The following is a 54495-nucleotide window of genomic DNA, read 5'->3' on the forward strand; positions in this document are numbered from 1 at the left end:
CCCGTTCCCATGCCGAACACGGAAGTTAAGCACTTGAACGCCGAAAGTAGTTGGGGGCTTCCCCCTGTGAGGATAGGACGTTGCCAGGCCAGTAAGAGACCGATCTGCATTTTGCAGGTCGGTCTTTTTGTGTACCCTAAAAAGCTAAATGTTTGCATTTCACTTTTAAGATGATTACTATTAAATCAAACAATAGTCAAAGATGGTCAGAGAGGTGGTGCCCATGCAAAACATCACAGATATCATCGAAGCCTATTTAAAGCAGATTTTACATGATGAGAAAAAAATCGAAATCAAACGCCAGGAAATTGCAGAACGATTTGATTGTGTACCCTCACAAATCAATTATGTCATCAACACGCGTTTCACGATTGAAAAAGGGTACTTTGTCGAGAGTAAACGTGGTGGCGGTGGGTATATCCGCATTCAAAAGATTGTCATTTTAGATAGTCATGATCTGTTAGACGAAATTAGTCGGTGGGTTGGAAACGATTTGACCGAACAAGCGGCAGAAGACTATCTAGTTCGTTTAATCAATGAGCAACTTTTGACACGACGGGAAGCGATTTTGATTCAATCGTTGCTACAGAAGGAAAGTCTACCAATGGCACTTGAAGATCAACGTCGGATGCGGGCTCATTTGATGCAAACCGTCTTGCAAACCATTAAACGACTGTGACACGGGAGGAATGTGTATGCGTTGTCAGCGGTGTGGTGAACGGGAAGCTGTCGTCCGTGTCAAACTTCCACAAGATCAAGAAGGAACCGAACAAATCCTTTGTTCGGTTTGTGTAAAAGAATTGGCAAAAGCCTATCAAGAAACCGCTTGTCCTTCATGTGGGATGACACGTCAACAACTTTTACATTTACGAAAAGTTGGTTGTGCAACATGCTATTCGTTTTTTAAAGAAGAAGTCGACGGGATGATTCGTCAGTTTCAACACGGTCATACGAAACATTACGGTTCACGTCCTGAAGAAGAGTCGGTCGAAAAACGTTTGGTCCAGCAGTTGAGTCGACTCAGGGAACAGTTGAATCGGAAAATCTTATCGGAAGACTATGAAGAAGCAGAAATCATCAAACAACAAATTGTAAATGTGGAGGAGGATTTGCGCCATGTTTGAAGAACTCTTGACGCAACCTCTCAGTCAAAAAATGGATCAGCAGGCACCTTACGATGATATTGTCGTTTCAACCAGAATTCGGTTAGCACGTAATGTAGCCCACTATCCATTTTCGACAAGAATGACAGAAGATCAGGCAAATGCGTTAATCAATGAAACTGAGCGTCAACTATCGGGGTTGAAAGGTTTTCAATTTGGACGGGTTGACCAAGTCGATGCTTTAACCCGGACTGCTTTAGTAGAAAAGCATTTAATTAGTCCGGCGCTGGCGACACATCCACGGACTGGACTTTTTATAAGTGAAGATGAACAGATCAGTGTCATGGTCAATGAAGAGGATCATTTCCGCATTCAAACGCTTTTACCGGGTTTACAGCTGGAAGAAGCATTTCGGGTTGCGAAGCAGGTCGATCGTTTAATCAGTGAACGCTTTAAGATTGCTTTTGATGATACGCTTGGTTATTTGACGACCTGTCCGAGCAACGTCGGAACAGGTCTGCGGGCTTCAGTCATGTTGCATTTACCGGGACTTGTCCTGACGAATCAAATCCAAGGGTACATTAAACACTTGCGGCAGCTCGGTTTTGCGATTCGTGGGCGTTACGGTGAAGGAAGCGATGCTTCCGGCCGGATGTTCCAATTGTCGAACCAACGGACGCTTGGTGCCAGTGAAGACATGTTGATTACGGATTATCAATTTGCCGTTGAAGCATTAATTGAAGCAGAACAAGCAGCAAGAAAAGGATTATTGGAGACGTATCAAGAAGAACTAGAAGACCGGCTTTACCGGTCATCCGGAATTTTACGATCGGCCCGACTGATTACGGCCCGTGAAGCAACGGAACGTTTATCCGATGTCCGGTTAGCGGACAGTCTCGGTTTGGAGGTCGAACTTCCGCCGAACTTGTTCCATCATTTGCTTGTATCGCTACAAACAGGTTTTCTACAAAAGCATTTCGGGAAACAATTAACATCAAGAGAACGGGACATCGAGCGAGCGACCATCATTCGTCAGATGTTAACCGAACAGACAAACAGGGATCACACACAAGGAGGTTTTGCGTAATGATGTTTGGACGATTCACAGAACGTGCTCAACGCGTACTCGCACTTGCTCAAGAAGAAGCGGTACGTCTTGGTCACCATAATATCGGAACAGAACACATTTTACTCGGACTTGTACGTGAAGGAGACGGGATTGCGGCGAAAGCCTTAACAGCACTCGGACTCAGTTCAGATAAGATTCAAATGGAAGTTGAAGCTTTAATCGGTCGCGGTCAAGACGGTGCGACAACGATTCACTATACACCACGTGCCAAAAAAGTCATCGAGCTTTCGATGGATGAGGCCCGTAAACTCGGTCATTCGTATGTCGGAACAGAACACCTTCTACTTGGTTTGATCCGTGAAGGAGAAGGCGTGGCAGCACGTGTATTAAACAACCTTGGCATCAGCCTCTCGAAAGCACGTCAGCAAGTACTTCAATTGCTTGGCAACAGCGAAACGACAGCGAATGCGTCACAAGCAGGATCTGGCGTCGCAACACCGACACTTGATGGTCTGGCACGCGACTTAACGCAACAAGCACGGGAAACACGTCTTGATCCGGTCATCGGTCGTTCAAAAGAAATTCAACGTGTCATTGAAGTCTTAAGCCGCCGGACGAAAAACAACCCGGTCTTGATCGGAGAACCCGGTGTCGGTAAAACAGCCGTCGTTGAAGGTCTTGCCCAACAAATCATCAATAATGAAGTGCCGGAGACATTACGGAATAAACGTGTCATGGTTCTCGATATGGGGACACTCGTCGCTGGAACAAAATACCGTGGTGAGTTCGAAGACCGTTTGAAAAAAGTCATGGATGAGATTCGTCAGGCTGGAAACATCATTCTCTTCATCGATGAATTGCACACATTGATTGGTGCCGGTGGAGCAGAAGGTGCAATCGATGCTTCGAATATCTTGAAGCCGTCACTTGCCCGCGGAGAACTCCAGTGTATCGGAGCGACAACACTCGATGAGTACCGGAAATACATCGAAAAAGATGCGGCACTCGAACGTCGTTTCCAACCGATTCAAGTAGCTGAACCGACAACGGATGAAGCGACACAAATCTTGTTCGGTCTGCGTGACCGTTATGAAGCGCACCACCGTGTGACAATCACGGATGAAGCGATCCAAGAAGCCGTTACACTCTCGGACCGTTACATTTCAGATCGTTTCCTACCGGATAAAGCAATCGACTTGATTGACGAAGCGGCTTCAAAAGTCCGTTTACGTTCTTATACAGCACCACCGAACTTAAAAGAAGTCGAAGCGAAGCTTGAAGGTATTCGCAAAGATAAAGATGAAGCCGTTCAAAGCCAGGAATTCGAAAAAGCAGCCAGTCTCCGTGATACAGAACAAAAATTACGAGATGAATTGGAACGCTTAAAAGAAGAATGGCAGAACAAGCAAGGCAACGAGAAACTGGAAGTGACAAAAGACGATATCGCCCAAGTCGTCGCCAACTGGACAGGTGTTCCGGTCACGAAGATCGCGGAAGAAGAGACAGATCGTCTGCTTCGCCTCGAAGAAATTCTTCATGGACGTGTCATCGGTCAAAACGAAGCCGTTAAATCGATTTCAAAAGCCATCCGTCGTGCACGTGCTGGTTTAAAAGATCCAAAACGTCCAATTGGTTCATTCATCTTCCTTGGACCAACCGGTGTCGGTAAAACGGAACTTGCCCGGGCTGTCGCAGAAGCGATGTTCGGTGACGAAGATGCGATCATCCGGATCGATATGTCCGAGTACATGGAGAAACATGCGACAAGTCGCCTTGTCGGTTCTCCTCCGGGATACGTCGGATATGAAGAAGGCGGTCAGTTAACTGAGAAAGTACGCCGGAAACCATATTCCGTCATCCTGCTTGATGAAATCGAGAAAGCACACCCTGAAGTCTTCAACATCTTACTTCAAGTGCTTGACGACGGTCGCTTAACGGATTCAAAAGGTCGGACTGTCGACTTCCGTAATACAATCATCGTCATGACGTCAAACGTCGGAGCAAGTGCTCTTAAACGCAATAAATATGTTGGTTTTGCGGTCTCCGATGATACGGATCGTGAGTACAAAGACATGAAGGGTAAAGTTATGGAAGAGTTGAAACGCGCCTTCCGTCCTGAATTCTTGAACCGGATTGACGAAACAATCGTCTTCCACTCACTTGAGAAGAAACACATCGAAGAAATCGTAAAACTCATGGCGAAAACGCTTGAGAAACGCCTTGCAGAACAACAGGTTCATTTCGAGTTGACGCCGGCTGCGCTCTCGAAAATCGCGGATATCGGATATGATCCGGAATACGGAGCCCGTCCAATCCGTCGGGCCCTTCAACGGGAAGCAGAAGACCGCTTGTCAGAAGCATTGCTCGCAGGCGATATTCAAAAAGGTGAGCGGGTGGCACTTGATGTCGAAGATGGTGAATTCATCGTCCGCCGTCATCAAGCTGAACCAGCAACGACCGAATAATTGATCAACAGGGTCCAGCTTTCGCAAGTATGAGGCGAAAGCTGGATTTTTTTCTTGATAAAAAGAAAGGATGAATCGCTTGGCTAAAATAAAGACGAAATTTGTCTGCCAGAGTTGTGGAACGGAATCTCCGAAATGGATGGGCCGTTGCTCCGGCTGTGGCGAATGGAACACGATGGTTGAAGAAGTCGTTGAAGAGAAAAAAGCACGGCGGGGTTCCGCTTTTGTGCATACGACGACTAAACAATTAAAACCGGAACGTTTATCGAATATCCTGTCCCAGGAGGAAAGTCGTGTCTTCACCGGCAGCGGTGAATTTGACCGGGTCCTCGGTGGTGGAATCGTCCCCGGTTCAATGGTCCTTGTCGGAGGAGACCCGGGAATCGGGAAGTCGACGATTTTACTTCAGACGAGCGCACGTCTCGCCGCACGCGGGGAGAAGGTTCTGTATATATCGGGTGAGGAATCGCTTAAGCAAACGAAATTACGGGCGGAACGACTCGGGTTACCGACGCAGGATCTGTTTGTCTTAAGTGAGACGGATATGAATATGATTGAGCGTGTCGTCGATGAAGAAAACCCGGCCTTTTTGATCATCGATTCGATTCAAACCGTCTATATTGATGAAATCCAATCAGCTCCGGGTAGTGTGACGCAAGTCCGGGAATGTACGGCGATGCTGATGAAAATCGCCAAAAGTCGTGGAATCGCCATCTTCATCGTCGGTCACGTGACGAAACAAGGATCGATTGCCGGACCTCGTCTGCTTGAGCATATGGTGGATGCCGTTTTGTACTTCGAAGGAGAGCGCCATCACACGTTCCGGATTTTGCGGGCTGTTAAAAACCGATTCGGTTCGACGAATGAAATCGGGATTTTTGAAATGCGCGAATCGGGTCTTGAAGAAGTCTTGAATCCGTCGGAGATTTTCCTCGAAGAACGGACGTCCGGTGTATCCGGTTCAACAATTGTCGCTTCGATGGAAGGGACGCGGACGGTATTGGTGGAACTGCAAGCCTTGATTTCGCCGACCTCGTTCGGGAACCCGCGTCGCATGGCAACGGGGATCGATCAAAATAAAGTCGCGTTACTGATGGCTGTTTTGGAAAAACGATCGGGCTTGTTGCTGCAGACACAAGATGCCTATCTCAAGGCAGCGGGTGGCGTCAAACTCGATGAACCAGCAATCGATTTAGCGATTTGTGTAGCGGTCGCTTCGAGTTTCCGCGATAAGCCGACACGACCGACGGATGTTGTTATCGGTGAAGTCGGATTGACCGGTGAAGTCCGACGCGTCTCACGGATTGAACAGCGTGTCGCGGAAGCGGCGAAGCTTGGCTTCACACGTGCGATCATTCCGAAGAACAACCTCGGTGGATGGACGTATCCGCCCGGCATCACGGTCATCGGCGTCGAAAGTGTCGATGAAGCATTGCGGGAAACAATTCCATTTTAAGCGGTTTCAACTACGGCAAAAGATGGGGAAGATGTAACAGACATGTAAACAGTTTCCCCATCCTAAGGCGTAGGTGATTCAAATAAATACATGTTACAATGAACTTAAAATAATAAAAGGAGGTGGGAAGATTGAAAATCGTCATCAGGATCTTTTTTGCGTTATTAGGTCTTGCGCTTGGTATCTTGTTGCTTCCTCAATTATTTCAACTGATTGAAGCAGCGACGAAGATGGCTTTCCCGGAATGGTTGATGACCACATACGTAACAGGAACGATTGGTGCACTCATATTTTTATTAATTGGATTATTCATTACGGATTCTGTGATTCGACTTCTCCGGTTTTTAGAAGAAAAGTTAGTGAAAGCACCGGTCGCCGATTTATTTTTCGGCACATTCGGCTTATTGGTTGGCCTTGTCATGGCTTTTCTTGTCAGTATGCTGATTGAACTGGTCGGTATTCCATTACTCAGTAATGTGTTGACTGTGATTGTCGCAGTTTTGTTCGGATACCTCGGATTTACGGTCGGGTACCGGAAACGTCACGAACTGACGAAAGTCTTCTTGCGTAACAGTAACAATCAGTCGGAGAAAAAAGCGGCTGAGCCCGTCGTTGTCGCAAAGTCGAACAGTAAAGTCCTGGATACGAGTGTCATCATCGATGGCCGGATTACCGATATCGCGAAAACCGGATTCGTCGAAGGCAAACTGATTGTCCCGCAATTCGTAATCGGCGAGTTGCAGTATATTGCGGATTCATCGGATACGTTGAAGCGAAACCGTGGTCGCCGCGGGCTTGATGTTCTTAAAGAACTCCAATCGATTCCCGGCATGGAAGTCGAGATTTATGACGGAGACTTTGAGGATGTTCCGGAAGTCGACATCAAGTTGATTAAACTGGCTGAGCTGATGAAAGGCATCGTCGTCACGAACGACTACAACTTAAATAAAGTCTGCGAAGTGCGGAACGTACCGGTCTTGAACATCAATGATTTGGCGAACGCCGTCAAACAGGTCGTCATTCCCGGTGAAGAGATGACAGTCCTTGTGATTAAAGAAGGAAAAGAACAAAAACAAGGAATTGCGTATCTGGAGGATGGCACGATGGTCGTCGTCGAAGAAGGAAAACACTTGATTTCAAAAACGGTTGGTGTTGTCGTGACCAGTGTGTTACAGACGTCTGCCGGACGAATGATTTTTGCGAAACCACAAGAAAAATAACCAGCGGACTGCCAAATCTATTTTGGCAGTCTTTACTTATGAGAAAAGAGGGAACTACATGAAAGAGTACACATACCGGATCGTCATTCCGGCTGCCGGCGCAGGGAAACGGATGGGGGCCGATCGGAACAAGTTGATGCTGACGTTACGAAATCGTTCCATCATCGAGTGGACACTTGACGTTTTTGAGCAGGATCCGGCTTGTCTTGAAATCATTCTCGCGATCAATCCAGCCGAGCAGTCCTGGTTCGAAGGCATTACAGCACCCTATAAGACACCAATCCGTCTTGTCCCGGGCGGACGTGAACGCCAGGAAAGCGTCCAGCGTGGTCTGGAAGCGTTGACGGAGCCCGGAATCGTGTTGATTCATGACGGGGCACGACCATTCGTGACGATTGCATCGATTCAGCAGGTCGTCGAAGCAGCGGAACGGACCGGCGCTGCAATTTTAGGTGTACCGATTAAGGATACCGTCAAACGGATTGACGGCGACACGATTGTCGAGACGGTTCCTCGGGAGCAATTAATGGCTGCTCAAACACCGCAAGCCTTTAAGCTAGAGACGATCCGAAGCATCCATGCCAAAGCGGCAACGGAATTTTTAGGTACGGATGACGCAAGTTTGATAGAATGGGACGGAGGAACGGTGACTTGGGTTACCGGACAATACGAGAACATTAAAGTGACGACACCGGACGATTTATTGTTTGGAGAAGCTATTTTAACGAAACGGGGGAAATGATGATGATTCGAATTGGACAAGGATTTGATGTACATGCCTTTGCAGAGGATCGCAAACTGATTTTAGGTGGAATCGAGATTCCGCATACGAAGGGATTACTCGGGCACTCAGATGCCGACGTCTTGTTACATACGATTGCGGACGCGGCACTCGGTGCCATCGCAGCCGGGGATATCGGGAAACACTTCCCCGATACGGATCCGGAATTTAAAGATGCTGATTCGGCAAAGTTGTTGCAACACGTCTATGCTTTAGTCAAAGCACAAGGCTATGAGCTGGGGAATTTAGATGCGACCGTCATTGCACAAGCACCGAAGTTACGTCCTTACATCGATACGATGCGGGCACGGATCGCGGAGCTGCTGGAAGCGGATATCGAACAGATCAACGTCAAGGCTACGACGACGGAATGGCTCGGCTTTACGGGACGTGAAGAAGGAATCGCATGTCAGGCTGTGATTTTGCTGAAACGAATCGAAGAATAAGGTATACTAGGTAAGCGAATTTTAGACTAAAGGAGTGAATCGGTAATGGCAGAAGTACGTGTACGTTATGCACCAAGTCCAACGGGACACCTTCATATTGGGAATGCACGAACAGCATTATTTAACTACCTGTTTGCACGACATGCAGGCGGCAAGATGATTTTACGGATTGAGGATACGGATCAGAAACGAAACATCGACGGTGGTGTGGAAAGTCAGATGAAGTACCTCGAATGGCTCGGCATCGACTGGGATGAAGGTCCAGGTCGCGGCGGCGAGTACGGTCCTTATTTCCAAATGGAGCGACTCGATCTATACAAAAAGTATACCGACGAGTTACTTGAAAAAGGATTGGCTTACCGGTGCTACATGACATCGGAAGAGCTTGAAGCAGAACGGGAAGCACAAATTGCCCGCGGCGAAGCACCACGTTACTCAGGTGCTCACCGGAACTTGACGCAGGAACAGGAAGAAGCGTTCGTGGCTGAAGGTCGGACACCGTCGATTCGAATCCGTGTACCGGAAAGCGTCACCTACACATGGAACGATATCGTCAAAGAAGATGTTTCGTTCGAATCCAAAGACTTCGGCGACTGGGTCATCGTCAAAAAAGACGGCATCCCGACGTATAACTTTGCGGTTGTCGTGGATGACCACTTGATGGCGATCAGCCACGTCCTTCGCGGAGACGACCATATCTCGAACACACCGAAGCAGATGATGATTTACGATGCGTTCGGCTGGGAGTATCCAACGTTCGGTCACATGACGCTCATCGTCAACGAAGAACACAAAAAGCTGTCGAAACGTGATCAGTCGATCATTCAATACATCGAGCAGTATAAAGATCTCGGTTACTTGCCGGAAGCGTTACTCAACTTCGTGACGTTGCTTGGCTGGTCACCGGTCGGCGAACAGGAAATTTTCACGAAAGAAGAGTTCATCGAGATTTTCGATGCATCCCGTCTTTCGAAAAGTCCGGCTGTCTTTGATCAACAAAAACTGGCCTGGATCAATGGTCAATACATGAAACACCAATCGTTCGAAGAAGTATTCGAAGCAAGTCTGCCGTTCCTGCAGGACGCGGGACGCGTTTCAAGCGAACCGACGGAAGAAGAGCTTGTCTGGGCACAAAACCTGGTCGGATTATACCGGGAACAGATGACGCACGGTGCGGAAATCGTCGAGCTTTCAGAGATGTTCTTTGAGGATGAACTGGTGTATGATGAAGAAGCAAACACTGTCTTGGCAGGAGAAACTGTTCCTGCTGTCTTAAGTGAATTCGCAAGCCAATTGCGGACACTTGAAGAATGGACACCGGAAGCGATCAAAGGGGCGATCAAAGCCACTCAAAAAGCAACCGGACAAAAAGGAAAAAATCTGTTCATGCCAATCCGTGTCGCAACGACCGGACAAACACACGGACCAGAGCTTCCGAACACGATTCAATTATTAGGAAAAGATCGCGTACTTGCGCGTCTGGACGCATAAAATAAAGCGTAGATGAGGAAAGTAGGAACGATGTCCGTTGTACAGAGACGAGCTTGAGTGGTGAGAAAGCTTGAACGGACGCGCTCTCGAAATGCCCCTCTGAGTGCTACCCGAAATCAGTGAGAGTAGGCGTAGACGTATCTCCGGCGTTAACGGACCGGAGAGGGATGATTCGTTCATCCAAACAGAGTGGGACCGCGCTGATTGGCGTCTCTGTGCAGCGATGCACGGAGGCGCTTTTTCTTATGGAGAGGAGAACAAACATGACACGGATGCGTGAAGATATCCGCAATGTATTTAAACAGGATCCGGCAGCCCGGAGTACGATAGAAGTCGTCTTGACTTATCCGGGGTTACACGCTGTCTGGATGCACCGGTTAGCCCACCGTATGTGGAAAATGAATCTGCATCTCGCCGCCCGAATGCTATCGCAATTCAGTCGGTTCCTGACAGGAATCGAAATTCATCCCGGTGCGACGATCGGACGTCGTTTCTTCATTGATCACGGTATGGGCGTCGTCATCGGCGAAACAGCGATTATCGGCGACGATGTCACGTTGTTCCAAGGTGTGACACTCGGGGGAACAGGGAAAGAAACGGGCAAACGGCATCCGACACTCGGAAATGGTGTCCTCGTATCCGCCGGAGCACGCGTACTCGGTGATATCACGATTGGTGATTCGTCGAAGATTGGTGCAAGCTCCGTCGTTTTAAAAGACGTACCGTCCAATGCGACCGTTGTCGGTATTCCCGGACGTGTCGTGATACAGGACGGTATCAAGGTCGATGCACCGCTTGATCATCAATTACCCGATCCGGTTCGTGAATGCCAGGAACGGGTTGAACTGGAACTTGAACAATTAAAATATGAGATTGAACGAATAAAAGGAGGACACCGCCATGATACAACTTTACAACAGCATGACCGGAAAAAAGGAACCGTTTAAACCGCTTGAAGAAGGAAAGGTCAAGATGTACGTCTGTGGACCGACTGTCTATAACTACATCCATATCGGAAATGCCCGTCCGGCCATCGTCTTCGATACAGTCCGCCGCTACTTTACGTACCGGGGCTACGACGTCAAGTATGTCTCGAACTTCACGGATGTTGACGATAAAATCATCCGGACAGCAAATGAGCTCGGAGAAGATTACCACGCACTGACAAAACGATTCATCGAAGCCTATCACGCGGATACAGGGGCGTTAAATGTCCAAAAAGCGGATATTCATCCGCTCGTCACGGAAACGATGGACGATATCATCGCCTTCATCGAAGTACTCGTCAAAAAAGGAAATGCTTACGCGTCAAGCGGAGATGTGTACTTCCGGACACGCAGCTTTAAAGATTACGGTCAATTGAGCCAACAGTCGATTGACGAACTCCGTTCAGGGGCCCGGATCGAGGTCGGTGAGAAAAAAGAAGATCCGCTTGATTTCGTCTTATGGAAAGCGGCAAAACCGGGTGAACCGGCATGGACGAGTCCATGGGGAGAAGGACGTCCCGGTTGGCACATCGAGTGCTCGGCGATGGCGAAAAAATATCTCGGAGATACGATTGATATTCATGCCGGCGGACAGGATCTTAAATTCCCGCACCATGAAAACGAGATTGCCCAATCGGAAGCCTGCAATTCCCAAAAGTTTGCGAACTACTGGATGCATAACGGATTCCTTAACATCGAAAATGAAAAGATGTCCAAATCACTCGGTAACTTCCTGACGGTCCACGAAGCGATTCAAGCGGTCGATCCGATGGTCTTGCGTTTCTTCATGCTGTCGGTCCAGTACCGTCATCCAATCAACTACAGCCGTGACCTGATTGATCAGGCGGCAAACGGGTTGGCACGAATCCGCGAATCGGTCGCAAACGTTGAACATCGTCTGACGATGACAGCTGACCTCGGAACGGCAACAGAAAAATGGTTGAACCGGATTGAAGAAATCAAACAGCATTTCGTCACATCGATGGATGATGATTTCAATACGGCAAATGCCGTGACTGATCTGTTTGACCTGTCGAAGGAAGCGAACCTCTATCTTGGGGAAGATCAAGTTGCAAAAGAAGTCCTGGAACGTTTCTTGGCAGTCTTCCAAGAATTGTCGACGGTTCTCGGTGTGACCCTGACGATTGAAAAAGGGTTGCTCGACGAAGAAGTGGAACAGCTGATCCGTGATCGTGACACAGCACGAAAAGAACGCGACTTCGCCCGGGCGGATGCAATCCGTGATCAATTGCGCGACCAAGGCATCTTGCTTGAGGATACAGCACAAGGGATGCGGTGGAAGCGCGGATGAAGAACTACAAACAATTAAATGCACTGGCACTCGCTTACATGGGCGATGTCGTCTACGAAATGCATGTCCGGGAACGGTTGCTTGAAAAGGGGTTCGTCAAACCGGGTGAGCTGCATCAGGCAGCCATCCGGTATGTCCGTGCCCAGGCCCAAGCGTTCGTCGTGACCCACTGGTTAAATGAAAATACGTTAACAGAAGAAGAGCAAGCCGTCGTCCGGCGCGGGAAGAACGCCAAATCCGGTTCTGTCCCGAAAAGTACGGACGTTCATACGTACCGTTATGCTACGGCGTTTGAGGCATTGCTTGGATATATCTATCTTGCAGAAGGAGGGGATCGTCTTGAAGAACTCATCGGACAAGCGTTCGAATTACTCGAAGCCGAAGCAACGGACGGAAAATAAATCGTTCCAGCCGGCACGAAAACAAAAAGATAAGCCGCATAGCGAAAAGCCGAAACAGAAGAAGGTTGAAACCAAACAGGAAGAGGTCGTGATTGAACCGCTCGCGGAAGGACAAGACTTCCTGTACGGACGGAACCCTGTTCTCGAAGCATTGCGGTCAGGTCGGGAGATGAACAAGCTCTTCATTCAGGAAGGACAGCAGAAAGGACCACTTGCCGTCATCCATGCGATGGCGAAAGAGGCAGGAGTCCAGACACAGATCGTTCCACGTTCCAAATTACATGGTCTGACGGGAAGTGACAACCACCAGGGTGTCGTCGCGGCCGTCGCGGCTTACGAGTATGCAGAACTCGATGATATTTTTGCTCTTGCAGAAAAGAAAGACGAGACGCCGTTGATGATTTTACTCGATGAACTCGAAGACCCGCATAATCTCGGATCGATTCTCCGGACGGCAGATGCTGTCGGGGCCCACGGAATCATCATTCCGAAACGCCGGTCTGTCGGATTGACGCAAGTCGTCGCGAAAGCTTCGACAGGGGCCATCGAGCACATCCCGGTCGTGCGTGTCACGAACCTGACACGGACGATGGAAGATTTAAAGAAAAAAGGAATCTGGTTCGTCGGAACGGATGCCCGCGAGAGTGATGACTACCGGACGCTCGACGGAACGATGCCGCTTGGAATCGTCATCGGTAGCGAAGGAAAAGGCATGAGTCGGCTTGTCCGCGAAAAATGCGATTTCCTCGTCCATCTCCCGATGGCAGGACACGTCACGTCACTCAACGCATCCGTTGCCGCCTCATTGTTGTTATATGAGGTCTACCGGACAAGAAAGCCGTATTCGCGATGAAATACGACCGTCTGATCGTTGATGGCTACAATATCATTGGCGCATGGCCGGAGTTCCGGACATTGCGGGAGCAGGATTTTGAATTAGCACGGGAACGATTGGTCGATGCGATGGCCGAGTACCAAGCTGTGACGGGAATCAGTGTGACGATCGTCTTTGATGCCTATCTGCAACCGGGACGGGAATCCCGAATTAAGAAAAGCGGTATCGAAGTCATTTACACACGGGAAAACGAAACGGCGGATGAATGGATTGAAAAAACAGCAGCGGAATGGTTACAGGATATCCGGGTTAAACTGACGGTCGCAACAAACGATTTCACCGAACAATGGGTCATCTTCACACTCGGTGCCTTACGGGTTTCAGCACAGGAACTGCGCCGGGACTGGAAGGCGGCGGTCGCCGTGATCCGCGGACAGACCATTACGTCAAAAACGAGTCAAAAACCACGTTCGACAATCGATATGCCGGCTGATGTCATTGAACGGCTCGAAGAAATCCGGCGGCGCAAAAATTCAGATTCATGATGAAAACGGAAAAGCGGATTCACGATGCAGTCGTGGAATCCGCTTTTTTTTGATCCGGGTGCGTGAGGTGTTCCGGTCATTCCGGGAACAAAAAAGAGGTCATGCCAATTTTCATTGTCGCAGGGCAGGAAATTATTGTATAATTAGAAACAATCGATTAGTTTGTTAGAGAAGCTTGGAGGGATGACGGATGAGTTTGGTTTCGTTCGACCAGTTTGAGTGCATGACCGATGAGGCGCTTGTGGAACAGGCGAAGGTATTTGACAACAGTGATGCGCTCGAATTTCTGATCGAGCGGTATCGGAACTTTGTGCGTGCAAAAGCACGGTCTTACTTTTTGATCGGAGCGGACCGCGAAGATATCATCCAAGAAGGCATGATTGGTCTGTATAAGGCAGTCCGGGATTATCGGACGGATAAGCTGGCTTCCTTTAAAGGGTTTGCTGAACTGTGTATTACCCGGCAGATGATTACGGCGATTAAAACCGCAACACGTCAAAAACATATCCCGCTTAATTCATACATTTCGCTTGATAAACCGATTTACGATGATGAGTCGGAACGGACGTTGCTCGATATCATTACATCGACCGCCCCGTCGGATCCGCAAGTGTTGATCGTCAACCGGGAAGAGTATGCGGATATCGAAAGCAAGATGGATGAGATTCTCAGTGATCTGGAACGCAAGGTGCTTGCGCTTTATCTCGACGGAAGAACCTATCAAGAAATTTCCGACGATCTCGATCGTCATGTCAAGTCCATCGATAATGCCCTTCAACGCGTAAAGAAAAAGCTGGAACGGTATCTCGAAGCGCGAAAACTGACGGTCTGATCGAGAGGTGGATTGACCCCGTTATCCGGGTGTGCTACTGTATAAATAGCGCCTTACTAGCGAGACGCCGCTCATAGGCGTTTTTTTTTACGCTCTTTTTTGGAGAGAGGGTTCTCTTCTTGAAGAGAAGGAGTGGCAAAGAAGGAGGTCGTTTGAGATGGCGAAGAAAGTAGGCCTTGCTTGTGATATTTGCGGTGCCCGCGACTACACGACGATGAAAAAAGAGGATGTCAGCATCCGCTTGGAACTGAAGAAGTTCTGTCGCCGCTGTAACGCGCATACGATTCATAAAGAAGCGAAATAAGGCTTCATCTGTCCCTATTTAATACATCCTGGAGGGAAAGTACGATGAAATTTTTGCGTGACGTATGGAATGAACTGAAAAAGACGAGCTGGCCAAAACGAAAAGAACTGACGAAGTATACACTGACCGTAATCGGTATGGTCATTTTTATGGGTGTCTTCATCTTCGGTGTCGATTCAGGGCTCAGCGCATTCATGAGTTGGTTGATTAAGTAAAAAGAAGAGGTGACGTACCATGGATAAGCAATGGTTTGTTGTCCAGACGTACTCTGGATTCGAAAATAACGTCAAGGCAAATCTTGAACGTCGGATTGAATCTATGAACATGGACGAGAAAATCTTCCGTGTACTCGTTCCAATCGAAACGGTACAGGAAGAAGTAACAAACAAAAAAGGTGAAACGAAAATCAAGGAACGTGAAATCAAGATCTTCCCGGGGTATGTCCTCGTCGAGATGGTCATGACGGATGATTCTTGGTATGTCGTCCGTAACACACCGAACGTCACGGGATTCCTCGGTTCGGTCGGCGGCGGTTCGAAACCGACACCACTTCTTCCTGAAGAAGCAGAAAACATTCTCGGATCAATGGGACTTGTCGACATGAAGAGTCGTTATGACTTTACAATGGGACAAATCGTACGGATCAAAGAAGGCGTCTTTGCGAACCTGGAAGGTACGATCGAAGAGCTTGAAACAGAAGCTGAAAAAATGAAAGTTTCTGTCGATATGTTCGGTCGTGAAACGAAAGTAGAGCTCGATTTCTCACAAGTTGAGAAGATTGACTAAGTTTCCTATTGCGAAACTTTTATTTTAATGGTACAATTTTTCCTGTTTGATGTTGTGCTTATTTCGGTAAATTACTCGTCGAATAGAATGAGTGGGAGGACGCGCAACGTCCAATTAAACCACATTAAAGAATTAAGGAGGTGTGTCTCGTGGCGAAGAAGGTTATGAAACTAGTTAAACTTCAAATTCCTGCGGGCAAAGCAAACCCAGCTCCACCAGTTGGACCGGCACTCGGTCAAGCAGGTGTGAACATCATGGGCTTCTGTAAAGAGTTCAACGCTCGTACACAAGACCAAGCCGGCTTGATTATTCCTGTAGTCATCACGGTTTTTGAAGATCGTTCATTTACGTTTATTACTAAAACTCCACCAGCAGCAGTTCTCTTGAAGAAAGCAGCTGGAATCGAGAGCGGTTCAGGCGAGCCTAACCGTAAGAAAGTAGCGACTGTCAAACGTGACAAAGTTCGCGAAATCGCTGAAACGAAAATGCCAGACCTCAACGCAGCATCTGTTGAAACAGCGATGTTGATGGTTGAAGGTACTGCACGTTCTATGGGTATCGTAATCGAAGACTGAGTCTTTTGATTGCAATGAACAACGATGAGGGTCGCAGGCGGATAGTTACTTGAAGCCTTGCTACCCTTTCATTATGTGGGAGGATTTTCCGCACAACCACAAAGGAGGAACCTAAAATGGGTAAGAAGTATAAAGAAGCTGCTAAACTTATCGATCGTACGGTTTCATACGAACTCGCTGAAGCTGTAGATTTGACTAAAAAGTCTGCAACTGCGAAATTCGATGAAACAATCGAACTTGCTGTTCGTCTCGGAGTCGATCCGAAGAAAGCAGATCAACAAATCCGTGGAGCAGTCGTATTGCCACACGGTACTGGTAAAACACAAAAAGTTCTCGTCTTTGCTAAAGGTGAGAAATTAAAAGAAGCGGAAGCTGCTGGAGCAGATTTCGCTGGTGATTCTGAGTACATCACTAAAATCCAACAAGGATGGTTCGACTTCGATGTTATCGTTGCGACACCTGACATGATGGGTGAAGTTGGTAAACTCGGCCGTGTTCTCGGACCTAAAGGCCTCATGCCTAACCCGAAAACAGGAACAGTTACATTTGACGTCACTAAAGCAATCAACGATATCAAAGCTGGTAAAGTTGAGTACCGTGTCGACAAATCTGGTAACATCCACGTTCCAGTCGGTAAAAAATCATTTGATGACGCTAAATTGGTTGAGAACATCAACACAGTCATCGAAACTCTCGTTAAAGTTAAACCAGCTACTGCTAAAGGTGTTTACCTTAAGAACATCGCGATCGCTTCTACAATGGGTCCTGGTGTAAAAGTATCTGCAGTTGACTTCGCGAAATAATTTCGTCTAAACCGAACTTGACAACGTTCTAAGAACGCTGTTACAGTATAAAACGTTGATATATTCGACATACCGTAGACAGAAGGTGCTCATCGATTGAGCATAAACCCTTCCGAGGTGTTCTTGCTCAGAGAGCCTGTTTGTTCAGGTATCCTTTTTGACGATTACGCCTCCTCTGCCTGGCAGACGGAGGCTTTTTATTTGAAATCGAGCAGCCCCTCGCGCCGGTACATTCCATTTACCAGGAGGTGCAACAGAAATGGCAAACGAAAAAGTTATCGCTGTCAAAGCGGATCTCGTATCTGAGATCGCTGAGAAAATGCAAGCGAGCGCTGGAACAATCGTCGTCGACTACCGTGGTCTCACAGTAGACGAAGTAACAGAACTTCGTAAACAACTCCGCGAAGCGGGTGTTGAATTCAAAGTTTACAAAAACGGTCTCCTCCGCCGTGCTGCAGTTCAAAGCAATCTTGAAGGTCTTGACGAAGTATTTACAGGTCCTACTGCGATCGCCTTCAGCAATGAAGACGTTATCGCTCCAGCTAAGATCTTAAACAACTTCTCGAAAGACCACAAAGCTCTTGAGCTTAAAGGTGGTATCATCGAAGGCAAAGTCACTTCAGTAGAAGATGTCAAAGCCCTTGCGGAACTTCCATCACGCGAAGGTCTCCTTTCGATGCTTCTCAGCGTGCTTCAAGCGCCAATCCGTGGTCTTGCGGTGGCAACGAACGCAATTGCAGAGCAAAAAGAAGAACAATCTGCTTAATGTCCGCTTAGCGGGATAGGCAAACACACAATTTTTCACACCCCAACGTGGGTTAAATCAAAGGAGGAAAACCATAATGGCTTTCAACAAAGAGCAATTTATCGAAGACCTCAAGGGCATGACTGTTCTTGAACTTAACGAACTCGTAAAAACAATCGAAGAAGAATTCGGCGTATCAGCAGCAGCTCCAGTAGCAGCAGCAGGTGCAGGCGCAGCAGCAGCTGAAGAGCAAACTGAATTCGACGTAATCCTTACTAGCGCAGGTTCTGGTAAAATCAACGTCATCAAAGCAGTTCGCGAATTGACAGGCCTCGGTCTTAAAGAAGCGAAAGCACTCGTTGACGGAACTCCAGCTCCAGTTAAAGAAGGCGTTTCGAAAGAAGACGCTGACGCAATCAAAGCTAAGCTTGAAGAAGCTGGCGCAAGCGTAGAAGTTAAGTAATTTTCTTCTTCACGTAAAACAAAAGAAGCTCGCTTTGCGGGCTTCTTTTGTTTTCAACTTTAATATAGAGAGGGGAAGGAAACATGGCAGATCATTATTACACAAATGATCCCTCCTCGAAACGGGATCCAAAGTCGTGGGAATTCGTTTTACGTGGTGAAACGTTCCGCTTCACTTCGGATCATGGAGTGTTTTCAAAAGGCGGCGTTGATTTCGGTTCACGTCTACTGATTGAAGCCTTCACAGAGGCGGATGTATCGGGTGCTATCCTGGATGTCGGATGCGGATACGGTCCGATGGGGATTTCGCTTGCGAAAACGACCGGACGGGAAGCTGTTTTAGTAGATGTAAATGAGCGGGCCCTTGAGCTTGCGGCTGACAATGCACGTGCGAATGGTGTTTCCGTGACGACCGGTGTAAGTGACGGATATGCTGGCGTGGTTGGACAGACGTTTGCAGCGATCGTGACGAATCCACCGATTCGGGCGGGGAAGACGGTTGTTCACCGGATTTTACGGGAAGCGTATGATCATCTTGAAGTGGGCGGCGCTTTATGGGTCGTCATTCAAAAGAAACAAGGCGGACCATCCGCGAAGAAGTTGATGGAAGAAGTATTCGGTTCATGTGAGACGGTTACCCGCGATAAAGGGTATTCAATATTTAAATCAATTCGGTCTTGACAAATCGAGTGATTTGTCGTTGACCTTGTCTAATGTCTATGATAGTATTATAAAATGCCATTGGAGTGATTTTTGGATAAGCAGTTTGAAGCAGCTGGCGTTCTCGACTACAGATGATTGAGTAGACAAGACGTCGCTTTTTTGCGCTTATCGGTCAAAAAATGGCTTCAATGTTCGATATTACACCCGTCCTTCTCAAGAAGAAGAACTGGGTCTGAGAGGTGAATCAGTTGACTGGTCAACTTGTTCAGTACGGTCGTCACCGTCAGAGAAGAAGCTATGCACGTATCAGCGAAGTTCTAGAACTTCCAAACCTTATTGAGATTCAAACGAATTCATACGAATGGTTCCTGCGGGAAGGTCTTCGTGAGATGTTTCATGATATCTCGCCGATTTCTGACTTTACGGGAAATCTCGTATTAGAATTCATCGACTACTCGCTCGGAGAGCCGAAGTATTCGATTGATGAATCAAAAGAGCGCGATGTGACCTATTCGGCACCACTACGCGTAAAAGTCCGTCTTCAAAACAAAGAGACGGGTGAATTGAAGGAACAAGAAGTATTTATGGGTGACTTCCCGCTTATGACGGAGTCGGGAACATTCATTATTAATGGTGCGGAACGAGTTATCGTTTCCCAGCTTGTTCGTTCGCCAAGTGTGTATTACAACAATAAGTTAGATAAAAACGGTAAACGTGGATTTTCGGCAACGGTCATCCCGAACCGTGGAGCATGGCTCGAACTTGAGACAGATGCGAAAGATATCGTATACGTCCGAATCGACCGCACGCGTAAGATTCCAGTAACGGTTCTTTTACGTGCTCTTGGTTTCGGTACGGATCAGGAAATCATCGATCTCCTTGGAGATGATGAGTACCTCCGTAACTCCCTTGAAAAAGATAATACAGAAACAACGGAAAAAGCCCTCATCGAGATTTATGAGCGTCTGCGTCCGGGAGAGCCACCGACTGTCGAAAATGCGAAAGCACTTCTCGTGTCACGGTTCTTTGACCCGAAACGTTATGATTTGGCAAACGTTGGTCGTTATAAAATCAATAAGAAGCTTCATCTGAAGAATCGTCTGTTCGGGCAAAAACTGGCGGAAACGCTTGTCGATCCGGAAACAGGCGAAGTAATCGCAGAAGAAGGAACAGTTCTTGACCGTCGTATGCTCGACAAAGTCTTGCCATTCCTTGAAGGATCTGTCGGTTACATCGAAGCGACGCCAACTGGCGGAGTAACGCAAGGCGAAGCCTTCAACTTACAATCGATCAAGGTGTTCGCACCGGACGATGCTGAAGGTGAACGCATCATCAATATCATCGGTAACGGTAACATCGATCGTGACATCAAGCACATCACGCCTGCTGACATGATTGCTGCGATCAACTATTTCTTCAACTTGTTGCATGAAGTAGGAACGACAGACGATATCGACCACCTCGGTAACCGTCGTCTCCGTTCAGTCGGTGAATTGCTCCAAAACCAGTTCCGGATCGGGCTTTCCCGTATGGAGCGTGTCGTTAAGGAGCGAATGTCGATTCAAGACCAGAATGCGATCACGCCGCAGGCATTGATCAACATTCGTCCTGTTATCGCATCGATTAAAGAGTTCTTCGGTAGCTCGCAGTTATCACAGTTCATGGACCAAACGAACCCGCTTGCTGAGTTGACGCACAAACGTCGTCTATCTGCACTCGGACCCGGTGGTCTTACACGTGAGCGCGCTGGCTTTGAAGTTCGAGATGTTCACTACTCGCACTATTCCCGTATGTGTCCAATCGAAACGCCGGAGGGTCCGAACATCGGGCTGATCAACTCACTGTCTTCGTTCGCGAAAGTCAATGAGTATGGTTTCATCGAAGCGCCATACCGTCGTGTCGATCCGGAAACGGGTGTCGTCACGAATGAAATTCACTACATGACGGCCGACGAAGAGGATCTCTACGTCGTCGCACAGGCAAACATGTTGTTGACGGAAGAGAAGACGTTCCAAGATACACACGTCTTGTCACGTTTCCGCGGACAAAACTTGTCTGTCGAACCAGCTCGTGTCGATTACATGGACGTTTCACCGAAACAGGTTGTTTCGGCAGCGACGGCATGTATCCCGTTCTTAGAGAACGATGACTCGAACCGTGCCCTCATGGGAGCGAACATGCAACGTCAGGCCGTACCTCTTCTTGATCCGGAATCACCAATCGTTGGTACCGGTATGGAGTACGTGTCTGCAAAAGACTCAGGGGCTGCCGTTGTTGCAAAACATTCAGGTATCGCTGAGCGTGTAACGGCACGTGAAATCCTTGTCCGTCGTACGACGGAAGTCGATGGCAACATCGTTCAAGGTGAGCTTGACCGCTACAAGATCCAAAAATTCATCCGTTCTAACCAAGGAACGTGCTATAACCAAAAACCAATCATCAAAGTAGGAGATCCTGTCGATAAAGGCGAGATCCTTGCAGATGGTCCATCGATGGACGGTGGGGAACTTGCGCTTGGTCGTAACGTACTCGTCGGTTTCATGACATGGGATGGTTACAACTACGAGGATGCTGTCATCATGAGCGAACGTCTCGTGAAAGACGACGTCTACACGTCGATCCACATTGAAGAGTATGAGTGTGAATCACGTGATACAAAACTCGGACCGGAAGAGATCACGCGTGACATTCCGAACGTCGGCGACGACGCCCTGAAAAACCTCGACGACCGCGGAATCATCCGTGTCGGTGCTGAAGTAAAAGACGGGGATATCCTAGTCGGTAAAGTTACACCTAAGGGCGTAACGGAATTGACGGCTGAAGAACGCCTGCTTCATGCAATCTTCGGTGAAAAAGCACGTGAAGTCCGTGATACGTCACTTCGTGTTCCACACGGCGGCGACGGCATCATCCTTGACGTGAAAATCTTCGATCGTGATAACGGCGACGAGCTGTCACCTGGTGTCAACCAGTTGATCCGTGCGTACATCGTTCAGAAGCGTAAGATTCACGAAGGAGATAAAATGGCTGGACGTCACGGTAACAAAGGTGTTATCTCACGTATCCTGCCAGAAGAAGACATGCCGTACATGCCAGACGGCACACCAATCGACATCATGTTGAACCCACTTGGTGTACCATCGCGGATGAACATCGGGCAGTTGCTCGAGCTTCACCTTGGTATGGCTGCACGCCAACTCGGAATCAAAGTCGCATCACCGGTATTCGATGGTGCACGTGAGGAAGATGTTTGGGCAACGATTGAAGAAGCCGGTATGGACCGCGACGCTAAAACGATCCTGTATGATGGACGTTCTGGTGAAGCCTTCGATAACCGCATCTCGGTTGGTGTCATGTATATGATCAAACTCGCCCACATGGTCGATGATAAACTTCACGCACGTTCGACGGGTCCTTACTCGCTCGTTACGCAGCAGCCGCTCGGTGGTAAAGCCCAGTTCGGTGGACAGCGTTTCGGTGAGATGGAAGTATGGGCACTTGAAGCATACGGTGCCGCTTATACGCTCCAAGAGATCCTGACAATTAAATCCGATGATACAATCGGTCGTGTTAAAGCATATGAAGCGATCGTTAAAGGCGAAAATGTACCACAACCGGGCGTGCCGGAATCGTTCCGAGTCCTCATTAAAGAGCTTCAATCCCTTGGTATGGATGTTAAGATGATGTCTGCCGAAGATGAAGAGATCGAAATGAAAGACGACGACGAGGACAACATCCCGAACGCGACTCCAGCACTCGAAGAAGTTCAAGCGCCTGTCGCACCAGTTGTTACTGAAGAGGAATAAGCGAAAGGGAGGTCCACCCCTTGGTAGATGTTAATAGATTTGAATATATGAAAATCGGCCTCGCTTCCCCTGAAAAGATCCGTTCGTGGTCTTTCGGGGAAGTGAAGAAGCCGGAAACGATCAACTATCGTACGCTCAAGCCAGAGAAAGACGGCTTGTTCTGTGAACGGATTTTTGGTCCGACCAAAGACTGGGAATGTTACTGCGGAAAATACAAACGGATCCGTTATAAAGGAATCATTTGTGACCGTTGTGGCGTTGAAGTAACGAAGTCGAAAGTCCGTCGTGAGCGCATGGGTCACATTGAACTTGCAGCACCGGTTTCGCACATCTGGTACTTTAAAGGAATCCCAAGTCGTATGGGTCTCGTCCTTGATATGTCACCGCGCGCACTCGAAGAGATCATCTACTTCGCGTCGTACGTCGTGACAGATCCGGGCGAATCGACACTCGAGAAAAAACAACTTCTTTCAGAAAAAGAGTACCGCGCTTACCGCGAGAAATTCGGTAGTTCGTTTACCGCTGAAATGGGTGCGGAAGCTGTTCGTAAATTGCTCCGTGACGTTGAACTCGAAAAAGAAGTAGCCGGTTTACGTGAAGATCTTCGAATGATTCAAGGACAACGTCGTACACGTGCGATCAAACGTCTTGAAGTCCTCGATGCTTTCCGTAACTCAGGCAACAACCCGGAGTGGATGGTTCTGGAAGTACTTCCTGTCATCCCGCCGGAACTCCGTCCGATGGTCCAGCTTGATGGTGGACGTTTCGCGACATCTGACTTAAACGACTTATACCGTCGTGTCATCAACCGTAACAACCGTCTCAAGCGTCTTCTTGACCTTGGCGCTCCGAACATCATCGTTCAGAACGAAAAACGGATGTTGCAAGAAGCGGTCGATGCCTTGATCGATAACGGTCGTCGCGGTCGTCCGGTTACTGGACCGGGTAACCGTCCATTGAAATCTCTTTCGCACATGCTGAAAGGGAAACAAGGACGTTTCCGTCAAAACTTACTCGGTAAACGAGTCGACTATTCTGGTCGTTCGGTTATCGTCGTTGGTCCAAACCTGAAGATGTATCAATGTGGTCTTCCGAAAGAAATGGCCCTTGAACTCTTCAAACCGTTTGTCATGAAAGAGCTTGTCTCACGTGGCATCGCACCGAACATCAAGAGTGCAAAACGGAAAATCGAACGTGTTCAACCTGAAATTTGGGACGTATTAGAAGAAGTCATCCGTGAGCACCCGGTTCTCTTGAATCGTGCCCCGACGCTTCACCGTCTCGGTATCCAGGCGTTCGAACCGACACTCGTCGAAGGTCGCGCGATTCGCCTTCACCCGCTCGTATGTACGGCTTACAACGCCGATTTCGATGGTGACCAAATGGCGGTTCACGTACCACTTTCAGCAGAAGCACAAGCAGAAGCACGTCTTCTCATGCTCGCTGCACAAAACATCTTGAACCCGAAAGACGGTAAGCCTGTTGTTACACCATCGCAGGATATGGTCCTCGGTAACTACTACCTGACGCTTGAACGTGAAAACGCAATCGGCGAAGGGAAAATCTTCTCGACGGTGAACGAAGCGTTGATTGCCTACCAAAATGGGTATGTCCACTTCCACACACGTGTTGCGATTCCAGCCGGCGTTCTGAAGAACCCGACATTCACGGAAGCACAAAACGAGAAATTATTGGTTACGACGGTCGGTAAGTTGATCTTCAACGAGATCCTCCCAACGACGTTCCCATACTTGAATGAACCATCGATGAACAATCTGCAGGAAGCAACGCCTGATCAGTACTTCCTTGAAAAAGGAACGGACATCGCGGCTGAAATCAAGAGCCGTCCGATCATCGAGCCATTCAAAAAAGGATTCCTCGGAAATGTCATCGCGGAAGTCTTCAAGCGTTTTGAAACGACTGAAACAAGCCGCATGCTTGACCGAATGAAAAACCTTGGTTTCAAACACTCGACACGTGCGGGTATTACGGTTGGTATCGCTGATATCATCGTACTTCCGGATAAACAGGAAATTCTGGTCGAGGCACAAGATAATGTTGACCGCGTTATGAAATCGTACCGTCGTGGTCTCATCACGGAAGAAGAGCGCTATGAGCGTGTCGTTAAATCGTGGAATGACGCGAAGGATGAAATTCAGTCTCGTCTGATGAAATCCCTCAACCGTTTGAACCCGATCTTCATGATGAGTGACTCCGGTGCCCGTGGTAACGCGTCAAACTTTACGCAGCTTGCAGGGATGCGTGGACTCATGGCCGCTCCAAGTGGACGGATCATCGAGCTCCCGATCAAATCTTCGTTCCGTGAGGGTCTGACGGTTCAGGAATACTTCATCTCGACGCACGGTGCCCGTAAAGGTCTTGCCGATACAGCCTTGAAGACTGCCGATTCAGGTTACCTGACTCGTCGTCTCGTTGACGTCGCGCAAGATGTTATCATTCGTGAAGATGATTGTGGTACGGATCGTGGTATCCGCGTCACAGCACTCCGCGAAGGAACGGAAGAAATCGAAAACCTCTACGACCGCCTTGTCGGCCGTACGGCGTTCGAAAAAGTCGTTCACCCGGAAACAGGAGCAGTCCTCGTTTCAACAAACGAACTCATCGACGAAGATATCGCGCGTGCGATTACCGACGCAGGCATCGACAACGTTGAGATTCGTACAGCCTTCACTTGTAATACAAGTCACGGCGTCTGTAAGAAATGTTACGGACGTAACCTTGCGACTGGTAACGACGTCGAAGTTGGCGAAGCAGTCGGAATCATCGCGGCACAATCAATCGGTGAGCCAGGAACGCAGCTTACAATGCGTACCTTCCACACAGGTGGGGTTGCCGGAGACGATATCACACAAGGTCTCCCGCGTATCCAGGAGTTGTTCGAGGCCCGTAACCCGAAAGGTCAAGCGGTCATCTCGGAAATCGATGGACAAGTCATCGACTTTACAGAGTCGCGTGATAAGCGTGAGTTGACGATTCAAGGTCTGAGCGAAACACGGACATACACGATTCCTTTCGGATCACGTCTTCGTGTTCAACTCGGTGAAGAAGTCAAAGCCGGACAAGTGTTCACGGAAGGTTCAATCGACCCGAAAGAACTCTTGAACGTCAAAGGTGTATCAGGCGTACAGAACTATCTTCTTCAAGAAGTTCAAAAAGTATACCGGATGCAAGGGGTTGAGATCGGTGACAAGCACGTCGAGGTCATGGTACGTCAGATGATCCGTCGCGTCCGCGTCATCGAGTCTGGTGAGACATCACTCTTACCAGGTTCGCTAGTCGATATCAGCACATTCAAAGAAGCATGTAAAGAAGCGCTCCGTGCCGGTAAAGCACTCGCTTCGGCTAAACCAGTTCTCCTCGGTATTACAAAAGCGTCGCTTGAGACGGATTCGTTCCTATCAGCTGCTTCGTTCCAGGAAACTACTCGTGTCCTTACGGATGCGGCGATTAAAGGGAAGAGCGACTACCTTCGCGGCTTGAAAGAGAACGTTATTATCGGTAAACTTGTTCCAGCTGGTACAGGAATGACACGTTACCGTCAAATCGGTCTCGAGATCGCAGGCGAAGCACCTGTAGAAGCAGATTCTCCTGTAGAATAAAACGCCTTGACACGCCGGTATGGCGGTGCTACTATGATATAGTGTTGCCAACCGGCTGTGTTATTTTGGAGGATATCTTCATGTCTTACAAAAAAGTAGTCGGCGCAGATTTGAAGTTTGTCGGTCAAAAGCAAACGCTCAAAGCATTGCGATCTGGCAAGGCGTCGGAAGTGATCATCGCAGATGACGCAGATGAACACGTAAAGCAAGCATTGCTCGATGCGGCGAAACAAGCAAACGTTCCAGTCGTGAACGTTCCTTCTAAGCTTGAGCTTGGTAAGGCTTGTGGAATCGACGTTGCAGCAACTGCTGTTGCTATTAAGAAAGTTTGATAATACGTTTTGTGTGGCGATGGAATGCCTGAGCCACGCAAAACGTTTCATTATGACTTTCGATGAACCACCCGGCTCGGTGGTTTTGAAACTTGTCATGAATTCAGGAAGGGAGGATCTCAAAGATGCCTACTATCAACCAATTAGTCCGTAAAGGACGTCAATCAAAAGTTGTGAAATCAGATTCGCCAGCGCTGAACAAAGGGTACAACAGCTTTATCAAAGCTCGTACTGACATCAGCTCACCACAAAAACGTGGTGTTTGTACTCGTGTAGGTACAATGACTCCGAAGAAACCGAACTCGGCTCTTCGTAAGTACGCACGTGTGCGTTTAACGAACACAATGGAAGTAACAGCTTACATCCCAGGTATCGGCCACAACTTGCAAGAACACAGTGTTGTTCTTATTCGCGGCGGTCGCGTAAAAGACTTACCAGGGGTACGTTACCACATCGTTCGTGGTGCACTCGATACAGCTGGAGTTGACGGCCGTATGCAAGGTCGTTCGAAATATGGTACTAAACGTCCAAAAGCAGCAAAAAAATAATCTAGATATCAGAAGATATCACCTCACTATATGAAAGGAGGGACTCGGAATGCCACGTAAAGGTCAAGTAGAACGCCGTGATGTAATGGCTGATCCGATCTACAACTCTAAACTCGTTACCCGCCTTATCAACCGTCTTATGTTAGATGGTAAAAAAGGTACTGCTCAACAAATCTTATACAAAGCTTTTGAAGCTATCGCTGAACGTTCAGGTCGCGATGCAATGGAAGTTTTTGAAGAGGCGATGAACAACATCATGCCAGTTCTTGAAGTTAAAGCACGCCGCGTAGGTGGAGCTAACTATCAAGTTCCTGTCGAAGTCCGCCCTGAGCGCCGTACGACACTTGCACTTCGTTACCTCGTGAACTACTCACGTCTCCGTAACGAAAAAACAATGGATGCTCGTCTTGCTAACGAAATCATGGACGCTGCAAACAACACTGGTGCTTCAGTTAAGAAGCGCGAAGATATGCACAAAATGGCGGAAGCGAACAAAGCGTTTGCTCACTACCGCTGGTAAAACCGGAATTAACCACCTCATCTATGCCATTTTGTATGGAAATATGAGGTGGCTTTCGGGTATAGTCATGACGTGTGGCAACGCACGGACACTAAACTAAAATGCGAAAGGAGAATGTTTAAAGATGGCAAGAGAATTCTCCCTTAAGAACACCCGTAATATCGGGATCATGGCCCACATCGATGCTGGTAAAACAACAACGACTGAGCGTATCCTCTATTACACGGGTCGTATCCACAAGATTGGTGAAACGCACGAAGGTGCTTCACAAATGGACTGGATGGAGCAAGAGCAAGAGCGTGGAATCACGATTACATCTGCAGCAACAACTGCACAATGGAAAGGTAACCGCGTAAACATCATCGATACACCTGGACACGTAGACTTCACTGTTGAAGTTGAACGTTCACTCCGTGTACTTGATGGTGCGGTAGCAGTACTTGATGCACAGTCTGGTGTTGAGCCACAAACTGAGACAGTATGGCGCCAAGCTACAACTTACGGCGTACCACGTATCGTTTTCGTTAACAAAATGGATAAAATCGGTGCAGACTTCCTGTACTCGGTTGGAACGCTTCGCGACCGCCTTCAAGCTAACGCACACGCAATCCAAATCCCAATCGGCGCAGAAGATGAATTCAAAGGAATCATCGATCTCGTTGAAAAGAAAACATACATGTACGGTAACGACCTCGGTACTGATATCGAAGAAACTGAAGGTTTCCCTGCAGAATTCGCAGAAGAAGCTGAAGAACTTCGTGCATCATTAATCGAAGCAGTTGCAGATTACGAAGAAGAAATGATGATGAAATACCTCGAGGGCGAGGAAATCACAATTGAAGAGCTTAAAGCGGGTATCCGTAAAGCGACTCTTACAGTTGATTTCTACCCAGTTCTCGTTGGTTCGGCATTCAAGAACAAAGGTGTTCAGCTTATGCTTGACGCAGTCCTTGACTACCTCCCATCACCAGTCGACGTAAAAGCAATCACAGGGATTAACATGGATACAGATGAAGAGATCGTTCGTGAGTCAACTGACGAAGCGCCATTCTCTGCACTTGCATTCAAAGTTATGACTGACCCATATGTTGGTAAATTGACGTTCTTCCGTGTGTACTCTGGTACAGCTTCGGCAGGATCTTATGTCAAGAACTCAACAAAAGGGAAACGTGAGCGTCTCGGACGTATCCTTCAAATGCACGCGAACAGCCGTGAGGAGATCCCAATGGTCTTCGCTGGTGACATCGCAGCAGCTGTAGGTCTTAAAGATACTACTACTGGAGATACGCTTTGTGCAGAGAAAGACAACGTCGTTCTCGAATCAATGACATTCCCAGAACCAGTTATCTCGGTCGCGATCGAACCAAAAACGAAAGCTGACCAAGATAAAATGGGTCAAGCACTCGCTAAGCTTGCTGAAGAGGATCCAACTTTCCGCACTGAAACTAACCCAGAGACTGGTCAAACGATCATCTCAGGTATGGGTGAGCTTCACCTCGACATCATCGTTGACCGTATGCGTCGCGAGTTCAAAGTCGAAGCAAACGTTGGTGCTCCACAAGTAGCTTACCGTGAAACGATCCGCCAATCGGCGAAAATCGATTCTAAGTTTGCTCGTCAATCAGGTGGTCGTGGTCAGTATGGTCACGTCGTCGTAGAATTCGAGCCAAACGAAGAAGGTGCTGGCTTTGAGTTCAACAACAAAATCGTCGGTGGTGTTGTTCCACGTGAATACATCCCAGCGGTTGAACACGGAATCGAAGAAGCGCTTCAAAACGGTATCCTTGCTGGTTATCCAGTAGTTGACGTTAAAGCGGCACTCGTTTTCGGATCGTACCACGATGTCGACTCGAACGAGATGGCATTTAAAATCGCGGCTTCAATGGCCGTCAAACAACTTAAAGATAAGAGCGGCGCTGTTATCCTTGAGCCAATGATGAAAGTTGAAATCGTTATCCCAGATGAATACATGGGAGACATCATGGGTGATGTTACATCACGCCGTGGACGCGTTGAAGGTATGGAAGCTCGCGGGAACGCTCAAGTCGTTCGTTCGATGATTCCACTTTCAGAGATGTTCGGTTACGCTACTGGTCTTCGTTCACGCACACAAGGTCGCGGAACGTACTCGATGCACTTCGATCACTACGAAGAAGTACCGAAATCAGTTGCTGAAGAAATCATCAAAAAAGCAAACGGCTAATCCTTCACAGGTTGTCACGCTTTTATGATTAGTGTAAGCTAAGGAAGGTGTACGTTATTCGACGATTCACCTTCCTAGTTATAAAATATTATTAGACACATAGAGGAGGAATTCAGAATGGGTAAAGAAAAATTCGACCGTTCTAAACCGCACGTTAACGTTGGTACAATTGGCCACGTCGACCACGGTAAAACAACTTTAACAGCAGCTATCTCAGCTGTACTTGCAAAAGCACAAGGTAAAGCTGCAACTAAGTTTGACCAAATCGATGGTGCTCCAGAAGAGCGCGAGCGCGGTATCACTATCGCAACAGCTCACATCGAGTACGAAACAGAAAAACGCCACTATGCACACGTTGACTGCCCAGGTCACGCTGACTATGTTAAAAACATGATCACTGGTGCTGCACAAATGGACGGCGCGATCCTCGTTGTTTCTGCAACTGATGGTCCAATGCCACAAACACGTGAGCACATCTTGCTTTCACGTCAAGTAGGTGTTCCTTTCATCGTAGTATTCATGAACAAAGTCGACATGGTTGACGACGAAGAGCTTCTTGAACTCGTTGAAATGGAAATCCGCGAACTTCTTTCTGAGTACGACTTCCCAGGCGATGACCTCCCAGTTATCCAAGGATCTGCTCTCGGCGCGCTTAACGGCGAAGCTAAATGGGAAGAAAAAATCATGGAACTCATGACAGCTGTTGATGAGTACATCCCTGAGCCAACTCGTGACACTGAAAAAGACTTCATGATGCCAGTTGAGGATGTTTTCTCAATCACTGGTCGTGGTACAGTTGCTACTGGCCGCGTTGAGCGTGGAGTTCTTAAAGTCAACGACGAAGTTGAAATCGTTGGTCTTCACGAAGAAACTAAAAAATCAGTATGTACTGGTGTAGAGATGTTCCGTAAGCTTCTTGACTATGCTGAAGCTGGCGACAACATCGGAGCACTTCTCCGTGGTGTATCACGTGACGACATCGAGCGTGGACAAGTTCTCGCGAAACCAAACACAATCACACCGCACAAAACTTTCAAAGCGCAAGTTTACATCCTTTCAAAAGAAGAGGGTGGCCGTCACACGCCATTCTTCGGTAACTACCGTCCACAGTTCTACTTCCGTACAACTGACGTAACTGGTATGTGCCAACTTCCTGAAGGAACTGAAATGGTAATGCCTGGGGACAACATCGAATTGACTGTTGAACTCATCGCGCCAATCGCTCTTGAAAAAGAAACTCGTTTCTCAATCCGTGAAGGTGGCCGTACAGTAGGCGCTGGATCAGTTACAGAAATCGTTGAGTAATTTTTAAGATTTAAAGGTCTTCCGTCTCCCGTGACGGAAGGCCTTTTTTCATTTCTTTGAAAACAGTCTTGCAACATGGTCAGACATCTTATATACTGAGGAAAGTGTTTGTGCGAGTGGTGAGAGACTTGAAAACAAATTCTATTTTTATTTTACTTGCATTCCTGCTTGGAATTAAGTAAACTAGGATATGTTGGTCACAAACACAACGCGATGAAGCGGGAGGTTATGACACACCAGGCGGCATTGCCATGGCTAGTGTGGAAATTTCCGCGGAGAATGTCTATTTACAAAATAGGCGAAAAGGAGGGAAACAACATGGCAAATGAAAAAATTCGGATCCGTTTGAAAGCATACGATCACCGCGTGCTTGATCAATCGGCTGAGAAAATTGTCGAAACAGCAAAACGTTCTGGTGCTACTGTATCTGGTCCGATCCCACTCCCAACGGAGAAAGCGATCTACACAGTACTTCGTGCCGTTCACAAGTACAAAGATGCTCGTGAGCAGTTCGAAATGCGTACACACAAACGTTTGATCGACATCGTTAACCCAACACCGAAAACAGTTGATGCGCTTATGCGTCTTGAACTTCCATCGGGCGTTGACATCGAAATCAAACTTTAATTTTTCTTCTATAAATAGTTGATACTAGCCAGAAGATCAAAATCATTCAATATTAGGAGGTGTATCTCATGGCTAAAGGAATCTTAGGAACTAAACTCGGTATGACACAAATCTTCAACGAGTCAGGCGAAGTAGTACCAGTTACTGTCGTTTCAGTAGAAGGTAACGTTGTTCTTCAATTGAAGACAATGGAAGTGGACGGTTACGAAGCAGTCCAACTCGGCTTTGGTGATATCAAAGAAGGTCGTCAAAACAAACCGCAAAAAGGTCACGCAGCGAAAGCTAGTGCGACACCTAAGCGCTTCATTAAAGAAATCCGTACATCTGTAACAGATTTCGAAATCGGTCAAGAGATTAAAGCAGATACTTTCGCTGCAGGCGAAATGGTTGATGTAACAGGTACGTCGAAAGGTAAAGGTTTCGCTGGAGCAATCAAGCGTCACAACCAATCACGTGGTCCAATGGCTCACGGTTCGCGTTACCACCGTCGCCCAGGTTCAATGGGTCCTGTCGCTCCAAACCGTGTATTCAAAGGGAAATTGCTCCCAGGACGCATGGGTGGAGAGCAAGTCACTGTTCAAAACCTTGAAATCGTAAAAGTTGATGTAGAACGCGGCTTACTCCTCGTCAAGGGTGCTATCCCAGGCGCACGTAAGAGCCAAGTTGTCGTCAAAACTGCGGTAAAAGGCAACTAATTTGTTTGCAAGGAAAGGAGGAATAACGAATGCCTAAAGTAGCTTTGCTTAACCAAACAGGTACACAAGTTGGAGACATCGAGTTGGCAGATGCCGTTTTCGGAATCGAGCCAAACGAAGCAGTCGTATACGATGCAATCGTCATGCAACAAGCTTCACGTCGCCAAGGTACACATGATACAAAAGGTCGCTCGGAAGTTCGCGGTGGCGGCCGTAAACCATGGAAACAAAAAGGTACTGGTCGTGCACGCCAAGGTTCGATCCGTTCGCCACAATGGGTTGGCGGTGGAACAGTCTTCGGTCCAACACCACGTTCGTACGCTTATAAACTTCCTAAAAAGGTTCGTCGTCTCGCATTACGTTCAGCACTTTCTTCGAAAGTCGCTAACAACGAGTTCATCGTTCTTGAAGGATTGACAATCGATGCTCCGAAAACGAAAGACATGATTTCGGTCTTCGCTGCTCTTTCAATCGAACGTAAAGTCCTCGTCGTTACTGCTGATTACAACGAGACAGTCGTTCTTTCAACACGCAACATTCCTGGTGTCACAGTCGTTGACGCTGCTGGAGTAAACGTCCTTGATCTTGTCGCACACGACAAAGTCATCTTCACGAAGGATGCTGTTGCGAGAGTAGAGGAGGTGCTTGCATAATGGCAAACGCACACGACATTATCAAACGTCCTGTAATTACTGAACGCTCAGTGAACCAAATGGCTGAGAAAAAGTACACGTTCGAAGTAGACGTAAAGGCATCTAAGACACAAATCAAAGATGCAGTTGAAGCGATCTTCGGCGTTAAAGTTGAAAAAATCAACACACTTATCTCAAAACCAAAAGCAAAACGCGTAGGTCGTCACGCTGGTTACACAGCACGCCGCAAAAAAGCGGTCGTCACGCTTACTGCAGATAGCAAAGAACTCGATTACCTCGGTTAATCGGTACTCTGTAGAAAAGGAGGGAACTCTCGATGGGAATTAAAAAGTTTAAACCGACCACTAACGGTCGTCGTAATATGACTGCGCTTGACTTTGCTGAGATTACGGCTTCACGTCCTGAAAAATCGTTAACTGAAAAGCTTTCGAAAAAGGGCGGACGTAACAACCAAGGTCGCTTGACAGTACGTCACCAAGGTGGCGGACACAAACGTAAATACCGTATCATCGACTTCAAACGGAACAAGGATGGCATCGCTGGCCGTATCGCTACAATTGAGTACGATCCGAACCGCTCTGCAAACATCGCTCTTGTCCACTACATCGATGGTGAAAAACGCTACATCCTCGCACCTAAAGGATTGAAAGTTGACATGCAAGTCATGTCAGGAGTTGAGGCTGACATTAAAGTCGGTAACGCTCTTCCACTTTCAAACATCCCAGTTGGTACATTGATCCACAACATCGAACTTAAGCCAGGTAAAGGTGGTCAGCTCGTTCGTTCAGCTGGTACTTCTGCTCAGCTTCTCGGTAAAGATGGTAAATACGCGATCGTTCGTCTCCAATCAGGCGAAACACGTATGATCCTTGCTACTTGCCGTGCAACAGTCGGCGCTGTCGGTAATGAAGAGCACGAGCTCGTCAATATCGGTAAAGCTGGTCGTTCACGCTGGCTCGGAAAACGTCCTACAGTTCGTGGTTCTGTAATGAACCCAGTTGATCACCCGCACGGTGGTGGTGAAGGACGTGCTCCAATCGGTCGTTCGGGCCCACTTACTCCTTGGGGTAAACCGGCACTCGGATACAAAACTCGTAAGAAAAACAAAGCGAGCGATAAATATATCGTCCGTCGTTCTAAAAAATAATTACGTGATTTCTGAACGGTTCGCAGGAACCGTTCCTGAATCATGCCAAAGGGAGGTACAACTATGGGTCGCAGCTTGAAAAAAGGTCCATTTGCAGATCACCATTTGCTCGCTAAGGTTGACAAAGCCAACGAAGCTGGTGACAAGCATGTTATCAAAACTTGGTCACGCCGTTCTACAATCTTCCCAGAGTTCATCGGTCACACGATCGCTGTCTACGATGGTCGTAAACACGTACCGGTTTACGTGACAGAAGATATGGTCGGTCACAAACTTGGTGAATTCGCGCCAACACGTTCTTACAAAGGACATGCTGGAAACGATAAGAAGACTAAACGTTAATCTGAGGGGAGGTACTCATTATGCAATCAAAAGCATCGGCTAATATGGTTCGCATTGCTCCTCGTAAGGCACGTCTAGTAGTAGACTTAATCCGCGGGAAGCAAATCGGTGAAGCACTTTCGATTCTTGCTTACACGAACAAGGCAGCAACGCCAATCGTTGAGAAAGTATTGAAATCGGCAATCGCGAACGCTGAGCACAACTTCGACATGAACATCGAAAACCTCGTAGTAACAGAGGCTTACGTCAACGAAGGTCCAACGCTCAAACGTTTCCGCCCACGTGCAATGGGTCGCGCAAGCCGCATCAACAAACGTACGAGCCACGTTCACATCGTGGTATCTGAAAAATAAGGAGGGATTACCGTGGGTCAGAAGATTAACCCAACTGGTCTTCGCGTAGGTATCATCAAAGACTGGGAATCACGTTGGTTCGCAGATAAAGACTATGCTGATCTCCTTCATGAAGACTACGTAGTTCGTGAATATATCGAAAAACGTCTTAAAGACGCTAGTGTCTCTAAAGTTGAAATCGAGCGCGCAGCAAACCGCTTGAACATTTCACTTCACACTGCTAAACCTGGTATGGTTATCGGTAAAGGCGGTTCTGAAATCGAAACGCTTCGTACAGACATCACTAACCTTGCAAAAGGCAAACGCGTTCACGTTAACGTCGTTGAAGTGAAAAACCCGGATGCAGTTGCTAAACTTGTCGCTGAGAACATCGCACGCCAACTTGAAGGCCGTGTATCGTTCCGTCGTGCAATGAAGCAATCAATCCAACGCTCTATGCGTTCAGGTATCAAAGGAATCAAGACTGAAGTTTCTGGTCGTCTTGGCGGCGCTGATATCGCTCGTTCAGAGAAGTATTCAGAAGGAACAGTTCCACTTCATACACTCCGTGCAGACATCGATTACGGTACTGCTGAAGCTGATACAACTTACGGCAAAATTGGCGTAAAAGTATGGCTCCACCACGGTGAAGTGCTTCCTACGAAAAAAGCAGCATCTAACGAACAATAATCCACATCCGTCTAGGGAAGGAGGCAACACAACATGTTGTTACCAAAACGTGTAAAATATCGTCGTGTTCACCGCGGCAACATGCGTGGTAAAGCGAAACGTGGTACTACAGTACACTTCGGCGAGTTCGGTATCCAAGCTCAAGAAGCTAGCTGGATCACTAGCCGTCAAATCGAATCAGCGCGTATCGCGATGACTCGTTATATGAAACGTGGTGGTAAAGTGTGGATCAAGATTTTCCCACATAAACCATACACTAAAAAACCTCTTGAAGTCCGAATGGGTTCAGGTAAAGGTGCTCCGGAGGGCTGGGTTGCAGTCGTCAAACCGGGGAAAGTAATGTTTGAAATCGCAGGAGTATCGGAAGAGATCGCACGCGAAGCTCTCCGTCTTGCATCACACAAACTTCCAGTAAAATGTAAGTTCGTAAAACGTGAAGAAAATGGTGGTGATACGAATGAAAGCAACTGATCTCCGTCAGCAAACTACAGAAGAGCTCAACGGTAAAGTCGGTTCGTGGAAAGAAGAGTTGTTCAACCTTCGTTTCCAACTTGCGACTGGTCAGCTTGAGAACCCTGCTCGTATCCGTGAAGTGCGCAAGTCGATTGCACGCGCGAAAACCGTTCTTCGTGAACGCGAACTCGGCATCAACAACGCATAATTCACTCGGATTCTGAGAGGAGGAACACTCAATGGAACGCACTAACAACCGCAAAGTGTTAACTGGACGCGTCGTATCTGACAAAATGGATAAAACGATCGTAGTTACAGTTGAGACTAAAGTAAAGCACAAGCTCTACGGCAAACGCGTAAACTACTCTAAGAAGTACAAAACGCATGATGAAAACAACACAGCTAAAATCGGTGACGTTGTACGCATTCAAGAAACACGTCCACTTTCTAAAGACAAACGTTTCCGTCTCGTAGAAGTCGTCGAAAAAGCAGTAATCATCTAAACTCTAATTAGTTCGGATGAATAAACATCCGGAGGGAGGTACAATCGTATGATTCAACAAGAATCTCGCTTGAAAGTAGCAGACAACTCAGGAGCTCGTGAAGTCTTGACGATCAAAGTCCTCGGTGGATCTGGTCGCAAAACTGCTAACATCGGTGACGTAATTGTTTGCACAGTTAAACAAGCAACACCAGGTGGCGTTGTCAAAAAAGGTGAAGTTGTACGCGCAGTAGTCGTTCGTACTAAACGTGGCGTTCGTCGTAAAGACGGTTCGTACATCCGTTTTGACGAAAATGCAGCAGTCATCATCAAAGATGATAAAAGCCCACGTGGCACACGTATCTTCGGACCAGTCGCACGCGAACTTCGTGAAAAAGACTTCATGAAGATCGTCTCGTTGGCACCGGAAGTACTTTAATTCCAAAGAATTCCTACAAGGAGGTGCTCTAACGATGCATGTCAAAAAAGGTGATAAAGTTCAGGTTATGACTGGTAAAGATAAAGGCAAACAAGGTGTTGTCCTTACTGCTATGCCTAAAAAAGATCGCGTTATCGTCGAAGGCGTTAACATGATCAAAAAACACTCAAAACCTTCTCAACTCAACCCGCAAGGCGGAATTGTCGAGAAAGAAGCACCGATTCACGTATCGAACGTTATGCTCATCGACCCTAAGACAGGAAACCCAACACGCGTTGGTTTCACTGTGGTTGACGGCAAGAAAGTACGTATCGCTAAAAAATCGGGCGAAGCTTTAGATAAATAAGAAGATTTAAAGAAAGGAGGTCCACTTTCTGATGAACCGTTTAAAAGCTAAATACCAAGACGAAATCGTCAAAGTAATGATGGAGAAATTCAACTATACTTCTGTAATGCAAGCGCCGAAAGTCGATAAGATCGTAATCAACATGGGTGTTGGTGACGCTGTTACGAACACGAAAGCACTTGACATGGCAGTCGAAGAGCTTCAGCTCCTCACTGGTCAGAAGCCACTCATCACGAAAGCTAAGAAATCAATCGCTGGTTTCAAACTTCGTGAAGGTATGCCAATCGGCGCGAAGGTAACACTTCGTGGAGAGCGCATGTATGAGTTCCTCGACAAGTTGATCAACGTGTCACTTCCACGTGTACGTGACTTCCGTGGTGTATCGAAGAAATCATTCGATGGCCGTGGTAACTACACGCTAGGCGTGAAGGAACAATTGATCTTCCCAGAGATCGACTACGATCGCGTATCTAAAGTCCGTGGTATGGACATCGTTATCGTTACAACTGCTAATACGGATGAAGAGTCACGTGAGCTTCTCACAGCACTCGGCATGCCATTCCAAAAATAAGGGAGGCCGCACACATGGCTAAGAAATCAATGATCGCACGTGAAGTAAAACGCCAAGCACTCGTCGAGCGCTACGCTGAACAACGCGCAGAATTGAAAGCACAAGGCGACTACATCGGCTTGAGCAAACTCCCACGTAACTCTTCAGCGGTTCGTTTACACAACCGTTGCAGTATCACTGGCCGTCCACACGGTTACATTGGTAAATTCGGTATCAGCCGTATTAAGTTCCGTGATCTTGCTCATAAAGGTCAAATCCCTGGTGTTAAAAAAGCAAGCTGGTAATTCATTAAAGTTGTGAAAGGAGGTACATCGCATGGTTATGACAGATCCGATTGCAGATATGCTTACACGCATTCGTAATGCAAACATGGTTCGCCATGAGAAGTTGGAAATGCCAGCTTCTACAATCAAACGTGAAGTCGCTGAAATCCTCAAACGTGAAGGTTTCATCCGCGATGTTGAATATCTCGAGGACAGCAAACAAGGTACGCTCCGCGTATTCCTTAAGTACGGCGCAAGCAACGAACGCGTCATCACTGGACTCAAACGTATCTCGAAACCAGGTCTTCGCGTTTACGCGAAAGCTGATGAAATCCCGAAAGTACTCGGTGGTCTCGGAATCGCTATCGTTTCAACATCTAAAGGTGTTATGACAGACAAAGAAGCTCGCCAACAAAAAGTCGGCGGCGAAGTGATCGCATACATCTGGTAATTCACGCATAAAAAGAACGGAGGTGTCTTAAATGTCACGTATTGGTAAAAAGCCAGTCGTTATCCCAGCAGGCGTTACAGTAACAGTTGAAAACAGCACAGTTACGGTAAAAGGTCCTAAAGGTGAACTCACTCGTGAGTTCAACCCGACTATGGCTATCAACGTAGAAGGTAATGAATTGACTGTCACTCGTCCAAACGACGAGAAAGCTAACCGTACAATCCACGGAACGACTCGTGCGCTTATCGCGAACATGGTCGAAGGTGTAAACAACGGTTTCGCTAAGACACTCGATATCCAAGGTGTTGGTTACCGTGCTCAAAAGCAAGGTAACAAAATCGTACTCAACCTCGGTTATTCACACCCAATCGAGTACACTCCGGAACAAGGCATTGAAGTCGAAGTTCCTACGAATACGCAAATCATCGTCCGCGGAATCAGCAAAGAGCGTGTTGGACACGTTGCTGCATTGATCCGTTCGTACCGTCAGCCTGAGCCGTACAAAGGTAAAGGAATTCGTTACAGTGATGAAGTCGTCCGTCGTAAAGAAGGTAAAACAGGTAAGTAATTCGTTAAGACGAATTGACCGGAAAGGAGTGGCATAAATGATCTCAAAGGCAAACAAAAATGCTACGCGTAAAAAGCGTCATGGTCGTGTACGTCGTACAATCATCGGGACTGCAGCTCGTCCACGTTTGAATGTATTCCGTTCGAACAAGAACATTTACGTACAAGTCATTGACGATGCAACACATGCAACACTCGCATCTGCATCATCACTCGACCTTGAAAAAGGCAACACGACTGACGCTGCATCAGCAGTTGGTAAGCTTGCAGCTGAACGCGCTCTTGAAAAAGGTATTGAAACAGTCGTTTTCGACCGTGGAGGATACCTCTATCATGGACGTATTAAAGCAGTAGCTGAAGCAGCTCGTGAAGCTGGTCTCAAATTCTAATAGAAAAGGAGGGAACCTCTACATGCGCCAGTTAGAAATTAACATGGATCAACTCGAAGAACGCGTTGTTACTGTAAACCGCGTCGCGAAAGTAGTAAAAGGTGGCCGTCGCTTCCGTTTTGCTGCACTCGTCGTCGTAGGTGACAAGAATGGTCACGTAGGTTTCGGTACGGGTAAAGCTCAGGAAGTGCCTGAAGCGATCCGTAAAGCAATCGAAGATGCAAAGAAAAACATGGTTAACGTTCCAATCGTTAACACTACAATTCCACACGAAATCAACGGAATTTTCGGTGCAGGTCACGTCTTCTTGAAACCTGCTTCTGAAGGTACTGGAGTCATCGCTGGTGGCCCAGTTCGTGCGGTTCTCGAATTAGCGGGAATCAACGACATTCTTTCGAAATCACTTGGATCAAGCACTCCAATCAACATGGTTCGTGCGACTGTTAAAGGTCTCACTTCACTTAAACGTGCTGAAGACGTTGCGAAACTCCGCGGTAAAACCGTCGAAGAACTTCGCGGTTAAGAAAGGGAGGGAATACAGATGGCGAAACTCGCAGTTACCCTCACACGCAGCATGATCGGTCGTCCGGAGAACCAACGCGTTACTACTCGTACGCTTGGTCTCCGTAAGATGCACCAAACTGTTGTCGTACCTGACAACGCTGCTATGCGTGGGATGATTAACCACGTGTCACACTTATTGACAGTTAAAGAAATTCAAGAGTAATACGTTTGATATAATTTTATGAGGAGGTGCCCCACTATGAAACTCCATGAATTGAAACCAGCTGCTGGTTCACGTTCAGAACGCAACCGTGTAGGTCGCGGTATGTCTTCTGGTAACGGTAAGACTTCTGGCCGTGGTCACAAAGGTCAAAAAGCTCGTTCAGGCGGTGGTGTTCGTCCAGGTTTCGAAGGTGGACAAAACCCACTTTTCCGTCGTTTACCAAAACGCGGCTTCAACAACCCGACTCGTAAAGAGTTCGCGGTTATCAACCTTGACACACTTAACCGTTTTGAAGATGGAACGGAAGTAACACCAGAACTTCTTATCGAGACTCGCGCAGTCAAAGGTATGAAGGATGGCGTGAAGATCCTTTCTAACGGTAAGATTGAAAAGAAACTGACAGTAAAAGCTCACAAGTTCTCCGAAGCTGCGAAGCAAGCGATCGAAGCTGCCGGCGGTACGGTTGAGGTGATCTAATGTTTCAAGCGATCTCCAATATGTGGCGCGTAGCCGACATTCGTCGGCGCATTCTCTTTACCTTGGCTCTGATTATCGTGTTCCGTATCGGAGCACATATCCCGGTGCCGATGGTAAACACTGAAGTATTCAAGATCGACCAGAATGGTATTCTTGGTTTCTTGAATTCCTTCGGCGGGAATGCTTTGCAGAATTTCTCACTCTTTGCGATGGGAATCATGCCGTATATCACGGCCTCGATCGTTGTCCAACTCTTACAGATGGACGTTGTTCCAAAGTTTGCCGAATGGGCAAAACAAGGAGAGGCGGGCCGTAAGAAGTTAGCAACGGTAACGCGCTATGGAACGATCGTACTCGGCTTAGTCCAAGCGTTTGGAATCGCGCTTGGATTTAACCGTATCTACCCAGGTCTTGTCGATGAGCAATACGGCACCTGGACGTACGTTATGATTGCACTTGTTTTGACGGCGGGTACCGCATTCTTGATGTTCCTCGGTGAACTCATCACGGAGAAGGGCATTGGTAACGGGATATCAATGATCATCTTCGCTGGGATTGTCGCAGGCTTCCCGAACGCGTTCCGTCAGATCTACGAAACAAAGCTCCAAAATGCAGGGGATGCTTTGTTTGTCAATGTGCTTTATATCGTACTGTTGCTTTTAATCATCATCGCGGTCATCGTCGGAGTCATCTATGTGCAGCAAGCTGCCCGTAAGATTCCGATTCAGTACGCTAAGCGTACGGTGAACCGTGCACCAGTAGGCGGTCAATCGACACACTTGCCGATTAAACTGAATGCTGCTGGTGTTATCCCAGTTATCTTCGCTGTATCGTTCATGGTGACGCCACCAACGGTTGCAAGTTTCTTTGCAAGTCCGGAAAATGCGACGAAAATCCGTGACATTTTCGACTATACGAGTCCAATCGGTATGTCGATCTATGTGGCACTGATCATTGCATTTTCTTACTTCTATACATTCGTTCAGGTTAACCCGGAACAAATGGCAGAGAACCTTCAAAAGCAAGGCGGATACATTCCTGGTATTCGTCCTGGTAAGCAAACGGAACAGTACATCACGAAGATCCTGTACCGTCTGACATTCTTCGGCTCACTCTTCCTCGCTGTCATCGCGGTGACGCCAACGTTCTTTATTAAGTTCGCTGGTTTACCGAACTCGGTGCAGATTGGTGGAACAAGCCTATTGATCGTCATCGGTGTAGGTCTTGAGACGATGAAACAGATTGAAAGTCAACTGGTTAAACGACACTACAAAGGCTTTATCCGATAAGGCGGGAGGAAGGGGACCATCCCTTTCCTTTCTGTTGTGTCTATAGAGTCTATAGAAGTGGAGGCTACCGACATGAATCTTGTATTGATGGGCTTGCCGGGTGCTGGAAAAGGAACGCAGGCTGCGAAAATTATCGAAGACTACGCCATTCCACACATCTCGACAGGCGACATGTTCCGCGCGGCGATCAAAGATCAAACACCGCTCGGGCAGGAAGCGAAATCGTACATGGATAAAGGGGAACTCGTTCCGGACGAAGTCACAATCGGCATCGTACGTGAGCGTCTCGCCAAAGAAGACTGTGCCAATGGTTTTCTTCTTGACGGTTTCCCACGCACAGTGAAACAAGCGGATGCTCTTGAAGTATTGCTTGCGGATCTAAATAAACAAATCGATCACGTCGTTCACATCGGTGTGAACCCGGAGAAACTTGTCCCTCGTTTGACAGGCCGCCGGATTTGCCCGACATGTGGAGCAACGTATCATGTCATCTATAACCCACCAAAAGTGGAGGGTGTCTGTGATATCGACGGATCAGCACTTGTTCAACGTGAAGATGATCAAGAAGAAACGGTTCGCCGTCGTCTTGAAGTCAACGTCGCTCAAGCGCAACCTTTGATTGACTTTTACGCTGAAAAAGGGTATCTTCGTAATTTGGACGGTGATCGTCCGATTAATGAAGTTTATTCCGATGTTCAAGCACTTCTTGGTGGTCAGTAATGATCATTACGAAAGCGCCGCGTGAAATCGACATCATGCGTCAGGCAGGACAAATCGTCGCCCGGACGCATAAGGAGCTCAAAGCTCATATTCGTCCAGGGATCACAACGGGGCAACTCGATGCGATTGCTGAACGCTATATTCGAAGTCAAGGGGCAACACCATCGTTTAAAGGTTATAATGGGTTTACTGGCAGCATCTGTGCTTCAGTAAATGAAGAACTTGTCCATGGTATTCCGGGTGACCGCGTACTCCACGATGGAGACATCATCTCGATTGATATCGGGGCGGAGTATAACGGATATCACGGAGATTCAGCCTGGACATATCCGGTAGGTACAATCTCTGAAGAGACGAAGCGGTTACTTGACGTAACTGAAGAATCTCTGTATAAAGGATTGGAGCGCGCCAAAGCCGGCGTGCACCTGACAGATATTTCGCATGCGATTCAGTCACATGTTGAAGCAGCGAATTTTTCTGTAGTCCGCGAATATGTGGGCCACGGCGTGGGACAAAATTTGCATGAAGATCCGCAAATTCCACATTATGGACCACCGGGGAAAGGGCCGCGCCTGAAAACTGGCATGACCTTGGCGATTGAGCCAATGGTTAATGTCGGAAAACGCTATGTTCGCACGCTATCCGACAATTGGACGGTAGTGACAGTGGACGGTAGCATGTGCGCCCACTTTGAGCACACCATCGCCATCACAGACGAAGGCTACGAGATCTTAACGGTCGATGCAGAGTGAGCTGTGCGCGTTATTGGTGTCACCTTTCTATAAGCCGCTATCCACTCGTGTTTGTGACCGATGATTCTCTCACGGCTACTGTAGAAAGCCCCTAAGCGCTACAAATCGTCTGGGCTCCCAATCAACTTTATAGAGAAAGGGGTATAATTGATGGCGAAACAAGATGTAATCGAAGTGGAAGGTACGGTTATCGAACCGCTTCCAAACGCGATGTTTAAGGTGGAGTTAGAAAACGGCCACACGGTCCTCGCGCACGTCTCAGGAAAAATTCGGATGCACTTCATTCGGATCCTACCAGGAGATAAAGTAACGGTTGAGTTGTCACCATACGACTTGACTCGCGGACGGATCACATACCGTTTCAAATAAAAACTCCGATTTTTTCAGGAGGAGGTATTCACAATGAAAGTAAGACCTTCGGTTAAACCGATCTGTGAAAAATGTAAAGTTATCCGCCGTAAAGGCAAAGTAATGGTTATTTGCGAAAACCCTAAGCATAAACAAAAACAAGGGTAATTAAACAAGGAGGTGCACACATGGCACGTATTGCTGGTGTAGATATTCCACGTGAGAAACGCATCGTTATCTCACTCACTTACATCTATGGTGTTGGTAAAACAACTGCTCAGAAAGTCTTGAAAGAAGCTGGTATCTCTGAAGATACTCGTACTCGTGAATTGACTGAAGAACAACTCAACCAACTCCGTGATGGATTAGATAAAGTAAAAGTTGAGGGTGACCTTCGTCGTGAAATCTCACTCAACATCAAACGTTTGATCGAAATCGGTTGCTACCGTGGTGTTCGTCACCGTCGTGGTCTTCCAGTTCGTGGTCAAAACACTAAAAACAACTCGCGTACTCGTAAAGGCCCACGCCGTACAGTAGCGAACAAGAAGAAGTAAGGGAGGGTAAACTAAGATGGCAAAACGTAAACAGAATGTTCGTAGTAAACGTAAAGTCAAAAAGAATATTGAATCTGGTATCGTGCATATCCGTTCAACATTCAACAACACAATCGTTACGATCACTGACATGCAAGGGAATGCAATCTCTTGGGCAACTGCAGGTAACATGGGCTTCAAAGGCTCACGTAAATCTACTCCATTTGCTGCGCAACTCGCTTCAGAAACTGCTGCGAAAACAGCAATGGACAACGGTATGCGTACTGTAGAAGTTAACGTTAAAGGTCCTGGTGCAGGTCGTGAAGCTGCAATCCGTGCGCTCCAAGCAATCGGTCTTGAAGTAACAGCGATCCGTGACGTAACTCCAGTTCCGCACAACGGTTGCCGCCCTCCAAAACGTCGTCGCGTGTAACCCGTCTTGTACTGCAAAGCGGGAATTCGAGTAGACTTTTGTTGATCGTTTGACCAAGCAAGGCAGTAGAAACGTGCACAAGACGGTTGGCGATTGAACGCGATGGCCAACATGACGATATTCAAGGAGGGGTTCAGATGATCGAAATCGAAAAGCCGAAGATTGAAACGGTCGAATTAAGCGACAACGCTACGTTTGGTAAATTCGTGGTAGAACCGCTTGAGCGTGGATTCGGTACAACGCTTGGTAACTCATTGCGTCGTATCCTATTATCTTCACTTCCGGGTGCTGCAGTCACTGCAGTCCAAATCGATGGCGTTCTTCATGAGTTCTCGACGATTGATGGCGTTGTAGAAGACGTTACCCAAATCATCTTGAACCTCAAGAAACTCGCCCTCAAAGTTTACTCGGAAGAAGAGAAAACACTTGAGATCGATATTCAAGGCGCCGGCGTTGTTACTGCAGCGAACATTACGCATGACAGCGACGTCGAAATCCTCAACCCAGAACTCCACATTGCAACACTTGCAGAAGGTGCATCACTTCATATGCGTCTGACAGCTCGTCGCGGCCGTGGTTACGTTCAGGCTGAAGATAACAAACGGGACGATATGCCAATCGGCGTCATTCCAATTGATTCGATTTACACGCCAATTCAACGTGTAAACTATCAAGTTGAAAAAACACGTGTTGGTCAGGATGCGAGCTTCGATAAGTTGACGCTTGATGTTTGGACGGACGGTTCAATCCGCCCTGAAGAAGCAGTGTCGCTCGGTGCAAAAATCATGACAGAACACTTAAACATCTTTGTTGGTCTTACGGACGAAGCGCTCCATGCCGAAATCATGGTCGAAAAGGAAGAAGATCAAAAAGAAAAAGTACTTGAAATGACGATCGAAGAACTCGATCTTTCAGTTCGTTCGTACAACTGTTTGAAACGTGCCGGCATCAATACGGTTCAAGAACTCGCAAACAAGAGCGAAGACGAGATGATGAAAGTTCGTAACCTCGGACGTAAATCACTCGAAGAAGTTCAAGCGAAGCTCGATGAACTCGGACTGGGCCTACGTAAAGAAGACTAAAACTATTAATTGCACGAAGGAGGGAATCCATCCATGGCATACTCGAAATTAGGCCGTACAAGCTCACAACGTAAGGCACTTTTGCGTGACCTTGCGACTGATCTCATCATCAATGAGCGTATCCAAACTACAGAACAAAAAGCGAAGGAACTTCGTCCAGTCGTTGAGAAACTCATCACTTTAGGTAAACGCGGTGATCTCCACGCTCGTCGTCAAGTTGCATCGTTCGTTCGTCGCGAAGCTGCTGGTCAAAACGAAGCTGGTAAAACACAAGATGCAATCCAAAAGTTGTTTGCTGATGTGGCACCACGTTTTGCTGAGCGTCAAGGTGGTTACACACGTATCATGAAAATGGGACCACGTCGTGGTGACGGCGCAGAAATGGTCATCATCGAACTCGTTTAATTTTTAAATGATTCGAATAAAAGGGCAGTGCGTAACTCGCTTCTGCCCTTTTGTTACAAATGAAATTATTTTTGATTTGATGAAGGAGGAGCAGACATGACAAAGCTGATTGAGTTGGAACAGGTGACCTACCGTTACCCGGAACAAGAACAACCAGCCTTACGGAATGTCTCTCTTTCGATTCATTCGCAGGAATGGGTCGCGATCGTTGGACACAACGGCTCCGGAAAATCAACGCTGACGAAGCTGTTTAACGGATTGTTGCTTCCTGAAGAAGGAACGGTTACTGTCAATGAGACATTCTCAAGTGCGGTACCGGAGCAACTGTGGGAGATGCGCCGCGCAATCGGTATCGTCTTTCAAAATCCGGATAATCAATTCGTTGGCACGACCGTGCGCGACGACGTGGCATTTGCCCTGGAAAACTGGGGTGTGCCACGCGAGGAAATGGTTCGTCGTATCGACGACAGTCTAGCGCGCGTTGGCCTTACGGATTTTGTTGATCGGGAACCCCATCAACTATCCGGCGGACAGAAGCAGCGTGTCGCAATCGCCTCGGCGCTTGCGATGCGCCCTGATGTTCTCGTGCTCGATGAAGCGACATCGATGCTTGATCCGATTGCACGAACTGAGGTTATGTCGACCGTTCAGGAATTATATGAGCAACACCCGATGGCCGTCGTTGCCATTACACATGAACTCGATGAGGTCTTACGGGCCAGTCGTGTCATTGTCATGGATGCGGGGCAAATCGTTTTAGAAGGGACACCGCAAGAGGTGTTTGCACAATCCGCGTTTCTTGAGCAGATTGGACTGGATGTTCCATTTGTCGTCCGGGTGCAGGAGCAACTTTCAGCACGTGGTCTTACTTATGAGGACACGATACTAGATGAAAGAGACTTGGTGAACCGCTTATGCCAATCTTAATCCAGGAATTAAACTATACGTACCAACTCAATAGTCCGTTTGAACGAGTCGCGCTGCGTGATGTGAATCTTGAGATTCCGTCAGGGGCGCTTGTTGCGTTTGTAGGGCATACCGGTTCCGGGAAGTCGACACTCGTCCAACACATCAACGGCTTGTTGAAACCAACAGCTGGGAAGGTACAGGTCGATGACATCATCATCGAACCGAAACGAAAACAAGATTTAAAAGCACTCCGGAAACGGGTGGGTCTTGTCTTTCAGTATCCGGAATATCAATTGTTCGAAGAAACCGTCTTGAAAGATGTCATGTTTGGTCCGATGAACTTCGGTCACGCACCGGCAGAGGCAGAACGGTTAGCGAAAGATGCCTTACGTACCGTTGGACTCGATGAAGTCTTTTGGTCACGTTCTCCGTTTGACCTGTCTGGTGGGCAAATGAGGCGTGTTGCGATTGCGGGCGTACTCGCTAGTCAACCAGACGTGTTGATCGTCGATGAACCGACAGCAGGACTCGATCCGCAAGGACGGAAGCAGATGCTTTCTCTCTTTGCCGAGTTGCATGCACAGTCAGGAATGACATTGCTGTTGATTACGCATGACATGGACCAGGTGCTGGAATATACGAACCGCGTCGTCGTCATGGAAGAGGGCCAGGTTGCGTATGACGGAGAACCAATGGGTCTATTCCGTCAAGAAACGTTACTGCGTCAATTCCATCTCGATTTACCCCACGTTCTGGCCTTTGCCTGGCAGATGGCCGATCAATTGAACCAACCGCGTCCATCGCTTCAGACGGAAGCGGAATTGATCGACTGGATTTTGCATGTACGGGAGGATAAACGATGATTGTAGGACAACATATACCGGGAACGTCGTATTTACATCGTTCGTCTGCCGTTGCGAAAATCATTTTTGCTTTCTGTTTTATTCCGCTTGTCTTTTTGGCCAATAATGCGGCAACGAATATTTTTTTATTGCTGTTTACGTTTTTTGCGTTAGCCAGCAGTAAATTACCGATTCGTTACGTCTTAAAGGGGCTCCGGCCGATCTTATTCTTAATTATCTTTACGTTCATCATTCAACTGTTGTTTACGCGTGAAGGGGCCGTTCTGTTTGAATTCGGCTGGTTCAAGATTTATGAAGAAGGATTACGTCTCGCGATCATCGTTTCGCTCCGCTTCTTTTATCTGGTCTCAATCACGACACTCGTCACGTTGACGACGTCACCGATCGAACTGACGGATGCGATTGAGTTGTTGCTGAAACCGTTTAAGGTCGTCCGTGTCCCGACCCATGAAATTGCCTTGATGTTGTCGATTTCCCTTCGTTTCCTGCCGACCCTGGCGGAAGAGACGGAAAAAATCATGAAGGCACAGCAGGCACGCGGGGTCGATTTATCGGCGGGACCAATCAAGGAACGTCTGCGGGCGATCATTCCTTTGTTGATTCCGCTGTTCATCTCGGCATTTAAGCGGGCGGAAGATCTGGCAACGGCGATGGAAGCCCGCGGATACCGCGGCGGTGAAGGACGGACCCGGCTCCGTGAGTCCAAGTGGACAACACGCGATACGGGATTGATCCTGCTTCTGGTCGCCCTCGGACTGTTGCTGGTGTATTTACGGGGAGGATTTTGATGCGACGCTTTAAATGTACGATTCAGTATGACGGAACGGACTATTCCGGGTATCAAGTGCAACCGAACGGTCTGACGATTCAGGAAGTCCTCGAGAAGACGCTTGGACGGATGCACAAGCACCCGGTCAAGGTCATCGGTTCCGGACGTACGGATGCCCGTGTGCACGCACAGGGACAAGTCATTCATTTTGATACGGAGCTTTCGATTGCACCGGCAAGCATGGTGAAGGCTTTAAATACGTTATTACCGGACGATATTCGTGTTCGGGACTGTAAAGAGGTCGCTTCTGACTTCGAAGCAAGGTATGATGTAGTAGGGAAAGAGTACCGGTACTTCGTGCGCCGGACGGAAAATGCGTTTCGGCGTCATCAATCCGTCCTGATTCCGTATTCGCTCGATGTTGCGCAAATTCGTCTGGGATTAGCGCATTTAGTCGGGACTCATGACTTTAGTTCGTTCTGTGTTGCGAAGACAGAGACGGACAATCGTGTTCGGACGATTTATGAAGCGGAACTGATCGAACAAGGGGAAGAACTGATTTTTCGTTTTCAAGGAAGCGGTTTTCTCTACAATCAGATCCGGATCATGGTCGGCACGTTGCTTGATGTCGGACGCGGTCGATTTGCCCCGGATGACATCAAACGGATGCTCGAAGCGAAGGATCGAAACGTCGCTGGTGTGACGGCACCACCGCACGGGTTATACCTTTGGGAAGTTTTCTACCCAGAGTCTAAAAAAGGCATTTGACATTAGCCGCTAAAAAACATACAATGTTTATTGGCATTTCATTTATTATGAAACCACAATCTTAGCCCCGTACACCTAAGATTCTGATAGATTCAAACAGTGAATAAATGAAAAATCAAAAAAGAAATTTTTAAATTCCTTAGGAGGTATTTTACATGCGCACAACTTTCATGGCGAAAGCTACTGATGTAGAACGCAAATGGCTCCTTATCGACGCAGAAGGCAAAACACTCGGTCGTCTTTCGAGCGAAGTTGCTTCACTTCTCCGCGGTAAGCACAAACCTACGTTCACACCACACGTTGACTGTGGGGATCACGTTATCCTCATCAACGTTGAGAAAATCGTTTTAACTGGTAACAAACTCGACAAAAAGGTCTACTACCGTCACTCTGGTCATCCAGGCGGCTTGAAGCAGACTGTCGCACGCGACTTACTCGCTAACAAACCTGAGCGTATGCTTGAACTCGCGATCAAAGGGATGCTTCCAAAAGGTAGCCTCGGTCGTCAAATGTTCAACAAACTCCACGTTTACGCTGGAGATACTCATAAGCAAGAAGCACAACAACCAGAAGTTTACGAACTTCGCGGTTAATTAATACGAATTTAGGAGGAACTACACGATGGCAGATGTACGTTACTACGGCACTGGTCGCCGTAAACACGCGGCAGCTCGCGTTTTCCTCGTTGCTGGAGACGGTAAAGTCACAGTTAACGGGCGCGATATCAGCGAATACTTCGGTTATGAAACATTAATCATGACTGCAAAAGAACCACTTGTACTCACAGAAACAGAAGGCAAATACGATATCATGGTAACGGTCAAAGGCGGCGGCTTCACTGGTCAAGCAGGCGCAATCCGTCACGGTATCTCACGTGCTCTTCTTCAAGCGGATCCAGACTTCCGTGGAACACTTAAAGCTAAAGGTTTCCTCACACGCGATGCTCGTATGAAAGAACGTAAAAAATACGGTCTTAAAGCAGCACGTCGTGCACCTCAGTTCTCAAAACGTTAATCGTTTTATCTCTCATCCTTACGGGTGGGAGATTTTTTTATGTCAAAAGACCGCTCTTTAATTAAAAAAAGCGGTCAAGCAATGGTCTGTCGTTCAAAACGTACGTCGTCGTATTGTTCGGATGAGGAATAAGAGTGCTGTGAGAGCAATAAACGTCAGCGGGATACTCCGGAGGAAAAGATGCTGTAAAAATGCAAGAGGATCATTCACCGTCTGTGAACCGACTGCACCGGTAAAAGACGTCTCCTGACTTAACACCGTGCTGTTTTCAGGGAGAGCGGGTTGATAAGCTATATTTGCTTCATGCCCTGCATAAAAGTAAATTGCATAGCCGATATGTAAGAGGACTGTGATGACGCTTGCGAAGACTAACAGTTTTTTCATCAAAAAACTCCTTTTTCCGAATGATTGGATAAGAACACGTCCATCGTCAAGTATACCGGATTCGGTTTTTGGGAACAGCTTACAAAGGAGTGTGATGAAAGATGACAGTATCAGTCAGTTGGTTACTCGAACGAGCCAACCGGAAATTAAATGTTCCGGGACTGTCGCCGGAAGTTGCCCGGAAAACACGCCAGGTCATCCGTGAACTCCATGTCAGAGGGATTTACGTCGGTGTGGCTCAAGGATTCCGCTCCTATGCCGAGCAGGAGAAGTTGTATGCACAAGGACGGACGACTCCGGGGGCAATCGTCACGAACGCCCGGGGGGGACAATCGAATCATAACCAGGGCATTGCCGTTGATCTGTTTCAATATTCCATGGACGGCACGGAAGCGATCTTTAATACGGATGAAAACTTTCAGCAAATCGTTCACGCCATGAAGCGGCAGGGTTTTTCCTGGGGCGGGGATTGGAGCGGCTTTAAAGACTATTCTCACTTTGAATTAAACAAAACGACGACAGACGTCTTGGTGCCTTATCCGGGGAATCCCCTTTATAAAGGAGCCGTCAACATGAACAGCCGGGACATCGAGCGGATTCAGCGGGCAGTCAAGGCGACGGTCACGAAACGCTTTGATGCGGAAACAGCGGAGAAAGTACGTGCTTACCAAAAACGGCAAGGACTTACGGTCGATGGTGTCGTCGGACCCGCAACGTGGAATCGGATGTTTTAAACACGCCGGGATCCCCTTTTTGCAGTTGCGAAGAGGGAGGTCTCTTTTTTTAATCTCCTTTTCGTCCGTTTCCTTGGTGTCGTCAAGGAAATGTCATGCTTTCCGAGTCGAAATGTGCAAGCGCTATCTTATTTTTGTTATACTGAAATGGATTAAATCGAACGTTCTCAGGGGGAAGGCATTATGTTGAATGAACAAGAAATTCGCGAGGTAGTTGGGCAAATGATCGATCCGACGATTGAACGCTCGCTTACAGATACGAATGGGATTCGGGATGTCCGCATCAAAGGAGACTATGTCAGTCTTAAAATCGCACTTGCGCAAGCAGGATCCGGCGAACAGCTTGCGTTACAACAACAGATCGTCAAAGAGTTGAAAGAAAAAGGATTTAAGACGGTTGGGTTACGTTTTGAGGCACTCGGCGATCACGGTATTCAAGCAGCAACGACACCGTCGATTCTTAAACCAGAGTCGGGCACGACGTTCATTGCGATTGCTTCCGGTAAAGGTGGCGTCGGAAAATCAACGGTTTCTGTCAACTTGGCAGTTGCCCTCGCACGGGCGGGCAAAAAAGTCGGATTGATTGATGCAGATATTTACGGATTCAGTGTACCGGACATGATGGGCATCGAAACCCGTCCGACGGTCGTCAACGACCGGATTGTTCCACCTGAACGTTTTGGCGTTAAAGTCATCTCGATGGGCTTCTTCGTCGAAGACAATGCACCTGTCATCTGGCGTGGTCCGATGCTCGGAAAGATGTTAAACAACTTCTTCTCTGACGTCGAATGGGGCGACCTCGATTACTTACTTCTTGATTTACCACCGGGTACAGGCGACGTGGCACTCGATATTCATTCAATGTTGCCAAGCTGTCAGGAACTGATTGTCACGACACCACACGCAACTGCGGCATTCGTCGCAGCACGTGCAGGAGCGATGGCAATCAAAACTAACCACCGTTTACTCGGAATCATCGAGAATATGGCGTATTTCGAAAGCAAGGTAACGGGCGAAAAAGAGTATGTGTTTGGTTCAGGCGGCGGAGAGAAGTTGTCAGAAGCGTTAAAAACAGATATTCTAGCTAAGATTCCACTTGGACAGCCGTATGCAAATGACACGGACTTTGCACCGTCGATTTACCGTGACGACCATCCATTTGAAACACACTATAATGAACTCGCAGCGCGTGTCATCGAAAAAGTAGAGGGATAATGAATGAAGACTAGAGGATTTTTGAAGCTGTTTTGGATGACGCTCCTGATCGGGACGCTCGCCGGCTTCGTGTTTAACCTTGTCGCTGAACCGGGTTATGTCCGCAATCAATCGATCAGCGGATATGTTACAGCCCTGGCTTACAGCAGTACATGGACAGCCATCAGTTTGATGGGATTCTTTTCGTATCTGATCCTTCACCGGGTCGGACTCGATATTTTCCGGGGAGCTAAGCTGTGGGACCGGGTTCAAATCGTCTTAATCGCATTTGCGTTATTCGACGGAATCTACCTTCGCGGTCTTGCTTTCGGATTTGAAAAAACAAACCTGTATATCGGAGAGATGGTTGTCTTATTGATCATTGCGTTTTTTGTCGCTCGGACGAAAGCCCGCGAGACAAACTTCACGGCGTTCGTGCCGACACTCTTTTTGATGACAGTCATCACATTGATTGAATGGGTTCCGGCTCTTCAGGCGACACAAGACAAACGGATGTTATGGGCGGCACTTGCCACATTACTCGTTTGTAATGCGTATCAGATTCTGATGTTGCACCGGTTGCAGGAAAAACCGGATTCAGCGAATGCTGCGTCGGGGAAAAGAGCATAAAAGAAAAGAGCGCCGCGCTACCGTTTTATCCGGTCAGAGCGGCGTCCATCTTTTTTTAATGTTTTTTTAGAAAAACAGTTGACGTAAAAAACAAGAGTTGATATATTAATACATGTCGCTGAGGCACACGCCACACAGACACGTCGAAAACGAAAAAAACTTACGGAAAAAGTTATTGACACCAGTTAATAGTTTACTGTAAGATTTAAAAGTCGTCAAACGACATATCGGACTTTGAAAACTGAACGATGAGGCAAAAAACGTATCTTCGGATACAAACAATGAATGAAGCGCAAGCTTCGTCAACGTGACTTTGGTCACAAAAACGAGCAAGTCAAACACTTTATGGAGAGTTTGATCCTGGCTCAGGACGAACGCTGGCGGCGTGCCTAATACATGCAAGT

The 54495-nt window shown here is 47.6% G+C and carries 70 protein-coding genes, 2 rRNA genes and 2 other annotated features; of the genes, 71 read left to right on the forward strand and 1 reads right to left on the reverse strand.

Annotated elements, in window-relative coordinates:
* From rrf to rpsI, 67 genes are all read left to right on the forward strand, one after another.
* A 5S ribosomal RNA gene (gene rrf, locus KNQ07_RS13215) occupies window positions 1–89 on the forward strand; the annotation flags it as partial.
* 134 nt (window positions 90–223) lie between these two features.
* Window positions 224–679: a CtsR family transcriptional regulator gene (locus KNQ07_RS13220; RefSeq protein ID WP_012368978.1), complete on the forward strand. Its 456-nt coding sequence runs from the start codon at window positions 224–226 to the stop codon at window positions 677–679.
* 16 nt (window positions 680–695) lie between these two features.
* On the forward strand, window positions 696–1124 hold the full coding sequence (locus tag KNQ07_RS13225) for a hypothetical protein (protein WP_012368979.1): 429 nt from the start codon (window positions 696–698) through the stop codon (window positions 1122–1124).
* Complete coding sequence (locus tag KNQ07_RS13230; protein WP_012368980.1) at window positions 1117–2190, forward strand: ATP--guanido phosphotransferase; 1074 nt, start codon at window positions 1117–1119, stop codon at window positions 2188–2190. The genes KNQ07_RS13225 and KNQ07_RS13230 overlap by 8 nt, the downstream gene beginning before the upstream one ends.
* Complete coding sequence (gene clpC, locus KNQ07_RS13235) at window positions 2190–4637, forward strand: ATP-dependent protease ATP-binding subunit ClpC (protein ID WP_012368981.1); 2448 nt, start codon at window positions 2190–2192, stop codon at window positions 4635–4637. Before KNQ07_RS13230 ends, clpC begins: the two co-directional genes overlap by 1 nt.
* Before the next feature lie 79 nt (window positions 4638–4716).
* A complete protein-coding gene (gene radA / locus KNQ07_RS13240; protein ID WP_234944553.1) occupies window positions 4717–6093 on the forward strand; it encodes a DNA repair protein RadA in 1377 nt (458 codons plus the stop codon).
* 131 nt (window positions 6094–6224) lie between these two features.
* Window positions 6225–7313, forward strand: coding sequence for a PIN/TRAM domain-containing protein (locus KNQ07_RS13245; RefSeq protein ID WP_012368983.1), 1089 nt, complete (start codon window positions 6225–6227; stop codon window positions 7311–7313).
* Between the two features lie 58 nt (window positions 7314–7371).
* Window positions 7372–8055, forward strand: a complete 684-nt coding sequence (gene ispD, locus KNQ07_RS13250) for a 2-C-methyl-D-erythritol 4-phosphate cytidylyltransferase (protein ID WP_214767212.1) — start codon at window positions 7372–7374, stop codon at window positions 8053–8055.
* 2 nt (window positions 8056–8057) lie between these two features.
* Window positions 8058–8540, forward strand: a complete 483-nt coding sequence (gene ispF / locus KNQ07_RS13255; RefSeq protein ID WP_041261398.1) for a 2-C-methyl-D-erythritol 2,4-cyclodiphosphate synthase — start codon at window positions 8058–8060, stop codon at window positions 8538–8540.
* A 45-nt stretch (window positions 8541–8585) separates the two neighbouring features.
* Window positions 8586–10031, forward strand: a complete 1446-nt coding sequence (gene gltX / locus KNQ07_RS13260) for a glutamate--tRNA ligase (RefSeq protein ID WP_012368986.1) — start codon at window positions 8586–8588, stop codon at window positions 10029–10031.
* Window positions 10032–10249 (forward strand) — a binding site (T-box leader).
* Window positions 10250–10294: 45 nt separating this feature from the next.
* A complete protein-coding gene (gene cysE / locus KNQ07_RS13265; RefSeq protein WP_012368987.1) occupies window positions 10295–10978 on the forward strand; it encodes a serine O-acetyltransferase in 684 nt (227 codons plus the stop codon).
* Window positions 10932–12329 (forward strand): cysteine--tRNA ligase, encoded by a 1398-nt coding sequence (cysS, locus tag KNQ07_RS13270; RefSeq protein ID WP_012368988.1) that lies wholly within the window; start codon window positions 10932–10934, stop codon window positions 12327–12329. Before cysE ends, cysS begins: the two co-directional genes overlap by 47 nt.
* Entirely contained in the window at window positions 12326–12730 is a 405-nt protein-coding gene (locus KNQ07_RS13275; protein WP_012368989.1) for a Mini-ribonuclease 3, read from the forward strand. Before cysS ends, KNQ07_RS13275 begins: the two co-directional genes overlap by 4 nt.
* 88 nt (window positions 12731–12818) lie before the next feature.
* Window positions 12819–13583, forward strand: a complete 765-nt coding sequence (rlmB, locus tag KNQ07_RS13280; RefSeq protein WP_012368990.1) for a 23S rRNA (guanosine(2251)-2'-O)-methyltransferase RlmB — start codon at window positions 12819–12821, stop codon at window positions 13581–13583.
* Window positions 13580–14110, forward strand: coding sequence for an NYN domain-containing protein (locus tag KNQ07_RS13285; protein WP_012368991.1), 531 nt, complete (start codon window positions 13580–13582; stop codon window positions 14108–14110). The genes rlmB and KNQ07_RS13285 overlap by 4 nt, the downstream gene beginning before the upstream one ends.
* A 190-nt stretch (window positions 14111–14300) precedes the next feature.
* On the forward strand, window positions 14301–14942 hold the full coding sequence (gene sigH / locus KNQ07_RS13290) for an RNA polymerase sporulation sigma factor SigH (RefSeq protein WP_012368992.1): 642 nt from the start codon (window positions 14301–14303) through the stop codon (window positions 14940–14942).
* A 157-nt stretch (window positions 14943–15099) separates the two neighbouring features.
* Window positions 15100–15246 (forward strand): 50S ribosomal protein L33, encoded by a 147-nt coding sequence (rpmG, locus tag KNQ07_RS13295; protein WP_012368993.1) that lies wholly within the window; start codon window positions 15100–15102, stop codon window positions 15244–15246.
* 44 nt (window positions 15247–15290) lie between these two features.
* Complete coding sequence (gene secE, locus KNQ07_RS13300; protein ID WP_012368994.1) at window positions 15291–15461, forward strand: preprotein translocase subunit SecE; 171 nt, start codon at window positions 15291–15293, stop codon at window positions 15459–15461.
* Between the two features lie 19 nt (window positions 15462–15480).
* Entirely contained in the window at window positions 15481–16032 is a 552-nt protein-coding gene (nusG, locus tag KNQ07_RS13305; protein ID WP_012368995.1) for a transcription termination/antitermination protein NusG, read from the forward strand.
* Between the two features lie 149 nt (window positions 16033–16181).
* Window positions 16182–16607, forward strand: coding sequence for a 50S ribosomal protein L11 (gene rplK, locus KNQ07_RS13310; RefSeq protein WP_012368996.1), 426 nt, complete (start codon window positions 16182–16184; stop codon window positions 16605–16607).
* A gap of 116 nt (window positions 16608–16723) precedes the next feature.
* The gene (rplA, locus tag KNQ07_RS13315; protein ID WP_012368997.1) at window positions 16724–17410 is read left to right on the forward strand and encodes a 50S ribosomal protein L1; all 687 of its coding nucleotides are present in this window, start codon (window positions 16724–16726) and stop codon (window positions 17408–17410) included.
* Between the two features lie 54 nt (window positions 17411–17464).
* Window positions 17465–17619 (forward strand) — a sequence feature (ribosomal protein L10 leader region).
* A 50-nt stretch (window positions 17620–17669) separates the two neighbouring features.
* A complete protein-coding gene (rplJ, locus tag KNQ07_RS13320) occupies window positions 17670–18176 on the forward strand; it encodes a 50S ribosomal protein L10 (protein ID WP_012368998.1) in 507 nt (168 codons plus the stop codon).
* Between the two features lie 76 nt (window positions 18177–18252).
* A complete protein-coding gene (rplL, locus tag KNQ07_RS13325) occupies window positions 18253–18618 on the forward strand; it encodes a 50S ribosomal protein L7/L12 (protein ID WP_012368999.1) in 366 nt (121 codons plus the stop codon).
* Window positions 18619–18701: 83 nt separating this feature from the next.
* Entirely contained in the window at window positions 18702–19298 is a 597-nt protein-coding gene (locus KNQ07_RS13330; RefSeq protein WP_214767214.1) for a class I SAM-dependent methyltransferase, read from the forward strand.
* A gap of 230 nt (window positions 19299–19528) precedes the next feature.
* Window positions 19529–23086, forward strand: coding sequence for a DNA-directed RNA polymerase subunit beta (gene rpoB, locus KNQ07_RS13335; RefSeq protein ID WP_214767216.1), 3558 nt, complete (start codon window positions 19529–19531; stop codon window positions 23084–23086).
* Between the two features lie 20 nt (window positions 23087–23106).
* Window positions 23107–26706 carry a DNA-directed RNA polymerase subunit beta' gene (gene rpoC, locus KNQ07_RS13340; protein WP_012369002.1) on the forward strand — a complete coding sequence of 1200 codons (3600 nt, stop codon included), beginning with the start codon at window positions 23107–23109 and terminating at the stop codon, window positions 26704–26706.
* An 80-nt stretch (window positions 26707–26786) separates the two neighbouring features.
* Window positions 26787–27038: a ribosomal L7Ae/L30e/S12e/Gadd45 family protein gene (locus KNQ07_RS13345; RefSeq protein ID WP_012369003.1), complete on the forward strand. Its 252-nt coding sequence runs from the start codon at window positions 26787–26789 to the stop codon at window positions 27036–27038.
* A 125-nt stretch (window positions 27039–27163) separates the two neighbouring features.
* Complete coding sequence (rpsL, locus tag KNQ07_RS13350; protein WP_012369004.1) at window positions 27164–27586, forward strand: 30S ribosomal protein S12; 423 nt, start codon at window positions 27164–27166, stop codon at window positions 27584–27586.
* A gap of 49 nt (window positions 27587–27635) precedes the next feature.
* On the forward strand, window positions 27636–28106 hold the full coding sequence (gene rpsG / locus KNQ07_RS13355) for a 30S ribosomal protein S7 (protein ID WP_012369005.1): 471 nt from the start codon (window positions 27636–27638) through the stop codon (window positions 28104–28106).
* A 124-nt stretch (window positions 28107–28230) separates the two neighbouring features.
* Entirely contained in the window at window positions 28231–30309 is a 2079-nt protein-coding gene (gene fusA, locus KNQ07_RS13360; RefSeq protein ID WP_012369006.1) for an elongation factor G, read from the forward strand.
* Between the two features lie 117 nt (window positions 30310–30426).
* Window positions 30427–31614, forward strand: coding sequence for an elongation factor Tu (gene tuf / locus KNQ07_RS13365; RefSeq protein WP_026834301.1), 1188 nt, complete (start codon window positions 30427–30429; stop codon window positions 31612–31614).
* Between the two features lie 318 nt (window positions 31615–31932).
* Window positions 31933–32241 carry a 30S ribosomal protein S10 gene (rpsJ, locus tag KNQ07_RS13370; RefSeq protein ID WP_012369008.1) on the forward strand — a complete coding sequence of 103 codons (309 nt, stop codon included), beginning with the start codon at window positions 31933–31935 and terminating at the stop codon, window positions 32239–32241.
* Between the two features lie 68 nt (window positions 32242–32309).
* Complete coding sequence (gene rplC / locus KNQ07_RS13375) at window positions 32310–32936, forward strand: 50S ribosomal protein L3 (RefSeq protein ID WP_012369009.1); 627 nt, start codon at window positions 32310–32312, stop codon at window positions 32934–32936.
* 29 nt (window positions 32937–32965) lie between these two features.
* Window positions 32966–33589 (forward strand): 50S ribosomal protein L4, encoded by a 624-nt coding sequence (gene rplD, locus KNQ07_RS13380; RefSeq protein ID WP_012369010.1) that lies wholly within the window; start codon window positions 32966–32968, stop codon window positions 33587–33589.
* On the forward strand, window positions 33589–33873 hold the full coding sequence (rplW, locus tag KNQ07_RS13385) for a 50S ribosomal protein L23 (protein WP_012369011.1): 285 nt from the start codon (window positions 33589–33591) through the stop codon (window positions 33871–33873). Before rplD ends, rplW begins: the two co-directional genes overlap by 1 nt.
* 32 nt (window positions 33874–33905) lie before the next feature.
* Window positions 33906–34736 (forward strand): 50S ribosomal protein L2, encoded by an 831-nt coding sequence (gene rplB, locus KNQ07_RS13390; protein ID WP_012369012.1) that lies wholly within the window; start codon window positions 33906–33908, stop codon window positions 34734–34736.
* A 63-nt stretch (window positions 34737–34799) separates the two neighbouring features.
* Window positions 34800–35078, forward strand: coding sequence for a 30S ribosomal protein S19 (gene rpsS, locus KNQ07_RS13395; RefSeq protein WP_012369013.1), 279 nt, complete (start codon window positions 34800–34802; stop codon window positions 35076–35078).
* 20 nt (window positions 35079–35098) lie between these two features.
* Window positions 35099–35431, forward strand: coding sequence for a 50S ribosomal protein L22 (gene rplV, locus KNQ07_RS13400; protein ID WP_012369014.1), 333 nt, complete (start codon window positions 35099–35101; stop codon window positions 35429–35431).
* Between the two features lie 12 nt (window positions 35432–35443).
* Window positions 35444–36100 carry a 30S ribosomal protein S3 gene (gene rpsC / locus KNQ07_RS13405; RefSeq protein ID WP_012369015.1) on the forward strand — a complete coding sequence of 219 codons (657 nt, stop codon included), beginning with the start codon at window positions 35444–35446 and terminating at the stop codon, window positions 36098–36100.
* A 33-nt stretch (window positions 36101–36133) separates the two neighbouring features.
* Window positions 36134–36571, forward strand: coding sequence for a 50S ribosomal protein L16 (gene rplP, locus KNQ07_RS13410; RefSeq protein ID WP_012369016.1), 438 nt, complete (start codon window positions 36134–36136; stop codon window positions 36569–36571).
* On the forward strand, window positions 36558–36761 hold the full coding sequence (gene rpmC, locus KNQ07_RS13415; RefSeq protein WP_012369017.1) for a 50S ribosomal protein L29: 204 nt from the start codon (window positions 36558–36560) through the stop codon (window positions 36759–36761). The genes rplP and rpmC overlap by 14 nt, the downstream gene beginning before the upstream one ends.
* Window positions 36762–36792: 31 nt before the next feature.
* Window positions 36793–37056 carry a 30S ribosomal protein S17 gene (gene rpsQ, locus KNQ07_RS13420; protein ID WP_012369018.1) on the forward strand — a complete coding sequence of 88 codons (264 nt, stop codon included), beginning with the start codon at window positions 36793–36795 and terminating at the stop codon, window positions 37054–37056.
* A 48-nt stretch (window positions 37057–37104) separates the two neighbouring features.
* On the forward strand, window positions 37105–37473 hold the full coding sequence (rplN, locus tag KNQ07_RS13425) for a 50S ribosomal protein L14 (RefSeq protein ID WP_012369019.1): 369 nt from the start codon (window positions 37105–37107) through the stop codon (window positions 37471–37473).
* A gap of 34 nt (window positions 37474–37507) precedes the next feature.
* Window positions 37508–37819, forward strand: coding sequence for a 50S ribosomal protein L24 (rplX, locus tag KNQ07_RS13430; protein ID WP_012369020.1), 312 nt, complete (start codon window positions 37508–37510; stop codon window positions 37817–37819).
* A 31-nt stretch (window positions 37820–37850) separates the two neighbouring features.
* A complete protein-coding gene (rplE, locus tag KNQ07_RS13435) occupies window positions 37851–38390 on the forward strand; it encodes a 50S ribosomal protein L5 (protein WP_012369021.1) in 540 nt (179 codons plus the stop codon).
* Window positions 38391–38404: 14 nt separating this feature from the next.
* The gene (gene rpsN, locus KNQ07_RS13440; RefSeq protein WP_012369022.1) at window positions 38405–38674 is read left to right on the forward strand and encodes a 30S ribosomal protein S14; all 270 of its coding nucleotides are present in this window, start codon (window positions 38405–38407) and stop codon (window positions 38672–38674) included.
* A 31-nt stretch (window positions 38675–38705) separates the two neighbouring features.
* Entirely contained in the window at window positions 38706–39104 is a 399-nt protein-coding gene (gene rpsH, locus KNQ07_RS13445) for a 30S ribosomal protein S8 (RefSeq protein ID WP_012369023.1), read from the forward strand.
* Between the two features lie 31 nt (window positions 39105–39135).
* Window positions 39136–39672, forward strand: a complete 537-nt coding sequence (gene rplF / locus KNQ07_RS13450) for a 50S ribosomal protein L6 (protein WP_012369024.1) — start codon at window positions 39136–39138, stop codon at window positions 39670–39672.
* A 37-nt stretch (window positions 39673–39709) separates the two neighbouring features.
* Window positions 39710–40060, forward strand: coding sequence for a 50S ribosomal protein L18 (gene rplR / locus KNQ07_RS13455; protein WP_012369025.1), 351 nt, complete (start codon window positions 39710–39712; stop codon window positions 40058–40060).
* A 22-nt stretch (window positions 40061–40082) separates the two neighbouring features.
* Entirely contained in the window at window positions 40083–40583 is a 501-nt protein-coding gene (gene rpsE, locus KNQ07_RS13460) for a 30S ribosomal protein S5 (RefSeq protein WP_012369026.1), read from the forward strand.
* Between the two features lie 18 nt (window positions 40584–40601).
* Entirely contained in the window at window positions 40602–40787 is a 186-nt protein-coding gene (gene rpmD / locus KNQ07_RS13465) for a 50S ribosomal protein L30 (protein WP_012369027.1), read from the forward strand.
* A gap of 36 nt (window positions 40788–40823) precedes the next feature.
* Window positions 40824–41264: a 50S ribosomal protein L15 gene (gene rplO, locus KNQ07_RS13470; RefSeq protein ID WP_012369028.1), complete on the forward strand. Its 441-nt coding sequence runs from the start codon at window positions 40824–40826 to the stop codon at window positions 41262–41264.
* Window positions 41264–42553 carry a preprotein translocase subunit SecY gene (gene secY / locus KNQ07_RS13475; RefSeq protein WP_012369029.1) on the forward strand — a complete coding sequence of 430 codons (1290 nt, stop codon included), beginning with the start codon at window positions 41264–41266 and terminating at the stop codon, window positions 42551–42553. Before rplO ends, secY begins: the two co-directional genes overlap by 1 nt.
* 72 nt (window positions 42554–42625) lie before the next feature.
* Window positions 42626–43273, forward strand: a complete 648-nt coding sequence (locus KNQ07_RS13480; protein ID WP_012369030.1) for an adenylate kinase — start codon at window positions 42626–42628, stop codon at window positions 43271–43273.
* Entirely contained in the window at window positions 43273–44025 is a 753-nt protein-coding gene (gene map, locus KNQ07_RS13485; protein ID WP_012369031.1) for a type I methionyl aminopeptidase, read from the forward strand. The genes KNQ07_RS13480 and map overlap by 1 nt, the downstream gene beginning before the upstream one ends.
* 150 nt (window positions 44026–44175) lie before the next feature.
* On the forward strand, window positions 44176–44394 hold the full coding sequence (gene infA, locus KNQ07_RS13490) for a translation initiation factor IF-1 (RefSeq protein WP_012369032.1): 219 nt from the start codon (window positions 44176–44178) through the stop codon (window positions 44392–44394).
* A gap of 33 nt (window positions 44395–44427) precedes the next feature.
* Window positions 44428–44541: a 50S ribosomal protein L36 gene (gene rpmJ, locus KNQ07_RS13495; protein WP_003156543.1), complete on the forward strand. Its 114-nt coding sequence runs from the start codon at window positions 44428–44430 to the stop codon at window positions 44539–44541.
* Window positions 44542–44561: 20 nt separating this feature from the next.
* A complete protein-coding gene (rpsM, locus tag KNQ07_RS13500) occupies window positions 44562–44927 on the forward strand; it encodes a 30S ribosomal protein S13 (protein WP_012369033.1) in 366 nt (121 codons plus the stop codon).
* 16 nt (window positions 44928–44943) lie between these two features.
* Window positions 44944–45339: a 30S ribosomal protein S11 gene (gene rpsK, locus KNQ07_RS13505; protein ID WP_012369034.1), complete on the forward strand. Its 396-nt coding sequence runs from the start codon at window positions 44944–44946 to the stop codon at window positions 45337–45339.
* 137 nt (window positions 45340–45476) lie between these two features.
* Window positions 45477–46421 (forward strand): DNA-directed RNA polymerase subunit alpha, encoded by a 945-nt coding sequence (locus KNQ07_RS13510; protein WP_012369035.1) that lies wholly within the window; start codon window positions 45477–45479, stop codon window positions 46419–46421.
* 33 nt (window positions 46422–46454) lie between these two features.
* The gene (gene rplQ / locus KNQ07_RS13515; RefSeq protein WP_012369036.1) at window positions 46455–46826 is read left to right on the forward strand and encodes a 50S ribosomal protein L17; all 372 of its coding nucleotides are present in this window, start codon (window positions 46455–46457) and stop codon (window positions 46824–46826) included.
* A gap of 96 nt (window positions 46827–46922) precedes the next feature.
* On the forward strand, window positions 46923–47753 hold the full coding sequence (locus KNQ07_RS13520; protein ID WP_026826922.1) for an energy-coupling factor ABC transporter ATP-binding protein: 831 nt from the start codon (window positions 46923–46925) through the stop codon (window positions 47751–47753).
* On the forward strand, window positions 47741–48598 hold the full coding sequence (locus KNQ07_RS13525) for an energy-coupling factor transporter ATPase (protein WP_012369038.1): 858 nt from the start codon (window positions 47741–47743) through the stop codon (window positions 48596–48598). Before KNQ07_RS13520 ends, KNQ07_RS13525 begins: the two co-directional genes overlap by 13 nt.
* Complete coding sequence (locus KNQ07_RS13530; RefSeq protein ID WP_012369039.1) at window positions 48595–49386, forward strand: energy-coupling factor transporter transmembrane component T family protein; 792 nt, start codon at window positions 48595–48597, stop codon at window positions 49384–49386. The genes KNQ07_RS13525 and KNQ07_RS13530 overlap by 4 nt, the downstream gene beginning before the upstream one ends.
* Window positions 49386–50135, forward strand: coding sequence for a tRNA pseudouridine(38-40) synthase TruA (truA, locus tag KNQ07_RS13535; protein ID WP_012369040.1), 750 nt, complete (start codon window positions 49386–49388; stop codon window positions 50133–50135). The genes KNQ07_RS13530 and truA overlap by 1 nt, the downstream gene beginning before the upstream one ends.
* A gap of 155 nt (window positions 50136–50290) precedes the next feature.
* Window positions 50291–50728, forward strand: a complete 438-nt coding sequence (gene rplM, locus KNQ07_RS13540; RefSeq protein WP_012369041.1) for a 50S ribosomal protein L13 — start codon at window positions 50291–50293, stop codon at window positions 50726–50728.
* A gap of 28 nt (window positions 50729–50756) precedes the next feature.
* Window positions 50757–51149 carry a 30S ribosomal protein S9 gene (rpsI, locus tag KNQ07_RS13545; protein WP_012369042.1) on the forward strand — a complete coding sequence of 131 codons (393 nt, stop codon included), beginning with the start codon at window positions 50757–50759 and terminating at the stop codon, window positions 51147–51149.
* A gap of 93 nt (window positions 51150–51242) precedes the next feature.
* On the opposite strand, the gene KNQ07_RS13550 is transcribed toward rpsI, so the two are convergent.
* Entirely contained in the window at window positions 51243–51533 is a 291-nt protein-coding gene (locus KNQ07_RS13550; RefSeq protein ID WP_214767218.1) for a hypothetical protein, read from the reverse strand.
* Window positions 51534–51634: 101 nt separating this feature from the next.
* Here KNQ07_RS13550 and KNQ07_RS13555 point away from each other — a divergent pair, with 101 nt between their 5' ends.
* From KNQ07_RS13555 to KNQ07_RS13570, 4 genes are all read left to right on the forward strand, one after another.
* Window positions 51635–52267, forward strand: a complete 633-nt coding sequence (locus KNQ07_RS13555; protein ID WP_214767220.1) for a M15 family metallopeptidase — start codon at window positions 51635–51637, stop codon at window positions 52265–52267.
* Between the two features lie 183 nt (window positions 52268–52450).
* Entirely contained in the window at window positions 52451–53482 is a 1032-nt protein-coding gene (locus KNQ07_RS13560; RefSeq protein ID WP_012369045.1) for an Mrp/NBP35 family ATP-binding protein, read from the forward strand.
* A gap of 3 nt (window positions 53483–53485) precedes the next feature.
* On the forward strand, window positions 53486–54091 hold the full coding sequence (locus KNQ07_RS13565; RefSeq protein WP_214767222.1) for a KinB-signaling pathway activation protein: 606 nt from the start codon (window positions 53486–53488) through the stop codon (window positions 54089–54091).
* A gap of 342 nt (window positions 54092–54433) precedes the next feature.
* Window positions 54434–54495, forward strand: a 16S ribosomal RNA gene (locus KNQ07_RS13570); the annotation flags it as partial.

The sequence above is a fragment of the Exiguobacterium sp. s145 genome (assembly GCF_018618835.1).
Lineage (GTDB): Bacteria > Bacillota > Bacilli > Exiguobacteriales > Exiguobacteriaceae > Exiguobacterium_A > Exiguobacterium_A artemiae.

Bases quoted from the DNA above. Each gene is read 5' to 3' on its own strand.
- KNQ07_RS13220 (WP_012368978.1), top strand. From the start codon at position 224: ATGCAAAACATCACAGATATCATCGAAGCCTATTTAAAGCAGATTTTA.
- KNQ07_RS13225 (WP_012368979.1), top strand. From the start codon at position 696: ATGCGTTGTCAGCGGTGTGGTGAACGGGAAGCTGTCGTCCGTGTCAAA.
- KNQ07_RS13230 (WP_012368980.1), top strand. From the start codon at position 1,117: ATGTTTGAAGAACTCTTGACGCAACCTCTCAGTCAAAAAATGGATCAG.
- clpC (WP_012368981.1), top strand. From the start codon at position 2,190: ATGATGTTTGGACGATTCACAGAACGTGCTCAACGCGTACTCGCACTT.
- ispD (WP_214767212.1), top strand. From the start codon at position 7,372: ATGAAAGAGTACACATACCGGATCGTCATTCCGGCTGCCGGCGCAGGG.
- ispF (WP_041261398.1), top strand. From the start codon at position 8,058: ATGATTCGAATTGGACAAGGATTTGATGTACATGCCTTTGCAGAGGAT.
- gltX (WP_012368986.1), top strand. From the start codon at position 8,586: ATGGCAGAAGTACGTGTACGTTATGCACCAAGTCCAACGGGACACCTT.
- cysE (WP_012368987.1), top strand. From the start codon at position 10,295: ATGACACGGATGCGTGAAGATATCCGCAATGTATTTAAACAGGATCCG.
- cysS (WP_012368988.1), top strand. From the start codon at position 10,932: ATGATACAACTTTACAACAGCATGACCGGAAAAAAGGAACCGTTTAAA.
- KNQ07_RS13275 (WP_012368989.1), top strand. From the start codon at position 12,326: ATGAAGAACTACAAACAATTAAATGCACTGGCACTCGCTTACATGGGC.
- KNQ07_RS13285 (WP_012368991.1), top strand. From the start codon at position 13,580: ATGAAATACGACCGTCTGATCGTTGATGGCTACAATATCATTGGCGCA.
- sigH (WP_012368992.1), top strand. From the start codon at position 14,301: ATGAGTTTGGTTTCGTTCGACCAGTTTGAGTGCATGACCGATGAGGCG.
- rpmG (WP_012368993.1), top strand. From the start codon at position 15,100: ATGGCGAAGAAAGTAGGCCTTGCTTGTGATATTTGCGGTGCCCGCGAC.
- secE (WP_012368994.1), top strand. From the start codon at position 15,291: ATGAAATTTTTGCGTGACGTATGGAATGAACTGAAAAAGACGAGCTGG.
- nusG (WP_012368995.1), top strand. From the start codon at position 15,481: ATGGATAAGCAATGGTTTGTTGTCCAGACGTACTCTGGATTCGAAAAT.
- rplA (WP_012368997.1), top strand. From the start codon at position 16,724: ATGGGTAAGAAGTATAAAGAAGCTGCTAAACTTATCGATCGTACGGTT.
- rplJ (WP_012368998.1), top strand. From the start codon at position 17,670: ATGGCAAACGAAAAAGTTATCGCTGTCAAAGCGGATCTCGTATCTGAG.
- rplL (WP_012368999.1), top strand. From the start codon at position 18,253: ATGGCTTTCAACAAAGAGCAATTTATCGAAGACCTCAAGGGCATGACT.
- KNQ07_RS13330 (WP_214767214.1), top strand. From the start codon at position 18,702: ATGGCAGATCATTATTACACAAATGATCCCTCCTCGAAACGGGATCCA.
- KNQ07_RS13345 (WP_012369003.1), top strand. From the start codon at position 26,787: ATGTCTTACAAAAAAGTAGTCGGCGCAGATTTGAAGTTTGTCGGTCAA.
- rpsL (WP_012369004.1), top strand. From the start codon at position 27,164: ATGCCTACTATCAACCAATTAGTCCGTAAAGGACGTCAATCAAAAGTT.
- rpsG (WP_012369005.1), top strand. From the start codon at position 27,636: ATGCCACGTAAAGGTCAAGTAGAACGCCGTGATGTAATGGCTGATCCG.
- fusA (WP_012369006.1), top strand. From the start codon at position 28,231: ATGGCAAGAGAATTCTCCCTTAAGAACACCCGTAATATCGGGATCATG.
- tuf (WP_026834301.1), top strand. From the start codon at position 30,427: ATGGGTAAAGAAAAATTCGACCGTTCTAAACCGCACGTTAACGTTGGT.
- rpsJ (WP_012369008.1), top strand. From the start codon at position 31,933: ATGGCAAATGAAAAAATTCGGATCCGTTTGAAAGCATACGATCACCGC.
- rplC (WP_012369009.1), top strand. From the start codon at position 32,310: ATGGCTAAAGGAATCTTAGGAACTAAACTCGGTATGACACAAATCTTC.
- rplD (WP_012369010.1), top strand. From the start codon at position 32,966: ATGCCTAAAGTAGCTTTGCTTAACCAAACAGGTACACAAGTTGGAGAC.
- rplW (WP_012369011.1), top strand. From the start codon at position 33,589: ATGGCAAACGCACACGACATTATCAAACGTCCTGTAATTACTGAACGC.
- rplB (WP_012369012.1), top strand. From the start codon at position 33,906: ATGGGAATTAAAAAGTTTAAACCGACCACTAACGGTCGTCGTAATATG.
- rpsS (WP_012369013.1), top strand. From the start codon at position 34,800: ATGGGTCGCAGCTTGAAAAAAGGTCCATTTGCAGATCACCATTTGCTC.
- rplV (WP_012369014.1), top strand. From the start codon at position 35,099: ATGCAATCAAAAGCATCGGCTAATATGGTTCGCATTGCTCCTCGTAAG.
- rplP (WP_012369016.1), top strand. From the start codon at position 36,134: ATGTTGTTACCAAAACGTGTAAAATATCGTCGTGTTCACCGCGGCAAC.
- rpmC (WP_012369017.1), top strand. From the start codon at position 36,558: ATGAAAGCAACTGATCTCCGTCAGCAAACTACAGAAGAGCTCAACGGT.
- rpsQ (WP_012369018.1), top strand. From the start codon at position 36,793: ATGGAACGCACTAACAACCGCAAAGTGTTAACTGGACGCGTCGTATCT.
- rplN (WP_012369019.1), top strand. From the start codon at position 37,105: ATGATTCAACAAGAATCTCGCTTGAAAGTAGCAGACAACTCAGGAGCT.
- rplX (WP_012369020.1), top strand. From the start codon at position 37,508: ATGCATGTCAAAAAAGGTGATAAAGTTCAGGTTATGACTGGTAAAGAT.
- rplE (WP_012369021.1), top strand. From the start codon at position 37,851: ATGAACCGTTTAAAAGCTAAATACCAAGACGAAATCGTCAAAGTAATG.
- rpsN (WP_012369022.1), top strand. From the start codon at position 38,405: ATGGCTAAGAAATCAATGATCGCACGTGAAGTAAAACGCCAAGCACTC.
- rpsH (WP_012369023.1), top strand. From the start codon at position 38,706: ATGGTTATGACAGATCCGATTGCAGATATGCTTACACGCATTCGTAAT.
- rplF (WP_012369024.1), top strand. From the start codon at position 39,136: ATGTCACGTATTGGTAAAAAGCCAGTCGTTATCCCAGCAGGCGTTACA.
- rplR (WP_012369025.1), top strand. From the start codon at position 39,710: ATGATCTCAAAGGCAAACAAAAATGCTACGCGTAAAAAGCGTCATGGT.
- rpsE (WP_012369026.1), top strand. From the start codon at position 40,083: ATGCGCCAGTTAGAAATTAACATGGATCAACTCGAAGAACGCGTTGTT.
- rpmD (WP_012369027.1), top strand. From the start codon at position 40,602: ATGGCGAAACTCGCAGTTACCCTCACACGCAGCATGATCGGTCGTCCG.
- rplO (WP_012369028.1), top strand. From the start codon at position 40,824: ATGAAACTCCATGAATTGAAACCAGCTGCTGGTTCACGTTCAGAACGC.
- secY (WP_012369029.1), top strand. From the start codon at position 41,264: ATGTTTCAAGCGATCTCCAATATGTGGCGCGTAGCCGACATTCGTCGG.
- KNQ07_RS13480 (WP_012369030.1), top strand. From the start codon at position 42,626: ATGAATCTTGTATTGATGGGCTTGCCGGGTGCTGGAAAAGGAACGCAG.
- map (WP_012369031.1), top strand. From the start codon at position 43,273: ATGATCATTACGAAAGCGCCGCGTGAAATCGACATCATGCGTCAGGCA.
- infA (WP_012369032.1), top strand. From the start codon at position 44,176: ATGGCGAAACAAGATGTAATCGAAGTGGAAGGTACGGTTATCGAACCG.
- rpmJ (WP_003156543.1), top strand. From the start codon at position 44,428: ATGAAAGTAAGACCTTCGGTTAAACCGATCTGTGAAAAATGTAAAGTT.
- rpsM (WP_012369033.1), top strand. From the start codon at position 44,562: ATGGCACGTATTGCTGGTGTAGATATTCCACGTGAGAAACGCATCGTT.
- rpsK (WP_012369034.1), top strand. From the start codon at position 44,944: ATGGCAAAACGTAAACAGAATGTTCGTAGTAAACGTAAAGTCAAAAAG.
- KNQ07_RS13510 (WP_012369035.1), top strand. From the start codon at position 45,477: ATGATCGAAATCGAAAAGCCGAAGATTGAAACGGTCGAATTAAGCGAC.
- rplQ (WP_012369036.1), top strand. From the start codon at position 46,455: ATGGCATACTCGAAATTAGGCCGTACAAGCTCACAACGTAAGGCACTT.
- KNQ07_RS13520 (WP_026826922.1), top strand. From the start codon at position 46,923: ATGACAAAGCTGATTGAGTTGGAACAGGTGACCTACCGTTACCCGGAA.
- KNQ07_RS13525 (WP_012369038.1), top strand. From the start codon at position 47,741: ATGCCAATCTTAATCCAGGAATTAAACTATACGTACCAACTCAATAGT.
- KNQ07_RS13530 (WP_012369039.1), top strand. From the start codon at position 48,595: ATGATTGTAGGACAACATATACCGGGAACGTCGTATTTACATCGTTCG.
- truA (WP_012369040.1), top strand. From the start codon at position 49,386: ATGCGACGCTTTAAATGTACGATTCAGTATGACGGAACGGACTATTCC.
- rplM (WP_012369041.1), top strand. From the start codon at position 50,291: ATGCGCACAACTTTCATGGCGAAAGCTACTGATGTAGAACGCAAATGG.
- rpsI (WP_012369042.1), top strand. From the start codon at position 50,757: ATGGCAGATGTACGTTACTACGGCACTGGTCGCCGTAAACACGCGGCA.
- KNQ07_RS13550 (WP_214767218.1), bottom strand. From the start codon at position 51,533: ATGAAAAAACTGTTAGTCTTCGCAAGCGTCATCACAGTCCTCTTACAT.
- KNQ07_RS13555 (WP_214767220.1), top strand. From the start codon at position 51,635: ATGACAGTATCAGTCAGTTGGTTACTCGAACGAGCCAACCGGAAATTA.
- KNQ07_RS13560 (WP_012369045.1), top strand. From the start codon at position 52,451: ATGTTGAATGAACAAGAAATTCGCGAGGTAGTTGGGCAAATGATCGAT.
- KNQ07_RS13565 (WP_214767222.1), top strand. From the start codon at position 53,486: ATGAAGACTAGAGGATTTTTGAAGCTGTTTTGGATGACGCTCCTGATC.